General features: G+C 62.4%; 56 protein-coding genes (1 of these 56 only partly in view). 21 read left to right on the forward strand and 35 right to left on the reverse strand.

Annotated elements, in window-relative coordinates; translation table 11 throughout:
- Positions 1-117 precede the first annotated feature (117 nt).
- The gene (locus BN1119_RS10085; RefSeq protein ID WP_041997450.1) at positions 118-657 is read left to right on the forward strand and encodes a gamma carbonic anhydrase family protein; all 540 of its coding nucleotides are present in this window, start codon (positions 118-120) and stop codon (positions 655-657) included.
- 83 nt (positions 658-740) lie between these two features.
- Here the strand turns inward: BN1119_RS10085 and polA are convergent, their stop codons facing one another.
- Positions 741-3482, reverse strand: a complete 2742-nt coding sequence (gene polA, locus BN1119_RS10090) for a DNA polymerase I (protein WP_041997454.1) — start codon at positions 3480-3482, stop codon at positions 741-743.
- A gap of 403 nt (positions 3483-3885) precedes the next feature.
- On the opposite strand from polA, the gene elbB reads away from it, so the two are divergent.
- Positions 3886-4539, forward strand: a complete 654-nt coding sequence (gene elbB, locus BN1119_RS10095) for an isoprenoid biosynthesis glyoxalase ElbB (protein WP_041997457.1) — start codon at positions 3886-3888, stop codon at positions 4537-4539.
- Between the two features lie 86 nt (positions 4540-4625).
- On the opposite strand, the gene BN1119_RS10100 is transcribed toward elbB, so the two are convergent.
- The 4 genes from BN1119_RS10100 to fieF all read right to left on the reverse strand — a co-directional run bounded on the left by BN1119_RS10100 (position 4626) and on the right by fieF (position 8007).
- Positions 4626-4835, reverse strand: a complete 210-nt coding sequence (locus BN1119_RS10100) for a cell division protein ZapB (RefSeq protein ID WP_041997460.1) — start codon at positions 4833-4835, stop codon at positions 4626-4628.
- A 168-nt stretch (positions 4836-5003) separates the two neighbouring features.
- Positions 5004-6284, reverse strand: a complete 1281-nt coding sequence (locus BN1119_RS10105; protein ID WP_041997463.1) for a hypothetical protein — start codon at positions 6282-6284, stop codon at positions 5004-5006.
- A gap of 23 nt (positions 6285-6307) precedes the next feature.
- The gene (gene cysE, locus BN1119_RS10110) at positions 6308-7087 is read right to left on the reverse strand and encodes a serine O-acetyltransferase (RefSeq protein WP_041997466.1); all 780 of its coding nucleotides are present in this window, start codon (positions 7085-7087) and stop codon (positions 6308-6310) included.
- Between the two features lie 8 nt (positions 7088-7095).
- Complete coding sequence (gene fieF, locus BN1119_RS10115) at positions 7096-8007, reverse strand: cation efflux pump FieF (RefSeq protein WP_041997469.1); 912 nt, start codon at positions 8005-8007, stop codon at positions 7096-7098.
- A gap of 87 nt (positions 8008-8094) precedes the next feature.
- Here fieF and BN1119_RS10120 point away from each other — a divergent pair, with 87 nt between their 5' ends.
- The 3 genes from BN1119_RS10120 to trmL all read left to right on the forward strand — a co-directional run bounded on the left by BN1119_RS10120 (position 8095) and on the right by trmL (position 10668).
- The gene (locus BN1119_RS10120) at positions 8095-8787 is read left to right on the forward strand and encodes a response regulator (RefSeq protein WP_041997471.1); all 693 of its coding nucleotides are present in this window, start codon (positions 8095-8097) and stop codon (positions 8785-8787) included.
- On the forward strand, positions 8784-10136 hold the full coding sequence (locus BN1119_RS10125) for an ATP-binding protein (RefSeq protein ID WP_041997473.1): 1353 nt from the start codon (positions 8784-8786) through the stop codon (positions 10134-10136). Before BN1119_RS10120 ends, BN1119_RS10125 begins: the two co-directional genes overlap by 4 nt.
- Positions 10137-10203: 67 nt before the next feature.
- Positions 10204-10668, forward strand: a complete 465-nt coding sequence (gene trmL, locus BN1119_RS10130; RefSeq protein WP_041997475.1) for a tRNA (uridine(34)/cytosine(34)/5-carboxymethylaminomethyluridine(34)-2'-O)-methyltransferase TrmL — start codon at positions 10204-10206, stop codon at positions 10666-10668.
- A gap of 69 nt (positions 10669-10737) precedes the next feature.
- Here the strand turns inward: trmL and BN1119_RS10135 are convergent, their stop codons facing one another.
- The 6 genes from BN1119_RS10135 to BN1119_RS10160 form a co-directional block, all read right to left on the reverse strand.
- Entirely contained in the window at positions 10738-12027 is a 1290-nt protein-coding gene (locus BN1119_RS10135) for an MATE family efflux transporter (protein WP_084205413.1), read from the reverse strand.
- A 73-nt stretch (positions 12028-12100) separates the two neighbouring features.
- The gene (locus BN1119_RS10140) at positions 12101-12727 is read right to left on the reverse strand and encodes an SCO family protein (RefSeq protein ID WP_041997480.1); all 627 of its coding nucleotides are present in this window, start codon (positions 12725-12727) and stop codon (positions 12101-12103) included.
- Positions 12720-13616, reverse strand: coding sequence for a heme o synthase (gene cyoE / locus BN1119_RS10145; RefSeq protein WP_041997482.1), 897 nt, complete (start codon positions 13614-13616; stop codon positions 12720-12722). Before cyoE ends, BN1119_RS10140 begins: the two co-directional genes overlap by 8 nt.
- Position 13617: 1 nt before the next feature.
- On the reverse strand, positions 13618-14601 hold the full coding sequence (locus BN1119_RS10150; RefSeq protein WP_041997486.1) for a COX15/CtaA family protein: 984 nt from the start codon (positions 14599-14601) through the stop codon (positions 13618-13620).
- A gap of 41 nt (positions 14602-14642) precedes the next feature.
- Positions 14643-15113, reverse strand: coding sequence for a hypothetical protein (locus tag BN1119_RS10155; RefSeq protein ID WP_041997488.1), 471 nt, complete (start codon positions 15111-15113; stop codon positions 14643-14645).
- Positions 15110-15841: an SURF1 family protein gene (locus BN1119_RS10160; RefSeq protein WP_041997490.1), complete on the reverse strand. Its 732-nt coding sequence runs from the start codon at positions 15839-15841 to the stop codon at positions 15110-15112. Before BN1119_RS10160 ends, BN1119_RS10155 begins: the two co-directional genes overlap by 4 nt.
- A gap of 24 nt (positions 15842-15865) precedes the next feature.
- On the opposite strand from BN1119_RS10160, the gene BN1119_RS10165 reads away from it, so the two are divergent.
- On the forward strand, positions 15866-16072 hold the full coding sequence (locus tag BN1119_RS10165; protein ID WP_041997493.1) for a DUF2909 family protein: 207 nt from the start codon (positions 15866-15868) through the stop codon (positions 16070-16072).
- A gap of 7 nt (positions 16073-16079) precedes the next feature.
- Here the strand turns inward: BN1119_RS10165 and BN1119_RS10170 are convergent, their stop codons facing one another.
- From BN1119_RS10170 to lexA, 5 genes are all read right to left on the reverse strand, one after another.
- Positions 16080-16997: a cytochrome c oxidase subunit 3 gene (locus BN1119_RS10170; protein WP_244463719.1), complete on the reverse strand. Its 918-nt coding sequence runs from the start codon at positions 16995-16997 to the stop codon at positions 16080-16082.
- Positions 16990-17526: a cytochrome c oxidase assembly protein gene (locus tag BN1119_RS10175; protein ID WP_041997497.1), complete on the reverse strand. Its 537-nt coding sequence runs from the start codon at positions 17524-17526 to the stop codon at positions 16990-16992. The genes BN1119_RS10170 and BN1119_RS10175 overlap by 8 nt, the downstream gene beginning before the upstream one ends.
- A gap of 1 nt (position 17527) precedes the next feature.
- Positions 17528-19111 (reverse strand): cytochrome c oxidase subunit I, encoded by a 1584-nt coding sequence (gene ctaD, locus BN1119_RS10180; protein ID WP_041997499.1) that lies wholly within the window; start codon positions 19109-19111, stop codon positions 17528-17530.
- An 11-nt stretch (positions 19112-19122) separates the two neighbouring features.
- On the reverse strand, positions 19123-20262 hold the full coding sequence (gene coxB, locus BN1119_RS10185; protein WP_244463720.1) for a cytochrome c oxidase subunit II: 1140 nt from the start codon (positions 20260-20262) through the stop codon (positions 19123-19125).
- Positions 20263-20430: 168 nt separating this feature from the next.
- Positions 20431-21060: a transcriptional repressor LexA gene (gene lexA, locus BN1119_RS10190; protein WP_041997504.1), complete on the reverse strand. Its 630-nt coding sequence runs from the start codon at positions 21058-21060 to the stop codon at positions 20431-20433.
- 203 nt (positions 21061-21263) lie between these two features.
- On the opposite strand from lexA, the gene plsB reads away from it, so the two are divergent.
- Positions 21264-23693 (forward strand): glycerol-3-phosphate 1-O-acyltransferase PlsB, encoded by a 2430-nt coding sequence (plsB, locus tag BN1119_RS10195; RefSeq protein WP_041997509.1) that lies wholly within the window; start codon positions 21264-21266, stop codon positions 23691-23693.
- 185 nt (positions 23694-23878) lie between these two features.
- Here the strand turns inward: plsB and ubiA are convergent, their stop codons facing one another.
- The gene (gene ubiA / locus BN1119_RS10200) at positions 23879-24742 is read right to left on the reverse strand and encodes a 4-hydroxybenzoate octaprenyltransferase (protein WP_041997511.1); all 864 of its coding nucleotides are present in this window, start codon (positions 24740-24742) and stop codon (positions 23879-23881) included.
- 81 nt (positions 24743-24823) lie between these two features.
- The gene (locus BN1119_RS10205) at positions 24824-25366 is read right to left on the reverse strand and encodes a chorismate--pyruvate lyase family protein (protein ID WP_041997513.1); all 543 of its coding nucleotides are present in this window, start codon (positions 25364-25366) and stop codon (positions 24824-24826) included.
- Positions 25367-25511: 145 nt separating this feature from the next.
- Here BN1119_RS10205 and BN1119_RS10210 point away from each other — a divergent pair, with 145 nt between their 5' ends.
- Together BN1119_RS10210 and BN1119_RS20000 are read left to right on the forward strand one after the other, a co-directional pair.
- A complete protein-coding gene (locus tag BN1119_RS10210; RefSeq protein ID WP_084205402.1) occupies positions 25512-25943 on the forward strand; it encodes a flagellar basal body-associated FliL family protein in 432 nt (143 codons plus the stop codon).
- 72 nt (positions 25944-26015) lie between these two features.
- Positions 26016-26180, forward strand: coding sequence for a hypothetical protein (locus BN1119_RS20000; RefSeq protein WP_084205403.1), 165 nt, complete (start codon positions 26016-26018; stop codon positions 26178-26180).
- 57 nt (positions 26181-26237) lie between these two features.
- Here the strand turns inward: BN1119_RS20000 and BN1119_RS10215 are convergent, their stop codons facing one another.
- From BN1119_RS10215 to BN1119_RS10245, 8 genes are all read right to left on the reverse strand, one after another.
- Complete coding sequence (locus BN1119_RS10215) at positions 26238-26576, reverse strand: DUF2799 domain-containing protein (protein WP_041997518.1); 339 nt, start codon at positions 26574-26576, stop codon at positions 26238-26240.
- A gap of 127 nt (positions 26577-26703) precedes the next feature.
- On the reverse strand, positions 26704-26826 hold the full coding sequence (locus BN1119_RS21025; RefSeq protein ID WP_258955580.1) for a hypothetical protein: 123 nt from the start codon (positions 26824-26826) through the stop codon (positions 26704-26706).
- Positions 26827-26920: 94 nt separating this feature from the next.
- Positions 26921-28180: a lipid IV(A) 3-deoxy-D-manno-octulosonic acid transferase gene (gene waaA, locus BN1119_RS10220; RefSeq protein ID WP_041997520.1), complete on the reverse strand. Its 1260-nt coding sequence runs from the start codon at positions 28178-28180 to the stop codon at positions 26921-26923.
- The gene (gene waaF / locus BN1119_RS10225) at positions 28180-29214 is read right to left on the reverse strand and encodes a lipopolysaccharide heptosyltransferase II (RefSeq protein WP_041997521.1); all 1035 of its coding nucleotides are present in this window, start codon (positions 29212-29214) and stop codon (positions 28180-28182) included. The genes waaA and waaF overlap by 1 nt, the downstream gene beginning before the upstream one ends.
- On the reverse strand, positions 29211-30497 hold the full coding sequence (locus tag BN1119_RS10230) for a PIG-L deacetylase family protein (protein WP_052448049.1): 1287 nt from the start codon (positions 30495-30497) through the stop codon (positions 29211-29213). Before BN1119_RS10230 ends, waaF begins: the two co-directional genes overlap by 4 nt.
- 3 nt (positions 30498-30500) lie before the next feature.
- Complete coding sequence (locus tag BN1119_RS10235; RefSeq protein ID WP_041997524.1) at positions 30501-31646, reverse strand: glycosyltransferase; 1146 nt, start codon at positions 31644-31646, stop codon at positions 30501-30503.
- The gene (locus tag BN1119_RS10240; protein WP_052448050.1) at positions 31643-32956 is read right to left on the reverse strand and encodes an O-antigen ligase family protein; all 1314 of its coding nucleotides are present in this window, start codon (positions 32954-32956) and stop codon (positions 31643-31645) included. Before BN1119_RS10240 ends, BN1119_RS10235 begins: the two co-directional genes overlap by 4 nt.
- A gap of 27 nt (positions 32957-32983) precedes the next feature.
- A complete protein-coding gene (locus BN1119_RS10245) occupies positions 32984-34069 on the reverse strand; it encodes a glycosyltransferase (protein ID WP_041997526.1) in 1086 nt (361 codons plus the stop codon).
- A gap of 307 nt (positions 34070-34376) precedes the next feature.
- On the opposite strand from BN1119_RS10245, the gene BN1119_RS10250 reads away from it, so the two are divergent.
- Positions 34377-35174: a glycosyltransferase family 2 protein gene (locus BN1119_RS10250; protein WP_041997529.1), complete on the forward strand. Its 798-nt coding sequence runs from the start codon at positions 34377-34379 to the stop codon at positions 35172-35174.
- Positions 35175-35231: 57 nt separating this feature from the next.
- Here the strand turns inward: BN1119_RS10250 and BN1119_RS10255 are convergent, their stop codons facing one another.
- Positions 35232-36272: a glycosyltransferase family 9 protein gene (locus BN1119_RS10255; protein WP_041997532.1), complete on the reverse strand. Its 1041-nt coding sequence runs from the start codon at positions 36270-36272 to the stop codon at positions 35232-35234.
- Positions 36273-36406: 134 nt separating this feature from the next.
- Here BN1119_RS10255 and coaD point away from each other — a divergent pair, with 134 nt between their 5' ends.
- Positions 36407-36892: a pantetheine-phosphate adenylyltransferase gene (gene coaD, locus BN1119_RS10260; RefSeq protein WP_041997535.1), complete on the forward strand. Its 486-nt coding sequence runs from the start codon at positions 36407-36409 to the stop codon at positions 36890-36892.
- A 38-nt stretch (positions 36893-36930) separates the two neighbouring features.
- Here coaD and BN1119_RS10265 read toward each other — a convergent pair whose 3' ends face one another.
- The 6 genes from BN1119_RS10265 to radC form a co-directional block, all read right to left on the reverse strand.
- Entirely contained in the window at positions 36931-37806 is an 876-nt protein-coding gene (locus BN1119_RS10265; RefSeq protein ID WP_041997620.1) for a VirK/YbjX family protein, read from the reverse strand.
- A 172-nt stretch (positions 37807-37978) separates the two neighbouring features.
- Positions 37979-38791 (reverse strand): bifunctional DNA-formamidopyrimidine glycosylase/DNA-(apurinic or apyrimidinic site) lyase, encoded by an 813-nt coding sequence (gene mutM, locus BN1119_RS10270; protein ID WP_041997538.1) that lies wholly within the window; start codon positions 38789-38791, stop codon positions 37979-37981.
- A 16-nt stretch (positions 38792-38807) separates the two neighbouring features.
- Positions 38808-39263: a hypothetical protein gene (locus BN1119_RS10275; protein WP_041997541.1), complete on the reverse strand. Its 456-nt coding sequence runs from the start codon at positions 39261-39263 to the stop codon at positions 38808-38810.
- A gap of 90 nt (positions 39264-39353) precedes the next feature.
- Positions 39354-39521: a 50S ribosomal protein L33 gene (gene rpmG / locus BN1119_RS10280; protein WP_005323752.1), complete on the reverse strand. Its 168-nt coding sequence runs from the start codon at positions 39519-39521 to the stop codon at positions 39354-39356.
- A gap of 11 nt (positions 39522-39532) precedes the next feature.
- Entirely contained in the window at positions 39533-39769 is a 237-nt protein-coding gene (gene rpmB, locus BN1119_RS20010; RefSeq protein ID WP_005307492.1) for a 50S ribosomal protein L28, read from the reverse strand.
- 136 nt (positions 39770-39905) lie between these two features.
- Positions 39906-40580, reverse strand: coding sequence for a RadC family protein (radC, locus tag BN1119_RS10285; RefSeq protein ID WP_041997546.1), 675 nt, complete (start codon positions 40578-40580; stop codon positions 39906-39908).
- Positions 40581-40724: 144 nt separating this feature from the next.
- Between radC and coaBC the strand changes: the two genes are divergently transcribed.
- The 4 genes from coaBC to mscS all read left to right on the forward strand — a co-directional run bounded on the left by coaBC (position 40725) and on the right by mscS (position 44210).
- Entirely contained in the window at positions 40725-41927 is a 1203-nt protein-coding gene (gene coaBC, locus BN1119_RS10290; RefSeq protein WP_041997550.1) for a bifunctional phosphopantothenoylcysteine decarboxylase/phosphopantothenate--cysteine ligase CoaBC, read from the forward strand.
- A 178-nt stretch (positions 41928-42105) separates the two neighbouring features.
- Positions 42106-42564 carry a dUTP diphosphatase gene (dut, locus tag BN1119_RS10295; RefSeq protein ID WP_041997552.1) on the forward strand — a complete coding sequence of 153 codons (459 nt, stop codon included), beginning with the start codon at positions 42106-42108 and terminating at the stop codon, positions 42562-42564.
- Between the two features lie 71 nt (positions 42565-42635).
- Positions 42636-43232, forward strand: a complete 597-nt coding sequence (gene slmA, locus BN1119_RS10300; protein WP_041997555.1) for a nucleoid occlusion factor SlmA — start codon at positions 42636-42638, stop codon at positions 43230-43232.
- Positions 43233-43373: 141 nt separating this feature from the next.
- Positions 43374-44210, forward strand: coding sequence for a small-conductance mechanosensitive channel MscS (gene mscS, locus BN1119_RS10305; protein WP_041997558.1), 837 nt, complete (start codon positions 43374-43376; stop codon positions 44208-44210).
- Between the two features lie 56 nt (positions 44211-44266).
- Here the strand turns inward: mscS and pyrE are convergent, their stop codons facing one another.
- Positions 44267-44920 (reverse strand): orotate phosphoribosyltransferase, encoded by a 654-nt coding sequence (pyrE, locus tag BN1119_RS10310; protein ID WP_010676102.1) that lies wholly within the window; start codon positions 44918-44920, stop codon positions 44267-44269.
- Positions 44921-45003: 83 nt separating this feature from the next.
- The gene (gene rph, locus BN1119_RS10315) at positions 45004-45720 is read right to left on the reverse strand and encodes a ribonuclease PH (protein WP_041997563.1); all 717 of its coding nucleotides are present in this window, start codon (positions 45718-45720) and stop codon (positions 45004-45006) included.
- Positions 45721-45867: 147 nt separating this feature from the next.
- On the opposite strand from rph, the gene BN1119_RS10320 reads away from it, so the two are divergent.
- The 6 genes from BN1119_RS10320 to BN1119_RS10345 all read left to right on the forward strand — a co-directional run.
- The gene (locus BN1119_RS10320) at positions 45868-46731 is read left to right on the forward strand and encodes a YicC/YloC family endoribonuclease (protein WP_041997565.1); all 864 of its coding nucleotides are present in this window, start codon (positions 45868-45870) and stop codon (positions 46729-46731) included.
- 390 nt (positions 46732-47121) lie between these two features.
- Complete coding sequence (hcp1, locus tag BN1119_RS10325; RefSeq protein WP_025326621.1) at positions 47122-47640, forward strand: type VI secretion system effector Hcp1; 519 nt, start codon at positions 47122-47124, stop codon at positions 47638-47640.
- Positions 47641-47696: 56 nt separating this feature from the next.
- Positions 47697-47918, forward strand: a complete 222-nt coding sequence (locus BN1119_RS10330; RefSeq protein ID WP_041997569.1) for a hypothetical protein — start codon at positions 47697-47699, stop codon at positions 47916-47918.
- A 204-nt stretch (positions 47919-48122) separates the two neighbouring features.
- Positions 48123-50153: a type VI secretion system Vgr family protein gene (tssI, locus tag BN1119_RS10335; protein WP_041997572.1), complete on the forward strand. Its 2031-nt coding sequence runs from the start codon at positions 48123-48125 to the stop codon at positions 50151-50153.
- Positions 50143-50871 carry a DUF4123 domain-containing protein gene (locus tag BN1119_RS10340; protein ID WP_041997574.1) on the forward strand — a complete coding sequence of 243 codons (729 nt, stop codon included), beginning with the start codon at positions 50143-50145 and terminating at the stop codon, positions 50869-50871. The genes tssI and BN1119_RS10340 overlap by 11 nt, the downstream gene beginning before the upstream one ends.
- Positions 50868-55578: the 5' portion of an RHS repeat-associated core domain-containing protein gene (locus tag BN1119_RS10345; RefSeq protein WP_041997575.1), read on the forward strand. It continues 197 nt past the right edge of the window; the window shows 4711 of its 4908 coding nt (coding positions 1-4711); its start codon is at positions 50868-50870; its stop codon lies off the right edge, out of view. Before BN1119_RS10340 ends, BN1119_RS10345 begins: the two co-directional genes overlap by 4 nt.

Genomic DNA, 55578 nt, shown 5'->3' on the forward strand with positions numbered 1-55578 from the left:
AATCTTCAAAAATGGGCCTCTCTCTAGTTATTCATGTCCAAACACAGCTTTTGTACAAACTTATCCACAGAACAGGGGTAGGGATTGCTAGAATGGCCGTAAATCAAGGAGGCCAAGATGGACTTGCGACTGAGACCCTATAAAGGAAAACGCCCGCAACTGGGCAAACGGGTATATGTGGACCCCTGCGCCACCCTGGTGGGAGACATTGTGCTCGGCGACGATGCCAGCATCTGGCCCCTGGTGGCGGCACGGGGGGATGTGAACCATATCCGTATCGGCGCCCGCAGCAATGTGCAGGACGGCACCGTTCTGCACCTCAGCCGCAGGAGCGCCGCGAATCCCGATGGTTATCCCCTGCTGATCGGGGAAGACGTCACCGTGGGCCACAAGGCCATGCTGCACGGTTGCACCATAGGCAACCGGGTACTGGTCGGCATGGGGGCCATACTGCTGGATGGGGTGGTGGTCGAGGATGATGTGATGATAGGGGCCGGCAGCCTGGTGCCACCGGGCAAGCGGCTCGTATCCGGTTTTCTTTATATGGGGAACCCGGTCAAGCAGGCACGGCCGCTCAAGCCGGCAGAGATTGCCTTTCTCAAGACCTCGGCCGACAACTATGTCCTGCTCAAGGATGAGTATCTGCAAGAGGCTTGAAACAGACAGAGAACGAAAACAAGAAGCCCGGCATGCGCCGTGCTTCAATTCTTCTTATTATAGCTAGCCAATCACTGTGAGGATCAGTGGGCCTGATCCCAGTTGTCACCGGTCCCGGCTTCCACCACCAGCGGCACGTGCAGCTCGGCCGCCGCAGACATCTTCTCCTTGATGAGGGCGATGTACTCCTCCAGCTTCTCCTCGCGGATCTCGAACACCAGTTCATCGTGAACCTGCATCAGCATGTGGATGGAGCCATCGGTAATGCCCCGGATCCAGCCATCGACGGCGATCATGGCGCGCTTGATGATGTCGGCGGCCGTGCCCTGCATGGGGGCGTTGATCGCCGCCCGCTCCGCCGCCTTGCGCAGTCCGGCGTTGCGGGACTTGATGTCCGGCAGGTAGAGGCGACGACCGAACAGGGTCTCGACATAGCCCTGGGCTTCCGCCTGCTGGCGGGTGCGCTCCATGTATTCCAGCACGCCCGGGTAGCGCTCGAAGTAGAGATCCATGTACTTCTGCGCCTCGGCACGGCCGATCCCCAGCTGCTTGGCCAGACCGAAGGCACTCATGCCATAGATGAGGCCGAAGTTGATCGCCTTGGCGCTGCGGCGCATGTCGGTGGTCACCGCATCGAGCGCCACCCCGAACACCTCGGCGGCGGTCGCCTTGTGGATGTCCTTGCCCTCGGCAAAGGCGGTCAGCAAGCCCTGGTCACCGGAGAGGTGCGCCATGATGCGCAGCTCGATCTGGGAGTAATCCGCCGCCACCAGCTTGTAGCCGGCGCTCGGGATGAAGGCCTGACGAATGCGGCGCCCCTGCTCGTTGCGCACCGGAATGTTCTGCAGGTTGGGATCGGTGGAGGAGAGTCGGCCGGTCGCCGCCACCGCCTGATGGTAGGAGGTGTGTACCCGCCCGGTCTGGGGCTTGATCATCAGCGGCAGCTTGTCGGTGTAGGTGGACTTGAGCTTGGCCAGGCCACGGTGCTCCATCAGCAGGCGCGGCAGCTCATAGGTCTCCGCCAATTCCGCCAGCACCTCTTCGGCGGTGGACGGCGCGCCCTTGGGGGTCTTCTTGAGGATGGGCAGCCCCAGCTTGACGAACAGGATCTCGCCGAGCTGCTTGGGCGAGGAGAGGTTGAACTCCTGGCCGGCCAGCTCGTGGGCCTGACGCTCCAGCTCCGCCAGACGCACTTCGATCTCCTGGCTCTGCTGGTGCAGCAATTTGGGGTCTATGGTGGTGCCGAGCAGTTCCATCCGTGCCAGCACCGGCAGCAGGGGCAGTTCGATCTCGGTGAACACCTTGGCAAGCGTGGGCTGCTTGCTCAGTTCGCCCCACAGGGTCTGGTGCAGACGCAGGGTGATGTCGGCATCTTCCGCCGCATAGGGCGCGGCCTGCTCCAGCTCGATCTGGTTGAAGGTGAGCTGCTTGGCCCCCTTGCCGGCGATATCCTCGAAGGAGACGGTGTCGACGCCCAGATACTTCTTCGCCAGAGAGTCCATGTCGTGACGGCTGGCGGTGGAGTTGAGCACATAGGATTCGAGCATGGTGTCGAAGGCGATGCCCTGCAGGTCGATGCCGTGATTCTGCAGCACGTTGCGATCGTACTTGAGGTTCTGACCGACCTTGAGGCGGGCCGGATCTTCCAGCAGCGGCTTGAGCTTGCCGAGCACCAGCGCCTCACTCAGCTGGGCCGGTGCCCCCAGATAATCGTGGCCGAAGGGCACATAGGCCGCCTTGCCCGGCTCGACGGCGAACGACACGCCAACGACGCGCGCTTCCATGTAGTCGAGACTGGTGGTCTCGGTATCGAAGGCAAACAGCGGTGCCGCCTGCAACTGTGCCAGCCAGGCGTCGAACTCTGCCTCTTCCAGAATGCAGCTGTAGTCGGTTTCGATGGCGGCAGCCGGGGCAGCGCCTTCCTCGTCACTCCCGCTCTGATCGCCCCCTTCCAGCTCCTTGAGCAGATTGCGCAACTCATACTCGCGGTAAACCGCCAGCAGGGATTCCTTGTCGATCGGGCCCAGCAGCAGCTCTTCCAGACTCTGCTCCAGCTCGACGTCGGTCTTAATGGTCGCAAGTTGATAGGAGAGCCGCACCTGCTCCTCCTGCTCGCGGAACTTGTCGGCGAATGCCTTGGAGCCACGGAAGCCGAGGGCAGCCACCTTGTCCAGATTGGCGGCGATCTCGTCTATGCTGCCGATCCCCTGCAGCAGGGCCAGCGCCGTCTTCTCGCCCACCCCTGTCATGCCGGGGATGTTGTCCACCTTGTCCCCCATCAGGGCCAGGTAGTCGATGATGAGTTCGGGCGGCACACCGAACTTCTCGATCACCCCGTCCCGATCGGTCTTCACATCCTTCATGGTATCGATCAAGGTGACATGGTCGGAGACCAGCTGCGCCATGTCCTTGTCACCTGTGCTGATGAGCACCGGCAGTTGTTTTTCTGTCGCCTGGCGGGCGAGCGTGCCGATCACGTCGTCGGCCTCGACCCCTTCCACCATCAGGAAGGGGAAGCCCATCGCCTTGATCATCTGGTGAATGGGGGCAACCTGGCTGCGCAGATCGTCCGGCATGCTGGCGCGGGTCGCCTTGTACTCGGGGTAGATGTCGTCACGGAAGGTCTTGCCCTTGGCGTCGAACACCACGGCGACATGGCTGTCGGGGTATTGTTTGCGCAGGCTGCGCATCATATTGGCCATCACCCGGACGGCGCCGCTTGGCAATCCGGTGGAGGTTCGCAAGTCGGCCTGCTGGGAGGCGAAGAAGGCGCGATACAGATATGAAGAACCGTCAACCAGAATGAGGGGATTGCTAGGGGCCATGAAGTCGTCCTGCCAGAGAGATAAACAGCCGCTAGGATGCCACAGGGACCCCCTGGCACCAAGGGGGCCGGCCTAACCTGTTGCTGGATGAATACCAAACAAACTCTGTGGATAACTCTGTGACCAAAAATGGCCGTTGCTGACCAGTGCTGTGAAAAACAACGAAGAACAAATCAAAAAAACCATTACAATCAATAAATTGCACATCATCCATCGTATAAAGATGTATCGAGAATGACATGGCCAAATGTGGAAAAAATTTTAAGGGGATGAGTCAGGCAGGATCCAAAACGAAACAATCCTAGCACAGCATCCTGACTTGACCAGCCGGGGGCGAACGATAACCATACAAAAGTGCCAGTTTCCACCTTGGCTCACATTTTCGACAACAAGGAGTCTTCCCATGAAAAAAGTGGCCGTGATCTTGAGTGGTTGTGGCGTGTTTGATGGCGCCGAGATCCACGAGGCGGTGATCAGCCTGCTCGCCCTGGCGCGCCAGGGCGCCTCCACCCAGTGCTTCGCTCCCGATGTGCCCCAACGCCATGTCATCAATCACCTGACCGGTGACGTGAGCGAGGGGGAGAGCCGCAACGTGCTGGTCGAGGCCGCCCGCATCTGCCGCGGCCAGATCCGCGATGTGGCCGAGCTCGACGCCGCCGATTTCGATGCCTTGCTGCTGCCCGGCGGTTTCGGTGCCGCCAAGAACCTGTGTGACTTCGCGCTCAAGGGGGCCCAGTGCCAGATCCAGCCCGATGTGCTGAAGGCGTGCCAGAGCTTTGCCCGCGCCGGCAAGCCAGCCGCCTATATCTGCATCGCGCCGGCCATGATCCCGCTCATCTATGGCGCCGGCACCCTGGCCACCATAGGCAGGGATGAAGGGACGGCCAGTGCCATGGAAGCCATGGGCGCCAGCCACCTCGCCTGCCCGGTCAACGAGTTCGTGGTGGATGAGGAGCGCAGAGTCATCTCCACCCCCGCCTATATGCTGGCCAACAACATCATCGAGGCGGCAGACGGCATAGAGAAGACGGTCAAGCAACTGCTCGCCATGTGCTGAGGCAAGGAGCCAGGTCCCTGCCCGCCATCAACGAGAAGGCCGCTCATCGAGCGGCCTTCTCACATGCGACGAGGAACGGCAGGGGATCAGATGGCTTCGTCCATCTGATCGATCTTGCCGAGCAGGGCGCGCAGACGCTCTTGCCAGGCTTGATGCTCGTTGCGCAGCTGATGGTTCTCATCTTGCAGCTGGTTGTTCTGCTGCTTCAGTTCGTCCAGCTCCATCTTCAGCAGGGAGATGTTGTCGACGGCGGATTGGACTTTGGATTCGAGTTGTTCAAGGACTTCTAGTGACATGATGCGTACCTGTTTGTTCAATTGCGATGCCCCACAGAGGGCAATGCCAGCGCGTGGAGTCAGCATACCCTGAGCCGCTTCGCACAAACAAGCCGGAGCGGGGGAAAATGCGGTCTCACCGCCATCCCAGCTCAAATCTGCGTCGATTTCCTTCACATGGGCCGGGATTCATCCCTGCCAGGCGATATATCCGCCCAGCAGCAGACAGGCCATCAGATACATGAAGGCGCCATAGGCCAGGTTCCAGCGCAGCAGCAAGGAGGCACTCAGGTTGTAGCGGGCGGCCAATGCCAGGTTGGAGCCGGAGAGCGGGCTGGTACCGGTCGCCAGCCCCCAGCCAAGCAGGAAACACAGGCCGAGCAGGCTGGGATCCGGATTCAGGGGCCAGAGCAGCGGCGCCAGCCCCGAGATGCTGATCAGGGGATGCACCCCGAAGATGGCCACCACCAGGATCAGCAACAGGGTCAGCGACGCTTCGAACCAGCCAAAGTGCTGGAACAGCGGCAACCCGTGATCGCCGACGGCCAGGGTGGACAAGGCGCTATGGATGCCCGCCGCCAGCAGTCCAGCGCCGAGAAACAGCACCAGCTGGCCACCGATGGCGGGGAAGCGCTCCACCACCTGTCGCTTGAGCGCCAGGGCACGCCCCTGGCGTGGCATGAAGACCAGCGCCAACAGAGGAGCAACCAGGGCGATCACCGCCAGAATGCTGAGGGCGGGCCACCACTGCTTCATCAGCAGCACGGCCGCCACCAGGGCCAGCGGCAGTCCCAGGGTCTGCACCCGCAGCGGATACCCCTGAAAATCGGCGATCGCCCCCAGCCGCTCGACCTGCCAGGCGGTGACCCCCATCGCGATGAGGGCGCCGAGCATGCCGAACGGCAAGATGGGAGCCAGCCGCATGCCGGGGGCATAGGTGAGCGCCACCGCCATGGCCACGAAGAAGGGGGACCAGAATGCGGCGGCGCAGAAGATGCGGCTCAGCACCATGACCTGGCGTCGTTCCAGGCTGTTGTTGCGCTCCAGCCGATCGCCAATGATGAAGAGCACCGACAGGTTGATCACGGCCCCCAGCAGGTTGAGGCTCGCCATCGTGCTCCACAGCCCCTTGCGTCCTGACCAGGCAGGGGTGCCGGTCAGCAGCCCAGAGGTCGCGAGATTGAGGGTGCTCACGGCGGCGAACATGGTCAGCATGTCGATATTGGGTAGCAGCCACTCCCCCAGGGTGAGTTCGGCACCGCGCACGAAGGAAAACAACAGCAGTATCAAGGCGGCCCCGTATAGCGCCAACGCCTGGCGCCTGGCGGCTCCCGCCATCCTGGGCCAGGTCAGCAGGGACGCCATCCAGGCCGCCAGGGCGGCGGGCCAGGGCGAAATGCCCCCGTAAAGGTGCAGCAGATTGAGCAGCCACATTGCCAGGATGAGCCATCCCGACCACCACTTGGCCATGGTCCAGCCTTACATCAGGAGAGTCAGAGGCACTGGTCCATGTCCAGCGAGGGTTTGTCGCACTCGGGATGACCGACGATCTTGGCTGGCACACCGGCGACCGTGGTATGGGGCGGCACCGGGTTGATCACCACGCTCCCCGCCCCTATCTTGGCCCCCATGCCGACTTCTATGTTGCCGAGCACCTTGGCACCGGCACCGATCATCACCCCTTCACGGATCTTGGGATGGCGATCACCCCCCTCCTTGCCGGTGCCCCCCAGGGTGACGCTCTGCAAGATGGAGACATCGTCCTCGATCACCGCCGTCTCCCCGACCACTATGCCGGTAGCATGGTCGAACATGATCCCCTTGCCGATGCGGGCGGCGGGATGCACATCCACCCCGAACACCACCGAGATCTGGTTTTGCAGATAGAGCGCCAGCGGGCGGCGACCCTGCTGCCACAACCAGTGGGCCACCCGGTAGCCTTGCAGAGCATGGAATCCCTTGAGATAGAGCAGGGGAGTCGAGAAGAATTCGACTGCGGGGTCTCGCTCCTGTACGGCACAGATGTCGGCTGCCACCACGGCCAGCAGATCGGGATCGCTGCGCAGGGCCTGCTCTATTACCTCGCGCAGGGCGATGGCGGGCATGGTGGCGCTGTCGAGCTTGTTGGCAAGCTGGAAACTCAAGGCCGAGCGCAGCGTCTCATGATTGAGAATGGTGGAGTGGAAGAAGCTGGCCAACATGGGCTCCTGGGTCGCCATCATGCCCGCTTCCTGCTGAATTTTTTGCCACGTACGGGCAACCAGATCATCCATGTTACTGCCTACTGTTGTTCGATGGGGGAGCCTTGCCGTTCCTTGTGCACCACAGAGATGGGATCCATGTGAATGATGACGTCCGTCCGCTCAAAGGCCTGGCGCACCGCCAGTTCCGCCTCGTCGGCGATCTGGTGGGCCTTGACCAGGGGGAGCTGATCATCCAGCTCCAGATGTAACTGCACAAAACGGGTCGGCCCGGATTGGCGGGTACGCAGATCATGCACACCGTGCACACCGGCGACCCCACAGCAAAGGGCCATTATTCTCGCTTGTTCCTCCGCTGGCAACTGGCGATCCAGCAGGGCCTGTACCGACTCGTACCCTATGGTCAGCGCGCCCCACAGCAGGAAGAGGCCGATCAGGACGGCAAACAGGCCATCGGCCCAGAGCCAGCCCTGCCCCGCCAGCACCAGGGCGAGCAGGACACCGCCGTTGAGCAACAGATCGGAACGGTAGTGCAGCATGTCCGCCTTGATGGCCACACTGCCGGTGCGCCGCACCACGAATTGCTGGAAGCCCACCAGCAGCAGGGTCAGTGCCATGGAGCCCAGGCTCACCCAAATGCCCGCCTCCAGCCGCAAGATGGGATCCTCCTTGAGCAGGGAGGAGATGCCGTGCATCACCAGCAGCAGAGCCGACCCCGCGATGAAGGCGGACTGGATAAGGCCGGCCAGGGATTCCGCCTTGCCATGGCCGAATCTGTGCTCCTCATCGGCGGGGGTCATGGCATAGCGGATGGCGAGCAGGTTGATGATGGAGGCACTCACGTCCATGAAGGAGTCGGTCAGGGAGGCCAGCAGGCTGGAAGAGCCCGTCATCAGCCAGGCGATCAGCTTGCCGGTGATGAGCAAGGTGGCCGTACCGACGGCAGCCATGCTGGCCAGGGTCACCCAGCGGGAATATTGTTGATGGCTCACAACCGGCTTTCCTCTTGCGGTTAAAAATCTATTATACCCTGACCCTGCGCCCCCTTTGGCGCGAAAAATGATCGGAACTGGCGACTGATGAACAGAATTTTGCTGGTCGATGACGACCTGGACCTCACCCAGATGCTCCACGAAATCCTGACCCTGGAAGGTTTCCAGGTGACGGTGGCCGATGATGGCGAACAGGGGCTGCACCAGCTGGAACAGCAGGCCTTCGATCTGATCCTGCTGGACGTCATGATGCCCAGGCTCAACGGCTTCGCCATGCTGGCCAGGCTGAGGGAGCGACTCGATACCCCAGTACTGATGCTGACCGCCCGCGGCGACAGCCAGGACAGGGTCAATGGTCTGGAGGCGGGCGCCGATGACTACCTGGCCAAACCGTTCGACGACAGGGAGCTGCTCGCCAGGATCCGCGCCATACTGCGTCGCACCCAGGGCAGCAACCCATCGAGGATGGGCGCCGACGAGGTGCAGTTCATGGATATCCAGCTGCAACCCGGCCTGCAGCAGGCTTGCTGCGATGGCAGACAGCTGGAGCTGACCGCCACCGAATTTGGCCTGCTGGAATGTCTGCTGCGCAGTCCTGGGCAGATCATCAGCAAGAGGCAGCTCTCGGAACAGGTGCTCGGCAAGAAGCTCGAGCCCTTCGATCGCGCCATCGACATGCACCTGAGCAACCTGCGCAAGAAGCTGCCGGAGCGAGCCGATGGCCAGCCCCGTTTCAAGACGGTGCGGGGCCGCGGCTACCTCTGGCTGGACGCAACATGAGGCTCCCCCCCCTTCATGGTCTCTCCGGCCAGATATTTCTCTGGTTCTGGAGCATGTTGCTGCTGATCCTGGCGGTGGTGATCAGCCTCCCCTCCCTGGATCCACGCAACACCATACCCCTGCCCCCCAAGGAGCGGCTCTCCATGCAGCAGCACGTGCGCACCCTGCTGCAAGGTGCCAGGCCCGATCGGGCATTCGATCTGCAACAGGCGTTGCAAGCCGCCGGTCTGATGCAGGTGGGCAGCATCTATGTGCGGGACCAGGAGGGTCAGGTGCAGGCCTCCACGCCGCCGGACAAGTTCGTGATGCGGTTCATGCTGGAGGTGGATCAGCCGGACAACCCCATGATGGGGCGCGACCACAACGATGCGGTCACAGGCCCCTTTCTGCTCGAGCACAATGGTCACAGCTATCAGGTCTACTTCGGCCTCAATGTCGACAACCCCTACCTGTTTCTGGTGATCCAGATCCTGGATCACCCCGTGCTGATCCTGCTGGTCGCCATGTTGATCAGCACGCCACTGTGTCTGTTGCTTGCCATGCGCCTGACCCGCCCCATTCAACAGTTGCAGCAATCCGTCTCCCAGATCGCCGCCGGTGAGCTGGAAACCCGGATCCCCAATCTGGAGCGGCTCGACGAGATTGGCCAGCTGGCCGACAACGTCAGCCACATGGTGGAAACTCTCAAGCTGATGATACAAAAGCAAAAACAGCTGTTGTCTGACATCTCCCACGAGTTACGCAGTCCCTTGACTCGCATCCAGCTGGCCCAGGCGCTGATCCGCCGCAAGCAGGGCGACAGTCACGAACTGGCCCGAATCGAGTCCGAAATAGGGCGACTCGACAAGCTGATCGGCGACCTGCTCGACCTCTCCCGCGCACAGCAGCGAGTGGAGGCTCCCATCTACTACCCCCTCGCCGAGCTGCTCGAGCCCATACTGGATGACGCCCTGTTCGAGGCCCATCAGAGCGGCAAGCGCCTGATCGTTCCCCCCCTGCCCAACCTCTCACTGCGGATCTGGCCCGAGCTGCTGGCGCGCGCCCTGGAGAATCCGCTGCGCAACGCCCTCAAGTACGCCGAGAGCCTGATCGAGGTAGAGTGGCACAGCACGGCGCAGCATTGGACCATGAGCATCCGCGATGACGGGGCAGGGGTGCCCAGCGAACAGCTGGCGCTGCTGTTCCAGCCCTTCTACCGGGTCGACGATGCCCGCAACAGCCAGACCGGCGGGACCGGCCTCGGACTGGCCATCGCCGCCGAGGCGGTGCACCGCCATGGCGGCCATATCACGGCCACCCACAATGCCCCCCACGGCCTGCTCATCACCATCACGCTGCCCCTGACATGAGCCTCTTTTCATTGCCGCAGCGGCTGGGTATGCTGACGCCCCTCCCGGCCCCCATCAGGATCTTGTCATGCTCGATATCGTGCTCTATCAACCGGAAATTCCCCCCAACACGGGCAATATCATCCGACTCTGTGCCAACACCGGCTATCGGTTGCACCTGATAGAGCCACTAGGATTCGAGTGGGACGACAAGCGGGTCAAGCGCGCCGGGCTCGACTATCACGAATTCGCCGACGTGAAGCGCTGGCCAAGCTATGAGGCCTTCCTCGCGGCCGTGGCGCCCAGGCGGGTATTCGCCTGCACCACCAAGGGTGCCCGACCCCACTCGGCCGTCGACTTCACCCTGGGGGATGCCTTGCTGTTCGGCCCCGAGAGCCGTGGCCTGCCCATGGAGATCATCGAGAGTCTGCCGGGCGAGCAGCGCCTGCGCATCCCCATGCTGCCCCAGAGCCGCAGTATGAACCTGGCCAACGCCGTTTCGGTGTTCGTCTACGAGAGCTGGCGCCAGCTCGGCTATCGAGGCGCCCAGTAGACCCCTACGACACAGAGGGCCCGCTTGCTGACAAGCGGGCCCTCTCGATATCGGCGTGGTGAAGCAGGATCAGGCGCGGGATGCGAGCAGCCGACCATCCCGCTCCATGCGCCAGCAGAGCAGACCCAGGCTCAGGCCCCGGCCGACCATGAGCGCCGCCATCGCCGCCCAGAGCCCACCACTGCCCAGGGATTGCGCCAGCCACCAGACCGGGAAGAAGCCGCCAAATACCGCCACCAGCATGCTGTTGCGCATCTCACGGGCCCGGGTCGCCCCGATGAAGACCCCATCGAACAGGAAACACCAGACCGCCAGCAGCGGCATGGCCACCAGCCAGGGCAGGTTGTGTTGTGCCTCCCGGATCACCTCGGGCAGATCCGTCATGCTGGCGACAAGGCCTGGTCCCCCCAGGGCGAACGCCAGGGTAAAACCGGCGGCAATCAGCAGGGCCCAGCCCAGGTTGAGCACTATCACCTCCCGTAGCTCCTGACGGTCACGGCGCCCTATGGCGCGCCCGACCATGGCCTCGGCCCCATAGGCAAACCCATCCAGCCCGTACGAGATCAGCATCAGCAGATTGAGCAAGACCGCATTGGCGGCCACCGTCACATCGCCGAGCCTGGCCCCCTGCAACGTCATGAAGGCGAAGCAGAGCTGCAGGCAGAGGGATCGGATGAAGATGTCACGGTTAAGCCCCAGCAGACGCAGGAAGACAGGCCACTGCCGAAGGCGGTGCAAGGCGCCCTGCCAGACAGCCGGATCCATCGCTCGCAGACGACGGCTCACCAGCCAGATGCCGACCCCGAGCGCACAGTGATCGGCGATGAGGGAGGCCGCCGCCACCCCTTTGACCTCCCAACCCAGTCCCAGCACGAAGAGAGCATCGAGGGCCATGTTGACGAGATTGGTCAGGATCAGCAGCGCCATGGGCGTGCGGGCATCCTGCAAGCCCAGCAACCAGCCCATGATCACCAGATTGCACAGGGCCGCCGGGGCACTCCAGATCCGCACAGCCACATACTGACCCGCATAGTGCTGCACCTCGGCCGAGCCTCCGCTCAACCCAATGATCTGGGGCAGGAGGGGGAACACCAGCAGCATGATGCCCACCCCCAGCAACAGTGCCAGCGCCATGGCACGCATCAGGGTGTCGAGCATCTCCCGCCCGCAGGCCGCCCCATGGGCCTGGGCGGTCAGCCCTGTGGTCGACATGCGCAGGAAGCCAAGCAGCCAGAAGATGAGATTGATCAGGGTCGCCCCGACCGAGACCCCCCCGAGAAACCAGGCCTGGCTCAGGTGGCCGATGACCCAGGTATCGACCAGACCGAGCAGGGGGGTGGTGATGTTGGAAAACACCATGGGCAGCGCCAGGGCGAACACGGCGCCGTGGCGGGCAGGATCCCGCAGCCAGTCGGGGAAACGCGCCACGGGCTCAGCTGCCGGACAGGGTCAGGATACGGTCAAAATCCGATACCAGCGCCTTCATCGCCACATGAGGCACCTGACCCGGGACCGACTCGGGTCGGAAGATGGCTTGCAGCTGGCCTTCTGGGTTGACCAGCACGATGGAGGCCGAGTGATCGATGAGGTAATCCTTCTCACCCTGCTCGGCGATGGAGTAGATGAGCCCCAGATTGCGTACAAAGGGGAACAGGGCGCCATGGGGCGCGGTCGCCGCCTTGAAGTCGGGCTGGAAGAAGGCGACATAGCTCTTCAGGCGCTCCGGCGTGTCCCGCTGGGGATCCGCCGAGATGAAGACCACCTGGCTGCGCGCATCCAGCTTCCGCAACTCGGGATAGACGGACCTCAGATCGGCCAGGGTAGTGGGACAGACGTCGGGGCAGAAGGTGTAGCCGACGAACAGGAAACTCCAGTGCCCCTTCAGGTTCGCCGGCGTGAAGGGCTGGCCATCGGCGTCGACCAGAGAGAAGGGGCCCAGATCTCGCCCAACGGCATAATAGGTGGCCTGTTCAGGCTCTTCCGGTTTGTGGATAAACCAGGCGCTGGAAACACCCGCAATAAATACCAGCAATAACAGAGGGAAACGCCACTTAGCCATAGTCAATCCAGTGATCCGCCAACAGGACGATGAAGAGTACCATCAGATGGGTGATGGAAAATTTGAAGCATTGTATCGCAGTCTGCTCGTCCGGGGAGAACTTGAGACGCCAGGCCCACTGCACAAACCTCAGATTGAGACAGAGGCTGCCGATCAGATAACCCGGGCCTGCCATGCCAACCAGCCAGGGCAGCAGGCACACCAGGGTAAGCAGCAGGGTGTAGAGCAGCACACAGGTCTTGGTGAACTCGATGCCATGGGTCACCGGCAGCATGGGAATATTGACCCTGGCATAATCGTCGCGCCTGTGGATGGCCAGCGCCCAGAAGTGGGGCGGGGTCCAGGTGAAGATGATGGCCACCAGCAGCAGGGCGTGGGGATCCAGCGTCCCGGTGATCGAAGTCCAGCCAAGCAGAGGGGGCATGGCCCCCGCCAGCCCGCCGATCACTATGTTCTGCGGGGTCGCCCGCTTGAGCCAGACCGTGTAGACGACGGCGTAACCTATCAGGGACGCAGCAGTAAGCCAGGCGGTGAGACCATTGACGCCCAGCCAGAGGATGGCGATGCCGCCGGCACAGAGCGCCAGGGCAAACGTCATCGCCTGGCGGGTCTCGATGCGCCCCCTGGCGACCGGCCTGTGGTGGGTACGCGCCATGCGCAGGTCTATGTGCCTGTCCAGCACATGATTGATGGCGGCCGCCCCTCCCGCGGCCAGGCCGATACCCGTCAGGGACAGGAACACCAATCCCGGACCTGGCAGCTGGCCGGTGAGGTACATGCCGACCAGGGCGGTGAGCAACAGGAGTGCGACCACCTTGGGCTTGGTCAGCATCAGATAGTCTTGCCAACGCCATCTCGCCGTGGCGTGCAGTGCATGCGTTCGCGCCATCTCAACGCTCCCCTGTGTGGGCCGGCCGGCGGCCGAGTGCAAACCAGACGGTCACCATGGTGAGCAGCAGCAAGGCGGCCACCCCGTGGTGAGCCAAGGCCACGGGCAAGGGCAGCATCAGCCCTATGTTGCTCACCCCCAGTACCACTTGCAGCAACACCAGGGTGGCAAGCACGCCTCCCAGCACAGCCCACCCCTCTCGGCCCAGCTGCCAGGCCAACCACAGCAATGTCAGTACCGTCACCAGGGCCCAGCTTCTGTGGGTCAGTTGTATGGTCATTCGCGCCCCATAGGGCAGCACGCCGAACTGATAGCTGTCACTCGGGGGTGGCACGGGATCGAACGCGCGAATGAAATCGAGCCAATGCCACCAGGGCCCCTCGCACCAGGGCAGCTGATGGCAGGTGAGCGCCGCATAGTTGGCCGACGTCCAGCCGCCAAGGGCTATCTGGATCACCAGCACCACCAGGCCTACCCGCAGCAGCCGCAGCGTCCGCCCGGGGGCCTGCACTGATGGTGCGGCGTGTGTTGCTGACCAGTGTCTGAGCGCGGCGAGCCAGAGCAAGGCCAATATGGTCATACCGCCCAGCAGATGGCTCAGCACCACCAGTGGAAACAGGTTCATGGTCACCGTCAGCATGCCGAGCAACCCCTGACCCACCACCAGTGCCAGCGTCAGCCAGGCGAGCCGTCGGCCCTGCCGTCGGTAGAGAGAGAACAGGGCCTGAGCAAGGATGACAAGTCCGAGCAGGCCAGCACAATAGCGGTGGATCATCTCGTTCCAGGCGAGGTGGGGTTGCAGCGGGGTATCCGGGAAGCGGCGCTCTGCCAGCATCAATTCATGGCTCTGGCTCGGCACCAGGTGAAAGCCGTAACACCCGGGCCAGTCCGGACAGCCGAGTCCGGCTTCCGTCAACCGGGTATAGGCACCGAGCACCACTACCACCGCCGCGAGCAACAGGGCACACAGACTGATCCAGCGCATATTCCCCCCATGGGCCCAGTGGGCCAGATGGTCTCTTGTTATTATCCGATCCTTGATAACTTCAATAGCTTGCGAAGGTCTGCCAGCAATGCCTCCCCGGCCGACAGGCGGGCCACCGCCTCCAGCGCTATGGGGTAGCGCAGTATCAGCCGCCCCTGGGGATCGGCGATATAGATGAACCCCTGGGCCAGGCCGGTCTGGTTCTCAGCCGCCTGGATCAACGGATCGCTGCTTTCGCCCCCCAGGCGCATGGGGACCACCCGCTCTCGCTCCTGGCCAAGCGCCAACCAGCTCTGATGCAGCAGGAAGAGCCCGGCTTCACAGCGGTCGTCACACACGGCCTGCGTGGGCATGAGCATATGCCAGCGCCCCTGCTGGGGAACCTGTCCCTCAACCCACTCCCCTTTCGCCGTCACCCCCCCTTCGAACCAGTGCTGGCTCAGCACCAGCCAGGCGATCGCAGGAGAGGCCAGAAAGATCAGCACCAGGCCCAGCAACGGCATCATCTTCATTCAACCTCCTTGTCATCGTCGTGGGCGGCCCCCTTGCGCCACCACCAGAGCGTGAGACCCGCCAGTGTCAGGGTCATGGCAAACCACTGCACGGCATAGCCGATGTGGCGCTCGGGGGTCATGGGGTTATCCGGCTTGTGACGCACCAGCTCGGGCCAAGAACCGCCCTCCTCCAATATCAGGACAAAGGGGAGTACCGGCCGTTGCCACCGTGCGGCCAGCCGGGGAGTGTCTATCGCCTGGACTCGCGTCGGCCACTCTTCCTCTGGGCCGCCGAGACGCAGAGGGGGATGATAGGGGCGCGCCACCCGTCCTCGAATTCGGTACTCTCCTGCCGGTTGCGAAACAGCTGGTATAACCTGACGATCTTCTCCTTGGGGCACCCAACCCAGATCGACCAACAATAACCCCTGTGCCGTAACCAGAGGGCGTAAAACCTGGTAACCCGGCTGCCCTTGATAAACCTGGTTATCGAGGAAGAGGGTAAGCCCTGGGGCGAATCCCCCTTCCAGTGAGAGCTGATAGCCATACCTGTCCTCCTTGACCAACAGGTCCTGCAGACTCAGTTCAAGCTGACCACGCTGCTGATTCAGCTCAAGCAGCTGGCGCTTTTGCGCTGCACGAGTCAGCTGCCAGCAGCCCAGCCAGGCCATGAGCAACCCCATGGTCAAGGCCAGCACCAGCAGGCCAACCCTGCCTTTTTCCCCTGCAAAACCGCCTATAATCATGGCATTACCCTTAGAGTGATGCCCATGATCATCAAACTCCTTATCGTATTGCTGCTCGCCATGGTACTGATTTCCCTGTTCAGGGCCCTGTATCAACTCGTCAGGGGCCAGACTCACCTGCCGGCGAGCCACTACCTGGGGCGCAGAGTGATCTTCTCCGTGCTGCTGGTCATATTGCTCTTGCTGGCCATGATGAGCGGCCTGCTGACCCTCAATCCCTCACCTTTCTGATCACTCTCTAAAGGATATAGACGAAAACAAACAGGCAGAGCCAAACCACGTCAACAAAATGCCAGTACCAGGCGCTCGCCAGGAAGGCAAAGTGGTGATGTGCATTGAAGTGCCCCTTCATGACCCTGAGCCACATGATGGCCAGCATCAGGGAACCCAGGAAGACATGCATGCCGTGGAAGCCGGTCAACATGAAGAAGGTGTTGCCATAGATGCCGGATTTGAGGGTCAGCCCCATCTCGGTATAAGCGTGGTAATACTCAAGCACCTGCAATGACAGGAAGAGGAGACCGAGCAATACTGTGCAGCCAAGCAACAGCTTGACCCGATTGCGATGGCCCCGCTCCAGAGCCTGGTGAGCGAACTGCAGCGTCACCGAAGAGCTGAGCAGCAGCAGGGTATTGACAAGGGGTAACCCTTGCCAGGGCATTGCCTCAGTCTGGGTCCCCCCTGGCGTGGTCACCAGTGGCCAGATGGCCTGGAAGTCGGGCCAGAGCACTTGGTGAGTGCTCAGATGGTGCAGATGTTCCCCCCCCAGCCAGGGGACTGACAGTACACGTGCATAGAAGAGCGCTCCGAAGAAGGCGCCGAAGAACATGACCTCGGAGAAGATGAACCAGCTCATCCCCTGGCGAAAAGATCTGTCCATCTGTGGGCTGTACAGCCCGCTCATCGACTCGTTGATGACATGGCCGAACCAGCCAAACAACATGCCCGTGATGGTCAGGGCTCCCGCCAGCAGGAGCCAGCCCCCGGGGTTGCCATGGCTGATCAGCATGCCGGCTCCCGATGCCATCAGGAACAGGCCAACCGCCCCCATGATGGGCCAGGGACTCTGCGCTGGCACATAGTATCTCGAATCGTTCGCCATTCTCGCCTCCGATACCGGACTCTCGCTCCCCTTGCCCAGGGTAGGTTCAACCATTTTGGCCACCCTGGCCCACCGCCCTGGTCACGTCATACAAGGTGTAGGAGAGGGTCAGGGTATGCAGCTCTGCCGGCAGCGCCTGATCGACATAGAAGTACAAGGGCAGCTGCGCCTTCTCTCCGATCGCCAGATGTTGCTGCTGGAAGCAGAAACACTCCGTCTTGTGCAGATAGCGGGCGCCGAGCCCCGGCGTGACGGAGGGCACCGCCTGCAACACCCGCGCACTGTCGGCCGAGTTTTCGACATTGAAGTGCGTGCGGCTCAACTCGCCCGGGTGCACCTTGATGCGCTGTACCACGGGGGCAAACCTGCCCTCGAACCCGGGGAAGGGATAAGCCACCAGCTCCAGCGTCACCGTGCGGCTGCTGTCTATCTCGCCCGTAGCGGCCGTGGCGGCCACGGACGCCGTCTTGCCATTGATCCCCGTAATGCGGCACAGGACGTCATACAGGGGTACCAGGGCATAGCCAAAACCGAACATCAGCAGGGTGGCCAGTACCAGTTTGAGGGTGAGCCGGGTGTGCATGTCACTTCACCTCTGGCGGTGTGGTGAAGGTGTGATAGGGGGCTGGCGAGGGAACTTCCCATTCCAGGCCATGGGCCCCATCCCAGGGTTTGGCCGCAGCCGACTTGCCACCTCGAATGCACTTGATGACCAGGTAGAGAAAGATGAGCTGGGACAGACCAAACGCGAACCCGCCCAGGCTGACGATGCTGTTCACATCGGCGAACTGGATGGAATAGTCAGGGATCCGCCGCGGCATGCCCGCCAAGCCGAGAAAATGCATAGGGAAGAACAAGACGTTGACCGAGATGACGGAGCACCAGAAGTGCCACTGGCCCAATCGTTCGTCATACATATGACCTGTCCACTTCGGCAGCCAGTAGTAGGCCGCCGCCATGATGGAGAAGATGGCTCCCGTCACCAGAACATAATGAAAGTGGGCCACCACGAAGTAGGTGTCGTGATACTGAAAATCCGCCGGTGTGATGGCCAGCATGAGGCCGGAGAAGCCTCCCATGGTGAACAACACGATGAAGGCGATGGCAAACAGCATGGGCAGCTCGAAACTGAGGGCGCCTCGCCACATGGTGGCTACCCAGTTGAAAACCTTCACGCCGGTAGGCACCGAGATCAGCATGGTGCAATACATGACAAACAGCTCGGCAAACACCGGCATCCCAGTGGTGAACATGTGGTGGGCCCATACCAGGAAACTCAAGCCGGCGATCGAGGCGGTGGCGTAGACCATGGAGCTGTAACCGAACAGCGGCTTGCGAGAGAAGGTGGGGACTATGGCCGAGATGATGCCAAAGCTCGGCAGGATCATGATGTAGACCTCGGGGTGGCCAAAGAACCAGAAAATATGCTGGAACATGACGGGATCCCCACCCCCCGCGGCATCAAAGAAGCTGGTACCAAAATACTTGTCGGTCAGCACCATGGTCACCACCCCCGCCAGTACCGGCATGACGGCGATCAGCAGGAAGGCGGTCACCAGCCAGGTCCAGACAAACAGGGGCAATTTCATCCAGGTCATGCCTGGCGCCCTCAGGTTGCAGATGGTGACGATGACGTTGATGGCCCCCATGATGGAGCTGATCCCCATGATGTGGATGGAGAAGACAAACAGCGCCGTGCTGTCCGGGGAATAGTGGGTGGAGAGAGGGGCGTAGAAGGTCCAGCCGAAATTGGGGCCGCCCCCTTCGGTGAACAAAGTGCTAAGCAGGATCAGGAAGGCGAACGGCAAGATCCAGAAACTCCAGTTGTTCATGCGCGGCAATGCCATGTCTGGCGCCCCTATCATCATGGGGATCATCCAGTTCGCCAGTCCGGTAAAGGCGGGCATGACGGCGCCAAACACCATGATCAGGCCATGCACCGTGGTCATCTGGTTGAAGAAGCCGGGGTCGACCAACTGCAGGCCGGGCTGGAACAGCTCGGCACGGATCACCATGGCCATGGCGCCGCCGGTCAGAAACATGATGAAGCTGAACCAGAGATAGAGGGTGCCAATGTCCTTGTGATTGGTGGTCAGCAACCAGCGCAACAAGCCCCTGGGCTGATGGCCATGCTCTGCCTGATGATCGAGATCCGTGACGACACTCATCTTGCTCTCTCCTACATGGATTTGCCCTTGAGGAAGGCATCGACATCCTTGGCCTGCACCTCATCGCCCTTGTCATTGCCCCAGGCGTTGCGTTCATAGGTGATGACCGCCGCCAGCTCCTGCAGGCTGAGTTGCTTGGCGAAGGCCTGCATGGCCGTGCCCGCCTTGCCGTGCAACACCCGTTCAAGATGATCCGTCTTGGGGCCTATCGCAATGGGGCTGCCCTTGAGGGCCGGGAACGCGCCCGGCACCCCTTCCCCGCTGGCCATGTGACAGGCGGCGCAGTGGCCAAGATAGACCTTCTCGCCGAGCGCCATCAGCTCATCCCGGCTCATGGTCATCGAGAGCAGCTTCTGCTCTTGCTCCTTGGCCGCCAGCTGCTCGTCCCGCGTCTTGCTCAGCCACTGGTTGAACTCGGCCTCCGGCTTGGCAATCACCACTATGGGCATGAAGCCGTGTCCCTTGCCGCACAGCTCGGCACACTGACCCCGATAGAGACCTGGGTGATCGATACGAGTCCAGGCCTCGTTGATGAACCCAGGGTTGGCATCCTTCTTCACCGCAAAGGCCGGCACCCACCAGGAGTGGATCACATCCTGGGAGGTGATGAGAAAGCGCACCTTCTTGCCGGTGGGCAGCACCAGAGGGCGATCCACCTCGAGCAGATAGTTCTCCCCCTTGCGGCGCTTGTTGTCTATCTGTGCCTGAGGGGTGGCCATCAGGCTGTAATACTCGACACCGTCGTCGAAATAGCGGTAATGCCACTTCCATTGGGAGCCGGTGATCTGCACCGTCAGGTCGGCATCGCTGGTATCTTCCATGGCGATCAGGGTGCGGGTGGCGGGTACGGCCATGCCGATGAGGATGAGGAAAGGGATCAGGGTCCAGAGGATCTCGACCCGGGTGCTCTCGTGGAAGTGGGCAGCCTGCGCCCCCTTGTCCTGCCGATGATGCCAGATGGCCCAGAACATGACCCCAAACACCAGCAAGCCTATCAGGGCACAGATGATGAGTATGGTCATGTGCAGGTCGTACACGTTGCGGCTGACGGCGCTGACCCCTTCCGTCATGTTGAAGCGCATGCCGCTGCCGAGCGATGGGCCGCTCCAGGCACACAGAAAGATTGAGAGAGTAATCAGGACTCTTTTCACTCTGCCCCCCATTTTTAGCGCTGCCCTGCCGGGCGTCTCTTCCCCGAGATTGGTCTTGCGTGCCAATCAACAGGCTAAGTAAAGCAGCAAATGAGAATGTGTGAAAAAAGTGTTAAGAAATAAATTGAAAAAACAGCAGGGAATAAAAGGCCCCGCGAGGGGCCTCAATCACATCCAGTCGGCGTTGCGGATCACGCCGACGGCCAGCCCTTCTATGGTGAGATGCTGGCTCGCCAGGTCGACGGCGATAGGCTGCAGCTCTTCATTTTCCGGCAACAGCCAGACCTGGCTGCCCTTGCGCTGGAAACGCTTGACGGTGACATCCTCATCGAGCCGGGCCACCACCACCTGACCGTTGCGCACCTCCTGGGTCTTGTGCACCGCCAGCAGGTCCCCGTCCATGATGCCGATGTTCTTCATGCTCATGCCCTGCACCCGCAGCAGAAAATCAGCCCGCGGATGGAACAGGGCGGGATCCACCTGATAGTGGCTCTCGATGTGCTCCTGGGCCAGGATGGGCTCGCCGGCCGCCACCTTGCCGATGAGGGGCAATCCCTGTTCTTCGTTGGCCGCATCCTCTACCTCGTCGAGCAGCAGGCGGATGCCCCGCGAGGTGCCCGGCAGGATCTCGATCGCCCCCTTCTTGGCCAGCGCCTTCAAGTGCTCTTCGGCCGCATTCGCGGATTTGAACCCAAGCTTCTGAGCGATCTCGGCACGGGTCGGCGGCATGCCGGTCTCGCTCATGTTGACCTTGATGAGATCAAGCACCTGAGCCTGGCGGGGAGTGAGGGGTTTCATAAGATTGGCACCTGTCTTTTTATACAGCACACTGGCAGTATATACAGTGTGCTGACCAAGGCAAGGCTCGACTGACAATTGTCGCAGCCGAAGCCAAAATAACCCTGTTCAGGCCCTCATCAACGGACTCATCGTACCTCTCGGCGACAAGCCCTGCGTGATTTGCTATGCTCACGCCGCATTTTTTTGGAGAGCAGACGCACATGTCCCTCGGGCAGAGTATTTCCAGAGCCATACTGCAGTGGCCGGTCAGCGGCTTGGTCAATCACAAGAGCCTGCCGGAAAACCCCATCACGGAACTCAAGCTGGATCCGGCCAGACCCATCGTCTACGCCCTGAAGACCAGCTCGATTACCGACCTGATGACCCTGCAGCAATGCTGCGAGGATCTCGGCCTGCCGGGCCCCTTCACCCCGCTCGAGCTGGGGGGCAGAGTCGTGCCACGCTACGTCTGCCTCGATCGGCCGCCCCCCCTGTTCGGATCCCGCAGCAAGCCACTCCCCTTCCTGCAGGAGTTCCAGCAACTGCTGGACTTGCACAAGCTGGATGCCGAGCTGGATGTACAGATGGTACCCGTCACCCTGTTCTGGGGCCGCGCCCCGGGCCGGGAAGGGGAGGAAGCCTCCGGCTGGAACATCATCAGCAGCCTGGCACCGAACCGGCTCAAGAAGGCGCTGATCGTGATCCTGAAAGGACGCGAAAACCTGGTGCGCTTCTCCCCGCCGCTCTCTCTGCGTCACATGGCGGACAAGCACGGCACGGATCAGGCCATCGCCCACAAGCTGGCGCGGGTGGCCCGCATTCACTTCAGCCGCCAGCAACTGGCGGCCACCGGGCCCAAGCTGCCAAACCGTAACCTGCTGTTCAAGCAACTGCTGGATTCAAATGTGATCCAGCAGGCCATAGAGGAAGAGGCCGGGCGCGAGGGCATCAGCCTGGAGAAGGCCCAGAAGCGCGCCCATGACTACATGGACGAGATCGCCTCCGACTTCTCCTACAGGCTGATCCGCCTCGGTGAGAGCTTCCTCGGCTGGCTGTGGAACAAGCTCTATCGCGGCCTCTCGGTCAACGGTGCCGAGCAGGTGCGCCAGCTCGCCCAGGAAGGGCACGAGATAGTCTATGTCCCCTGCCATCGCAGCCACATGGACTATCTGCTGCTCTCCTACGTCATCTATCACCAGGGCATGGTGCCGCCCCATATCGCGGCGGGCATCAACCTCAACTTCTGGCCGGCCGGTCCCCTGTTCCGGCGCGGCGGTGCCTTCTTCATCCGCCGCACCTTCAAGGGCAATCCGCTCTACAGCACGGTATTTCGTGAATACCTCAACCTGCTGTTTGCCAAGGGCTACTCGGTAGAATTCTTCACCGAAGGAGGCCGCTCACGCACCGGCCGCCTGCTCCCCCCCAAGACCGGCATGCTGGCGATGACCCTGCAGGCCATGATGCGCGGGCTGGAGAGGCCGGTGACCCTGGTGCCCGTCTATCTGGGCTACGAGCACGTGATGGAGGTCAACACCTACCACAACGAACTCAAGGGCAGTCGCAAGGAGAAGGAGAGTTTCCTGCAGGTGCTCGGCATCCTGCGCAAGCTGCGCAACTATGGCCGTGGCTTCGTCAACTTCGGCGAGCCATTGACCCTCAACGGCTATCTCAATGAGCATGTACCACAGTGGAAGGCCCATATCGGTCAGGAGGAACGCCCCGAGTGGATGGCCCCTACCGTCAACAAGCTGGCCGAGCTGCTGATGACCCGGATCAACGATGCCGCCGCCGTCAACGGCCTGACCCTGAGTGCCCTGGCGCTGCTGGCCGCCGAGCGCCATGCCCTGACCCGGGACGAGCTGCAGGCGCAGATCAACACCTATCTGGATCTGCTCAAGCAGGTGCCCTACAGCGAGCAGAGCACACTGCCCCAGGACAATGCCAAGGATCTGCTGGATCAAGCGATGGAGCTCAACAAGTTCGAGGTGAGCGAGGACAAGCTGGGCCAGATCATCAGTCTCGACCGCTATCAGGCGATCCTGCTGACCTATTACCGCAACAACATACTGCACCTGTTCGCCCTGCCCTCCCTGGTGGCGGCCCTGATCGAGCGGTGCGAGGGGATCTCCCGCGGCGAGATTGTCGCTCGCTGTGTCGACATCTATCCTCTGCTCAAGACAGAGCTGTTCCTGCGTTACCAAGAGGATGAGCTGCCGGATCTGGTCGACGCCCTGCTGGCCGAGCTGCAACGCCAGCAACTGGTCGAGGCTCGCGATGGCGGCTACTGGGTCAATCCAGGCAACCAGATGCGCCTGCTGCTGCTGGCCGAGAGCATCCAGGAGACACTGCAACGCTACGCCATCGTACTGACCCGCATGCTGGCCCAGCCCCACATAGAGGCTGAGCAGCTGGAGGCAGACGGCCTGATGATGGCGGAGCGCCTCGGTACCCTGCACGGCATCAACGCTCCCGAGTTCTTCGATCCCAAGCTGTTCAGCACCCTGATCCATACCCTGCGCAGCGAAGGCTATCTGGATCCGGGCTGTAAGCCGGACCTCGGCCGCTTCCAGGCCCTGGCCGACAATATAGTGCCGCTGCTCAGCAACAAGATCCGCCGCACCATACAGGCGGGCAACCGGCAGGCAGGCTGATCACGCCACCCGATGAAACAGGGCCCCAGCACGGGGCCCTGTCGTTATTGTGGCTCCCATCCTCCGCCAGGAAGACTCCAGCCTGCATCTTGCGGTTCATCCGCGCACCCTCCTCGTCGGAATACGCCAGAAACGATCAGGGCCGCATCCTGCGGCCCTGGCATTGAGATGGCACAACCGGCTGGTTACCAGTAGTGCAAAACCAGCCCGGCGAACACCAGGGCGCCCACATAGTTGTTGTTCAGGAAGGCCTGGAAGCAAGCCTCCCGCTGCCGCTCCCGGATGAGCCGCTGCTGGTAAACGAACAGGACGGCGGCACCGAGCAGCCCCCAGTAATAACTGGCTCCCAGCGCCATCAGCTGACCTATCCCCAACAAGATCAGCAGGGTCGCCAGCTGCAGCAGGCCGATGATCAGCTTGTCGAAACGGCCAAACAGGATGGCACTCGACTTGATGCCGAGCGTGAGGTCATCATCCCTGTCCACCATGGCGTACTGGGTGTCATAGGCGATGGTCCACAGCACATTGGCCAGGAAGATGAGCCAGGCCGCCGGAGGCAAGGCATTGGCCGCCGCCGCATAGGCCATGGGGATCGACCAGGAGAAGGCCAGCCCCAGCACCAACTGGGGAATGGGGATGAAGCGCTTCATGAAGGGGTAGCAGACCGCCAGCACCAGGGCGGCAAACGACAGGGCTATGGTCAACGCATTCTGGGTCAGCACCAGGGCAAAGGAGAGCAGTGCCAGCACGGCAAACAGCACCAGCGCCTCTCTCGGACTCACCTTGCCCATGGGCAGGGGCCGCCCCGCGGTGCGCTTCACGTGACCATCGAAATGGCGATCCGCGTAGTCGTTGATGACACACCCTGCCGAGCGCATGGAGAAGACCCCGACCACGAACACCAGCAGGGTGCCGAGCGCCGGCACGCCCCCGGCCGCCAGCCAGAGCGCCCACAGGGTGGGCCAGAGCAGCAGCAGGGTGCCGATCGGCTTGTCTATCCGTGCCAGCTGGGCATAGGCCAGCCCACGCTCCTTGGTCAATACAGTCACAGCAACTCCTTGTTTTAAACTGGAATATCAAGAGAAACGGCGATAGGCACGCCAGGATCCCACGGGATGGTGGTTCCCGGCTCAATCCAGCCACGACGGTGAGGGGAGATCGGTCAGCACTAGGCCGGGCAAGAGCACCTCGTGCACCAGCAGAGGCCAGCCATTGAGATAGAGGCGCGAGCGCCGCCCCCAGAGCGGCAGGAGCTGCCCCTGTGCATCCGCCAGCGTGAAACGGGCCAGTTGCAGGCCATCCCGCTGGGCAGGGGTCGCACCGAAGATGCGTTCTCCCAGGGGTTGTTCCCCCAGCTGACCCAGATCGGCCCCCGTCAGCGCCGCCTCGGCAAACAGGGTCCATCCCAGTACCGCGGGCCCGTTATCGCCATGCAGCACCACTTCTCGCCGCAAGCCGGCATCGACCCCCAGCAGGCCCTGTTCGTCGGCAGCCAGCCCTTGCAGGTGGTGACCAAGCAGCTCGAGAGAAAAGTGACGGTTGTAGCGGCGCAGGCGCGCCGTCATGGATCCTGCGTCAAGCAGCCAGGGCGCGAGTCGCGCCGGCGGCTCGGCCAGCGCAGGCAGCAGCCAGTCACTGGTCCGCGTGAGGGGAACAGTCAGCTCGGATTTCACCGCATCACCATCCAGAGAGTTCCGTCATCAGGTTAAAATCGGGCTTATTATCGGTAAATCGATCGAAAAATGTAAGGAAATCCGTGCTTGACGCCCCAGCGGCCAACATCAAAAATGGGGCATCTCACCAGTCTGAGTCCCTACCATGCCCAATGTATCGCAACGCGTTCGCCAGCTTGTCCCCTTGCTGCTCGCCCTCCTGGCCAGCCCGGTCTGGGCGGCAGATCCCGCCGCCGACGCCACCGCTCAACAGGATGGGGTCGCCTACCACCCGATGGAGCCCGACATCATCACCAACTATCTGAGCGAGGGTAAGACCCTGGGCTATGTGAGGGTCACGGTCGAGCTGATGGCCGATAATCACGGAGACCTCAAGCTGCTGGAAGTGCACGACCCCCTGATCCGCGACGCCATCATCCGCCTGATGGGCAGCAAGACTGCCGAGCAGATCAAGTCCCTCGCCAGCCGTGAAGAGCTGCGCAAGGAGTGCGAGGCCAGGGTCAATGAGCTGCTGGTGCGCGAGACGGGCAAGAAGGCGGTCAAGGAACTGATCTTCACCAAGTATCTCTATCAGTGAGGCCGGTGCCTGTATTCGCAATGCAAATTGATTAGAATACGGCGAAGTCATAAGCCAAGGTGATCGACGCGGATGGGCAACAAGACCCTGTGTGAATGGCGCCGCCACGAGATACCGTTCGATCTCAAGGCACTGCGCAAGATAGTACGCAAGCCCAAGTTCGTCTGTGGCAAGTGCGCCCGCAGCGCCAACGACAAGGCTTACCTCTGCCAGCCCTTGCGGCTCAAGGAGAAGTAACCCGCCCCCCTCGCCTCCCGCGGAGGCGGATTGCCCTGACGAGCGGATCCGGCCGGGCTACTGATCCGTCCAACCCTGCCTGCCCTGGGCGAACAGCTTGCGCGCCTGGGCATCGTTGGGGCAGACGCCGCGATACTCCTCCCCGGTGCGGCCCGCCAGATAGAGGTGCTCTGGGCGACAGTACCAGGCGAGCCCCTTCTGGTGACCCTGTGACCACAAGGCATCATCGACCCTGTCGCCGCACCGGGTCTGGTGAAATTCCACCCGCTGGGCGGTGAACCCCAGCTTGCCATCGGCCTCTCCCACCCCATCCCAGGGTTGCTCGCACGGATCGTCCGAGTTGGAGACGCAGCCGCCGAGCAGAGCGGCGGCGCAGAGCATGAGTAATGGGCGCATCTTGATCCTTGAGCGTCATTCGGGCTTTCATTCTAGCGAGCCAGTCTCCGGCCACCAAGTCCGGTGTTCACCTATCACCAACAAATCAGGCGGGCCCTTGGCCCGCCTGATTTGTTTACCGCTGGCATCACTGGTCGTCGAAGTCGTCGTCAAACTGCCAACTGTCGTCGTCCAGATCTTCCAGCTGCTCCTCCCAGGATTCCGGCTCCCAGTCATCGTCGAGCTCGTAATCCGGCTTGTGTCCACCCATGCTCATTCTCCTTGGACAGTGCACCCGCTCTCAAAGTCTATCCAGAAAAATGGGGCTCGCCAGTGTGCGGTGGACGGCTCCCCGGCCGGGAAATTCAGTCGAGCCCGTCCAGGCAACGGGACAGGGTGCGAGCCAGCGCTCCCTGATTGCGCAGCACCACGGCGCGGGCCTGCTCCCCCCGCTCGCGGCGCTGGTGTTCATCGGCCAGCAGGGCGCTCACCTTCTCCCCCAGCTCGTCACGGCTTGCCACCACGCTGGCGCCGCCCCGCTCCACCAGCTGGCGAGTGATGTCGTTGAAGTTGAAATAGTGGGGCCCCGTCAGGCAAGGCTTGCCCAACGCTGCGGGCTCCAGCAGGTTGTGGCCGCCCACACCGACCAGACTGCCCCCCATGAAGGCCACGTCGGCTGCCGCCAGCATCGACGGCAGCTCTCCCATGGTATCCCCCAGATAGACGCCGTCCTCCTCGCGGATCGGGTCGCCGCTGCTGCGCCGCACACAGCCGTAAGGGGCGCACAGCTCGGCCACCCGATCGAAGCGCTCCGGATGGCGGGGCACCAGGATCAGCAAGGCCGAAGGGTGGGTGAGCCGTACCCGGTCGAAAGCGGCCAGCACCTGCTCATCCTCGCCCTGATGGGTGCTGGCGGCGATCCAGACCGGTCGATCCCGGCCCAGCGCCTGGCGCAGGGCTCGCCCCTTGCTCAGCACCTCGTCGCCGAACTGGATGTCGAACTTGATGGAACCGGTCACCGCCAGCCGTTCCCGGCCGATGCCGAGTCGATGGAAGCGATCCGCGTCGTCCTGATGCTGGCAGAGCAGCAGACCAAGGGGGCGACTCAGGGCATCGAAGGCCCCCTGAAAGCGACGGTAACGCCCGCAGGAGCGCTCGGAGAGCCGGGCATTGATGATGGTCACCGGCAGGTGACGTGCCTCGCAGGCCGCCAGCCAGTTCGGCCACAGCTCGGTCTCCATCACCCAGAGCGCGCGAGGCTTGAAGGTGGCCAGAAACCGTGAAACGGCCCAGGGGTAGTCGAGGGGGGCATAGCGATGCATCACCAGATCCCCGAGCCTGGCCGCCTGCTCGGCGCCGGTGCGGGTGGTGGTGGTGAGCAGGATCGGCAGATCGGGGCGTTCGGCCTTGAGGGCCCGGATGAGCGGGCTGATGGCGAGGGTCTCTCCCACACTGACCGCATGGATCCAGAGCGGCGCCTCCTGCCCGGTCGGCGTCGCGCACCCCAGGTGCTCTCGCCAGCGCGCCCCGAACCCGGGCTTGCCACGCCTGGGTCGGTAGAGCGCCAGCAGTGCCAGGGGCAGGCCCAGATGGATCAAGAGGTTGTAGAGCAGTCGATAGCCCATCAATCGCCCTGCTCCAGCCGCTTGCCGGCCTCGATCACCTGCTCGGGCGGCAGATCGTTGAGGCATTTCAGATGGCCGAACTTGCAGGTGCGCTTGAAGCAGGGACGGCACTCTATATCGGTGTGCACTATCTCCACCCTGTCCGCCAGGGGCGGCGTATAGAGCGGCGAGGTGGAGCCATAGACGCCGATCAGCTGCCGGTTCAGGGCCGCGGCTATATGCATCAGGCCCGAGTCGTTGGAGATGACCTGGCGGGCCAGGGCCATCAGGTCGATCGCCTCATGCAGGCTGGTCTTGCCTGCCAGCACATGGCAGTGACCCTGGCTGCGGGGGTTGAGGCTGGCCCGGATCTGGTTGGCCACCTCCACATCCTTGCCCGAACCGAAGATCCACACCTGCCAGCCCTCGTCGAGCCGGATCTGGGCCACGGCCGCGTAGTGGCGCTCCGGCCAGCGCTTGGCGGGGCCGAATTCGGCCCCGGGACAGAGCACCAGCACGGGGCGGGCAGTGTCCAGCCCGAGTCGCTCCAGCGCCTTGCTCTGGTTGATGAGATCGACATTCAGGGCCGGGTGGGGAATGGCCGGGATGTCGGCCCGGCTCTTCATCTGCGCCTTGGGGTAAGCCAGGGCCAGATAGGCCTCCACCATCAGCGGGAAGGCGGATTTGTTGCTGCGCAGGTCGTTGAGCAGGCCGAAACGGTGCTCCCCCTTCCAGCCGGTCCGCAACGGTATCCTGGCAAACCAGGGGATGAGCGCCGACTTCAAGGAGTTGGGCTGGATGATGGCCTGATCGTAATGCTCTGCGGCCAGCTGCTTGCCCAGCCGGCGCCGCTCCCCCAGCTTGAAGTCACCGTGGCCGAGGGGCATGGGCACCGCCTTGTCCACCTCCGGCATGCGCGCGAGCAGGGCGCCACACCAGGCCGGCGCCATCACGTGCAGCTCGCAGCCAGGGTGGTTGGTCTTGATCGCCTTGTAGAGGCTCTGGGACATCACCATGTCCCCGACCCAGGAGGGGCCGATCACCAATATCTTCATGCTTGTTCTGTTCCTGCGTCTTGCAACACGCCCCTGACGAAGTCTTCGCCGGCCACCCAGCTGAACACCTCATGGGCCTTGATATGGGTCTGAAAATAGCTGTGCAGACCATAGTGATGATAACCGTCCCGTCTGACGGTGCGCCCCCACCAGCGCTTGAATCGTTTCTCCAACCTGTCCTTGGCGTGCAGGTCGTGCATCGTCTCCATAGCCACCACCTTCTCCTTCTGGCGGGCCAGCGACAACGGGTGGCTGTAGCAACGCCAGGGTCCCAGCGGCGAGGTCTCCTGCTGCCAGGGAGGCAGCGTGGTGCCCGCATGTTCGGGTCCATAGGGGAAATCATGGACCCGGCGCAGGTGATTGGCATAGAGCAACACCCGGGCCGGCACCTGGCCGCTGCGCCGGATCGCCAGGGCCAGGGCACGCGCCGTGGCCACATGATCCCCATGGGGATCCACTTCGGGATGGGTCACCAGCACTGTACTCGGCCTGATGTGAGTCAGCAGGGCGGCCAGATCGGCCAACAGCAGCGCCCCCTGGTTGCCAGGCTGCTCATCTCCCGGCAACGGCCGGGGATTCCAGCGCCGAAATGGCGCCGGGGTCAGCGCGGGCAGCTGGCCATGGGCCACCCTGGCCTCCGGGTCGGCCACCAGCCTTGCCAGGCTGTCGTTGAAATAGCCGAGGCAGTACAGGCGGGCGGCGCTCACCCCGGCCAGCAGCGGGGTCGTCACGCTGTTCCAGGCCCGGATCACCCCCTTGCGCGCCGAGGCGCTCGGCAGATCCGCGTCCAGACCCGGGATGTATTGGCGATCCAGCCGACCGAGCTTCTCCCCCGCACTCAGGGTCACTATCCAGCTGCGCTCGGCATGGTCGCTGTAGAGCCCGAAGGCGGCCAGCTCCGCATCGTCCGGATGGGGAGAGAGAATGAGCACAGGGCCATCCGCCAGCGCCGGATTGGCGAAGGCCAGCAGGCGGGCCTGCTCCTGCCAGCGGCAGTCGATGGCCTGCAGTCGCACCCGATCCAGCTCGCCCAACCCCGTCAGGTTGAGAAAGCGCCTGCCCCGCTGGTTCGCTTCGAAATATTGCTCACTGCTGACCCCGTCGGCATCGATACGCAGGCACCCCTGGCGCCGCTTGTGGGTCGCCTCATAATCAAATTCCAGCAACAGGGTGTGATGGGTCAGCTCACCCGGGGTGGCCACATCCAGCCTGCCATCCGGTGACAGCTTGACGGGGGAAACCCAGCTCGGGGCCAGGGGATAGCGATGATCCTGTGTCGTCATGATTTAATCCTGAATGAGGGCGAGGAAACGCCTGGCTATCTCGCCATCATCGAAGCGTTCGACCCAGTGAGGCTGGATCCGGACCGGGTCGGCCAGCGCCTCGCTCATCTTGGCGGCCAGGGCTACCTCATCGGCTGGCGACAGCAAACGGGTCTGCTCCTCGATCAGCACCTCGCGGATGCCGCCGGGCACATCGGTAGCCACCACCTGGGTGCCGCAGGCAAGCGCTTCAATCAGCACCAGTCCCAGCCCCTCGGTGCGGGAGCTGAGCACGAAAGCCTCGGCACGGGCGACCCAGGGATAGGGGTTGTCCCTGTGACCCAGCAGGATCACCCTGCCATCCAGCCCCAGGGACGACACCTGCCGCTCCAGGGCGGCACGCTCGCTGCCCTCGCCGATGATCACCAGCTTGCAGTCCAGCTGCGCCCGCTTGAATGCCCGCAGCAGCAGGCCCTGGTCCTTGACCGGTACCAGCCGCGCCACATGCACCAGGAAGGGGCCCTCGATCATGGGGTCGGGAGCAGACTGCGCCAGCTGGCGCACCCGTGCCAGGGGGACACCGTTGTGGATCACCGTCTGACGGACCGGCCGCACCGAGAAGTGGGACAGGGTCTGCTGCAGCACCTTGGCGATGCCATGGGAGACACAGATCACCTGCTTGTCCTGAAACAGCTTGGCCGTGAGCCAGCCACCGAGGCGATAGCCCCTGAGCTTGGAGGAGGGTCCCTCCACCAGCTGCCAGCAGCGGGGATCGCGCAGATCCCATAACAGTTCGAACGCCCCCTGGCCCCGGATCAGGATCTGATCGAAGGAGCCGAATCGGGCCTCCATCTCGGCGATCCGCTCTCTGGCCAGGGCGCTGGTGCGCCAGCCGGTCCAGACGAACCCGGATCCCGGCAGCAGATGCCTGAGCAAGCCGCGCCCCAGCAGATCCCAACCCAGCCCGGCCAGGCCACGTCTGGCGTCGCGCTCTATGTCGCCCCCGGCGTGCAGTTGCACGGCAGGATCCGGACTCAGTCTGGCGTCCCCGCGCAGTACCCAGATATGCACCTCGTGGCCCTGTGCGGCCATGGCATTGGCCAGGGTAATGCTGGCCTGCTCTATGCCCCCTTGTTGCAGGCGACGCAATATGATGAGAATGCGCTTCATCTGGCAGCATCCGCCAGACCGCGGGGATAGCGGCGACGCCAGCAAAGGGTCACCAGGCCCCCGACTATGATGTTGAACACGAAGGTGCCCGTGCCAAACGACATGTAGGACTCGAAGTTGTTGACGATGACCCAGAACACGAAGAAGCAGAAGCCGAATACCAACACATCGGTCGGCATCAGACCCGCCCGCCAGGTCAGCCAGCAATCCCGACCAATGGCCCCGGCCAGGGCCACCAGCAGCAAGGTGCCAGCCAGGCCGTAGCTGAGCTGCACCTCGAGGAAATAGTTGTGCAGATGGCCAAACTGCTGCTTGACCCAGTCAGGCAGGGCATCGGAGTGGGCAATCACCCGACTGCGGGCCTGGGAACCCCAACCGAACCAGGGCCGTTCCATGATCTTCTCGGCGGCCACCTTCCAGGTGTTGGCCCGAACCCCGACACTGGTGTAGGGGATATCGTCCCAGTCGCCTCGCAGCAGTTGCTGGATGACAGGGGCCTCCTGCTCGTAGCGCTGCTCCACGTGAGCGATGCCGCGCTCCCCCAGGGTCACGCACAGCAGGGCCGTGGCCGCGAGCAGCAGGCCGAGCAGCCAGCAGCGGGGACGCTTGAGCCAGATCCAGAACATGAGGGCCAGCAGCAGCGCCAGAAAGATGGCAAGGAAGATGGCTCGGGTCTGGGTCACCATGATCCCCAGCGCCGCCACCGCCAGGGTGCCAAGCCAGAGCGGCAATCGCCACCAGAGCCGCGGGCCGGCCGCCAGCCAGCGCTGACTGAAGCAGAAACAGCCGAGCATCAGGGTGCCGAAGTACATGGCCACATGCTGGGCGTTGCGGATGCCAAAGTCGACCCGCAAGCCCGCCATGCCCTGCTGCCATACCATCCAATCAACCGATGAGCCCAGCACGGCAAACAGGAGTCCCAGCGCGGCTATGCCCCACAACCAGAAGACGTTGCGCAACCTGCCCGCCAGCAATATGGCGGTGGCGAAGAAGAAGAAAATCTTGGTCAGGCGATCGAGGTGGGGGTTCGGGCTGGAGATGACGGTCGGCGCCAGCATCCCCAGACACCAGGGGAGCAGCTGCACCAGCACCGCCAGCAGGACAAACTTGAAATAGGTATCGAGGGCCATGCGCCTGTGGGAGGTCAGCATCAGCAGCAGGGTCATGGCCAGAAACCCCACCTCCATTGCCTTGCCGACCCCGCCAAACCAGATCCGGCAAAGGGCATAGGTCAGCAGGCAGGCAACACCCAGCCCCCTCAGGTAGGGTGAGATTCCATCCCCCTCGACCCCGCTCCACCCTGCATCCATTTTTCTTATTATGTTGTTATTCAAGTTTTATACTCGCTCAACCAGTGACAAGGCCTCGAACTGAGGCAAGACGCTCTCGGCGAGGAAGGGCTGATAGTAATCCGCCGTGATGGTGACGGGGGCGGCATCCATGCGGGCGATGGCGTCGGCCAGGGCCGCCTCGTCTTGCAGCGGCACCAAGAAGGCCGCCAGCTCGCCACTCAGTATCTCTTTGGGACCGGACGGACAATCGACACTCACGATCGGGGTGCCGAGAAAGAGAGATTCAATCAGCACTCTCGGCAACCCCTCCCCATCCGAGGTGAGGATCAACGCCTTGGCGTGCTTGATGTAGGGATAGGGATTGGTCTGGTAGCCGGGCAGTATCACCCTGGATGTCAGGCCAAGTTCGCCGATGAGCTCCCGTACCCTGGCCTCCTCCTCCGGCTTGCCCTTGCCCAGCAGCAGCAGGGGCGTCTGCACCCCGCTGGCCCGATAGGCACGCAGCAGCCGGTCGTGGCGCTTGCGATGTTCGAAGGTGCCCACATTGATCAGATACTCCCCGGCGGGCAGGTCGGCCGGCTCGGCGGCCATGCGCACGAAACCTTCCCGCTCGTAGGGGTTATAAATGGCGAGGATCCGCTCCGGGGTGAGTTCGGCATCCTGCAACAAACCTTCCACCACCCCCTGGGAGCAACCGATCACCTTGCGGCCGTTATAGAAGCGCTGCAGCTTGGCTTTGGCTTTGGCCTTGGCCTTGGGGGTGTAGCGGGAGGCGAGCATGTTGCTCTTCACCCAGAACCAGAGGTTGGGGTGATCGAGGTGGCGGGTGATCTTGTCACAGGAGCAGGAGAGCACCACATCCGGCGCGAGGCGACGGATGGCCCTGGCGATACGCCAGGCTTGCCATTTTTCGACCAGCACATTGGAGATGGCCTTGGTGACGCCATTGACCAGAGCCAGGTTGATCACCTCCAGCTCAGGCGGCAGACGATGTTCGATCAGGTCGCGCAGTATGAAGACAGTCACCTTGTGACCGCGCTGACGCAGCCCTTCCGCCGTGTTGATGAGAGACTTTTGCGCGCCACCACCATACAAATCTTCAATCACAAAAACGAAACGCTTGGAGTTCATGCATCATCTCATCAAGGAATAACGTCGGTCACTCGGTGAGCTACCGATAGGCCCGCCCGGCGCGGCAAATACCCGCCCCTTGGCGGACAGAAGGGTCACGACGGGGGCGAGAAGCCCCCGTATCGGGATAAAAAGTCATCTTGGCTGCCAACAAATCGACCAGCACTGCCATAAAGCGGCGCAGCCCATGCCAAGCGAGCAAGGGATAATCGGCGATTTTCCGTGACCCCCAGCGGCAAGTCAAACTTTGCCCACCAAACTTGAATCAGGATAGAATGTGGCTCACCTTCCTTCGCCGGTTATTTCCATGGAACAACAACAACCTGTCACCCTGGCGGTGGCGCTGACCACCTTCAACAGCATGCGCTGCCTGCCCATGGTGCTCGATAGCGTGCAGGGGCTGGCGCAACGCATAGTGGTGGTCGACTCCGGCTCCACCGACGGAACCCGGGAATATGCGGCCGAGCGAGGCTGCATCGTCATCGAACGCCCCTGGCCAGGCCCGCTCAAGCAGAAAGTCTTCGCCATGGAACAGTGTGCCCCGGCCAAGTGGATCCTGCTTCTCGACTCCGACGAATCCCTCGAGCCCGAACTCAGGAGCGACATGGAGCGGGTGCTGCGCGAAGACGACCCCGCCATCAGCGCCTGGGAATTCCAGCGCAAGATCTGGTTCCTCGGCGGCTGGCTCCACCACATGTATCAGCCGGAGTGGCGCCTGCGTCTGGTGCGCAGCGATCAGTGGCGGATGGAGGGCAAGATGGACCTCTATCACGACAAGCTGGTCACGGACGGCAAGGTCGACAAACTCAAGGGCATCTGCCGCCACGACTCCTATGCCGACATCAAGGATGCGGTACTGCGGGCCCAGCGCTACGCCGAGCGTGCCGTGGGCCGCGAGATGAAGGGGGGTCGCTGGTACGACTTCATCTGGTGCATCATCGACGTGCTCTGGCGCCACGGCATTCGTCAGCGCGCCTTCCTCGATGGCAAGCGCGGCCTCATCATGCTGGGCATCACCATGGCCTCCAAGCTGATCCGTCAGGCCTATTTCTGCCAGCAGCGGTTGCAGCCGCCCAAGAAGGACTGGGAAAACCCCGTGGTCTGAACGACCTCAAAAGCAGCATCATTCAGGGCCCGTCAGGGCCCTTCTGCTGTGTCCCCGTCAGGTGGGTTGCCAGAGCGCCTTGCCCCAGTGCGCGATGGCGCCGGCCATGGTCTTGGGATCGAGCTGACTCATGTCCTCTGGATGATCGCTGTCCTCGGGCGGGCTGAATGCCAGGTGGCGTCCCTCCTGGTTGAGCGGGCGCCAGCGCAGCGGCCGGGCCGAGCGGTGCGCCGGGAAGAAGCCCACGGTCGGCACATCCAGGGCAGCCGCGATGTGCAGCGGCCCCGTGCTGCCCGCCATGAACAGGGCGGCATTGGCCAGCACCTGACAGAACTTGGGCAACCCCTCGTCGGAGCGATAAATCCAGCCGTTGCCACCATGGGCCAGCAGCTCGGCCGCCAGCTGCTCGGCCTTGGTCTCCTCCCCGGGCCCGGCGGTCAGCACGCACTGCAACTCGGGGCAGGCCTGATTGAGCTTGATGATGAGCCGGGCATATTGCGCAATGGAGAGGTTGTTGGCCGAGCCACCACTGCCCGCGTGCACCATCAGCCAGGGACGCGCCACATCCAGGCCCAGCTTGCCGGCGGTTTCGGCACGCACCCTGGCCAGCTGCTGGGGTTCGAACGCCAGATAGGGCGCCTGCGGCTCGACCACGCTCGCCTGCTGATCGGCCAGGAAATGACGGATCAGGTCGAGGTTGTACTCATATTCCGGCTTCTGGGAGCGGGAGCGGCGCTGCACCAGGCGCTGGTTGTAGAGCACCTGGGCCAGCTTGGTGGCCGGGGCGAGCCGGTAGGGAATGTGGGCCTTCCACACCAGCTTGGCGTTGCGGGTGTTGGAGAACAGGCAGATGGAGGCATCGAAGGCGGCCGCCTTGATGCGGGCCAGCAGAGCGCGCTGTTGCTCCTTGTCGGCGTGGGCACCCGGATCCAGGATCACCTCGTCAATCCAGGGGCAGAGCCGTGCCAGCGGCGCAGTATAGCCGGGCACCAGGGCAGTCACATGACAGTTCATGGAGCGCTTGAGCATGGCAAAACTCGGCCAGGCCAGCATGAAGTCACCAATCTTGTCATTGCGAACAACCAGAATGCGTTTCATAAAAGATCCCTTTGCTCCCCACACCCAAGGCGGGAAGGCTGAATGCGCGATGGGGTATTCTTGCCTGATGCACTGCTATTCTCAAGCGACGACCTTATAATGCCAGCAATTTTCCGGTTGCAGGACGTCATCATATGAGCACCAGGGTTATCTATCCGGGGACCTTCGACCCCATCACCAATGGCCACACCGATCTGGTGGCGCGGGCCGCCAGCCTGTTCGATGAAGTCGTGGTCGGGGTGGCCAACAGCCCGAGCAAGCGGCCGCTGTTCGATCTGGCCGAGCGGGTCGCCCTGGCCAGCGAGGTCACGGCCCATCTTGGCAACGTCAAGGTGGTAGGCTTTTCAGGTCTGCTGGTCAACTTCGCCCGGGAGCAAAACGCCAACGTGCTGATCCGGGGCCTGCGCGCCGTCTCCGACTTCGAATACGAATTTCAGCTCGCCAACATGAATCGCCGTCTGATGCCGGAGCTCGAGAGCGTCTTCCTCACCCCGGCCGAGGAGAACTCCTTCATCTCGTCGAGCCTGGTGAAGGAGGTGGCCCTGCATGGCGGCGACATCCACCAGTTCGTCGACCCCAGGGTCGCCCGGGCCATCGCCGCCAAGCTGACCAAGCCCTGATCCCCTAAAAAGCAGAGCGGGCCCGAGCCCGCTCTGCATCATGCCTCCCGCTGCCACCGTTCCCGACAGGCGAGCGTCAGGGCATCCAGCCACTCGTAGCGACGCCGGTACATGGCCCGCTTCTTGGAAGCGATCTCCGTCAGCGGCTTGCGCACCACCGGGGCCAGGGTCACGAAGTTGGCATCCAGCACCTGGGCGCCAAACTCCTGCCACAACTCATCATAATCGGCCTGCAAATGGGCCTTCTGCTTGCTGCTGTAACGCCTGGCCTGGAACACATGGGCCCGCTTGCGCACCGCATTGACCCTGACGACCCCCATGGCTTCCGCCATCACCATCACCAGCATCACCACCAGCGACTTGGGCCGCAGACCGTGGCCCTCCTTGGTCAGCTCGCGCACCCGCTCCTGGGCCTGCGGGACATCGGGCTCCGGCCCCTGTACCGAGCCGATCACCAGGCTGAGGGCATCGGCCTGGCCCGCGAGGGAGAAGGCGCAGCTGTAGAGACGTCGACCCTGCGGATCCACGATGGAGACGGCCAGCTCGGCCTCCCGCCTAAAGGTGCCGTCATGGCGCAGCACGATGCGACAGCCGCTTAGGGGATAATGTCCCAGGGTCACCCCCTCCCCCAGGTAGAGGGGGGCAATCAATGCCGGATAGCATTGTTGCAACAGCCGGTAGTGTTCAATCAGCATGCTCGCCCGCTGCCGCGCACTGGCGCTGGCAAACCGATAGGGGCGCAGGGGTTTGTCGAGCAGTTCGGGGTACTGGGCGGGCAGCGCCTTGAGCGGCTCGCTGCGAAACAGCTCGAACACCTGGATCATGGCGCGGCGATAGAGCAGGCTGCGCAGCACGAACTTGCCGCGCTTGAAGCCCAGGCGGCGGCCACCGTCCGGGTAAAGATAACGGGCCATGGCCAGGGCGCCATAGCGGGGTTGGCGGGAGAGTTGCTCCCAGCCGAAGAGGGCCTTGCTCGTCATAACCGGATCTCCTGCCACCTGAATGGGGGGCGATCCTAGGATTGACGGCCGCGCACTGCAATCGGCTGGCAACACTTGCTTACAACTTCTCCAAATAAGTCCCTTGTCAATGCTGACACTGGCTGCAGAACACTGTGGTGCGCTGGCCGATGCGGATCTCGGTCAAGGGCTGCTGACACTGGTGGCAGGGCTGGCCCCCACGGCCATAGACCTGCAATTGCTGCACGAAGTAACCGGGCTTGCCATCGGCGCTGGTGAAGTCCTTGAGGGTGGTGCCCCCCTGGACAATGGCCGCCGCCAGCACCCGCTTGATCTCGGCCACCAGGGTCGTCAATCGCTCGCCGCTCACCTCGCCCGCCGCCCGTTTGGGATGGATGCTGGCGGCATAGAGCGCCTCGTTGGCGTAGATGTTGCCCACCCCGACCACCACATGATTATCCATCAGGAAGGTCTTGATGGCGGTGCTGCGCCCCCTGGCCCGCTCCCGCAGATAGTCGGCGTTGAAGGCGTCGGTCAGCGGCTCGGGCCCCAGCTTGGCCAGCAGGGCGTGGGCCTCGGCCGGCTCACGGGTCCAGAGCAGGGCCCCGAAGCGGCGCGGGTCGTTGAGCCGCAGCAGCTTGCCGTTGGCGAGCTCTATGTCCACGTGATCGTGCTTCTCGGCCGGGGTGCCGATGTCCAGCACCCGCAGGCTGCCGGACATGCCAAGGTGCAGGATGGCGGTGCCGAAGTCGGTCTCCAGCAGCAGGTACTTGGCGCGGCGACTGACCCTGTGGATGGTGAGGTTCACCAACTCCTGGATTTCACCTGGCACCGGCCAGCGCAGGCGGCCGTCTCGCACCACCACACGGGTGACCTGGATGCCGGTGAGCCAGGGGGAAATGCCCTGGCGGCTGACTTCGACTTCGGGTAATTCGGGCATCTCGTCCTCTTTGGGGTCAGGGTGCGGGTTTGAGCAGGTCACGATACTGATCGGCGGAGAGGGCCAGCCAGCGATCTTGCGCCAGACGAACGGCATAGCGGCCATTGTCCTGATAGAGCGCCAGAGTCATCGGCTCTCCCTGGCCCGCCAGCCAGACGGCCACCTCGACCGGCGCGCCGCGCAGCGGGTCACTCGACGGCAGCTGCCAGCCTTGCCATTGCGCGATCCGACCGGCCAGGGCACTGCTGTCCAGCCCCAGATCCGGCACGCTGCGCCAGCCCTGCCCAATCCGCTCAACGCGCCAGCTCGGGCCCTGCCAACTGAGTACCACGGCACTGTCAGGCAACAGGCCATGGTGCCGCTGGGCACTGTTTTCCTGCTGGGCCTGCTCGAGGCGATGCAGCAGCACTATCACCGCCAATACCGCCACTATGATGACGTTGTTCCAGCCTTTACGGCTCAGTTTTACCATGACAAGCCTCCGTTCGAGTCGGCAGTGTACTGAATTTGGGCCATAAAAAAACCCGGCACTAGGCCGGGCTTTTGCAACAAAACCAAGTGATTACTTGATTTTGCCTTCTTTGTAGATCACATGCTGACGAATCACGGGATCAAATTTCTTGATCTCCATTTTTTCGGGCATGGTGCGCTTGTTCTTGGTAGTGGTATAGAAGTGACCAGTACCGGCGCTGGAGTTCAGGCGAATCTTATCGCGAATACCTTTAGCCATGATCTAATTCCTTATACCTTAACGCCGCTGGCACGCAGTTCAGCCAGAACCACTTCAACGCCGCGCTTGTCGATGATACGCATGCCTTTTGCGGATACGCGCAGGCTTACGAAGCGTTTTTCACTCTCAACCCAGAAACGGTGAGTGTGCAGGTTCGGCAGGAAACGACGCTTGGTAGCGTTGTTAGCGTGCGAACGGTTGTTACCAACTGCCGGGCGCTTGCCGGTTACTTGGCATACTCTAGACATGTCAGTCTCTCCAAATCTTACTTCATTGCTCGAGCAAATATCTGCCCCGCTGGCCTTCGATTGCGGGGCAAACAGAAGGCGGCATTTTATACAGCATCCGTGATCAAAGATCAACTAATACAGAGCCAGAGCCCGGTTATAACCAACCACGCTCTGCAAAAGAAACCGTGATGCCGTCACCGATCACCAAGTGATCCAGCACTCTGATATCGATCAGGGCCAGGGCGGCCAAGATACGATCTGTGATCTGACGGTCGGCCCGACTGGGCTCGGCCACGCCAGACGGGTGATTATGCGCCAGAATGACGGCCGCTGCATTATGTTTGAGTGCTATCTGCACGATTTCTCTGGGCCAGACACTCGCCGAATCCAGGGTGCCGTAAAAAAGTTCGACAAACTTGATCACCCTGTGCTGGTTGTCGAGCAGCAGCAGGGCAAACACCTCCCGCGGCCGGTCCCGCAGCTGGGCCTGCAAATAGTCCCGGGTCAGCTGGGGCGAGGTGAGCGCATCCCCCCGCTGCAGCTGCTCGGCAAGATGACGCCGGCCCATCTCGAGCACCGCCTGCAACTGGGCATATTTGGCTGGCCCCAGGCCATGGGCGGCGCAGAACAGCTGCTGATCGGCCCCCAGCAATGCCCGCAGCGAACCAAACTCCCCCAACAACTGGCGCGCAAGATCCACGGCACTCAGGCCACTGACCCCGGTGCGCAGGAAGATCGCCAGCAGCTCGGCGTCGGAGAGTCCCGCCGCCCCCTGCAGCAACAACTTCTCCCGCGGACGCTCCCCTTCTGGCCACTCTTTGATACTCATATGTCACCCTCCCTGTACCGCCGAGCGAAACCGGGCAACGTTTGGCGAGAGCCTGACCACAAGTCGTCCATGTCAGCCTCTGTCGTCACCCTCAGGCTGTGTTATCTTAGCCGACCAGTCAGAAACGAGCCGGAAGCAAAGCAGATGAGATTGGCCGATAAACGCATCCTGTTGGGGATCAGCGGCGGCATTGCCGCCTACAAGAGTGCCGAACTGGTGCGCCGCCTGAAAGATCAGGGTGCCGAGGTGCGGGTGGTGATGACCCGCTCCGCCAAGGAGTTCATCACCCCGCTGACCCTGCAGGCGGTCTCTGGCCACCCCGTCGCCGATAGCCTGCTCGACCCCGCCGCCGAGGCGGGCATGGGCCACATCGAGCTGGCCAAGTGGGCCGATCTGATCCTGATCGCCCCGGCCAGTGCCAACCTGATGGCCCGCATGGCGGCCGGTATGGCAGACGAGCTGCTCACCACCCTCTGCCTGGCGACGCCGGCCCAAGTGGCACTGGCACCCGCCATGAACCAGCAGATGTATCTCAACGCCGCCACCCAGGCCAACCTCAAGACCCTGGCCAGCCGCGGCATCCTGCTGTGGGGGCCGGATTCCGGCAGCCAGGCCTGCGGCGACGTGGGCCCGGGTCGCATGCTGGATCCCCTGGCACTGGTGGAGCGCTGCTGCCAGCAGCTGGCCGTCGAACCGCTGTTGGCGGGGGTCACATTGCTACTCACCGCAGGGCCGACCCGGGAGGCCCTGGATCCGGTGCGTTACATCAGCAACCACAGCTCCGGCAAGATGGGCTATGCCATCGCTCGCGCCGCCCGTGAGGCAGGCGCCGACGTCACTCTGGTGAGCGGACCCGTCGCCCTGGCCACGCCACAGGGGGTCGAGCGGATCGACGTGGAGAGCGCTCAGCAGATGCACCAGGCAGTGATGAGCCGGGTCGGCGCGTGCGATCTCTTCATCGGCTGCGCCGCCGTGGCGGATTATCGTCCGGCGCAGGTGGCTCCTCAGAAGATCAAGAAGAGCGGCGACAACGATCAGATGACCCTGGCCCTGGTCAAGAATCCCGACATCATCGCCGCCGTGGGCGCCCTGGCCGAAAAGCCGTTTACCGTGGGATTTGCCGCCGAAACCGTGGATGTGGAACAATACGCCCTCGATAAATTGCGACGAAAGCGGCTGGACATGATCGCCGCCAACGATGTCTCCCAAGCCGGGCAGGGCTTCAATGCCGATGACAACGCCCTCGCCGTTTTCTGGCAAGGAGGGCAGGCCACCCTGCCCCTGGCCGACAAGCTGACACTGGCCCGTCATCTTGTCGCCCTGATTGCGCACCATTATCGATCATGAGCCCATTGAACATGCCGGGAGCCCCGCAGGCTCCCGCAGTACTACCCGATCGCCCCCGGGCGATCCCATTGAAAAACGGTTCATGACGACACCGATGGCGTCGAAGATCCCGGGCGCTCACGTAAGCGCCTACTGAACCACCCGATCGCCCCCGGGCGATCCCATTGAAAAATGATTCATGACGACACAAATTGAACTGAAGATCCTGGATGCCCGCATCGGCACCGAATTTCCCCTGCCCGCCTATGCCACACCGGGTTCAGCCGGCATGGATCTGCGTGCCCTGCTCGATCAGGCCATCACGCTGGCACCGGGTGAAACCACCCTTATCCCCACCGGCCTCGCCATCCATATTCAGGATCCGGGTCTGTGCGCTACCATCTTGCCCCGCTCCGGCCTCGGCCATAAGCACGGTATCGTGCTGGGCAACCTGGTCGGTCTCATCGATTCCGACTACCAGGGACAGCTGATGATCTCGGTGTGGAACCGGGGCAACGACAGCTTCACCGTTCAGCCCGGCGAGCGCATCGCCCAGCTGGTGATCCTGCCAGTGGTTCAGGCTCGCTTCCAATTGGTCGATGAGTTCAATCAGAGCGAGCGAGGTGAAGGCGGTTTTGGTTCTTCTGGTCGCCAATAACAAGACCCGGCGCAGCCCCTGGCTGCGGCGCTAAATAACAGAATCAAGCCATTGTTTTTTTAGGGGAATCCATGGCAAGCAGTAATCAGAAACAGAGTCGACGCGACCAGATCCTGCAGGCGCTCGCCCACATGCTGGAGACCAGCCCGGGTCAGCGCATCACCACGGCCCGGCTCGCGGCCGAGGTGGGTGTCTCGGAGGCGGCCCTCTATCGTCACTTTCCCAGCAAGGCACGGATGTTTGAGGGGCTGATCGACTTCATCGAGGATTCCCTGCTGTCACGGGTCAACATGATCCTGGCCGACGAGAAGGACACCATGGCCCGCTGCCACCACATACTGCAGCTGCTGCTGGTGTTTGCAGAGCGCAACCCGGGCATCACCCGCATCCTCAATGGCGATGCCCTGCTGGGGGAGCATGACAGGCTGCGGGACCGCATCAGCATCCTGTTCGACAAGCTGGAGACCCAGCTCAAGCAGGTGCTGCGGGAGAAGCGGTTGCGGGAGGGGCAGGGCTTTCAGCTGGACGAGACCATGCTGGCCAACCTGCTGCTGGCCTATACCGAGGGCCGGATCAGCCAGTTCGTGCGCTCCGAGTTCAAGCTCAAGCCAACGGCGGATTTCGAAGATCAGTGGCAGTTCATCCGCAGCCAGCTGCTGCAGAGCTGACTCTGCCTATATGAGAGGAGGCCCTTGGCCTTCTCCTTGTTTTATGGCAGAACTGAACGGGTCTCGACCACCTGCGACCCAGGTTGTCGCACCATGCTGCTATAGTCCGACGTTTTGATGAATTAACCCACAGGAAGTTCTATGGAACCCGAAATCATTGCCGAAGCGCAAACCTGGCTGGTCAACAATCAGGGTCTGCTCATCGAGTACGGCGTCAACATCGCCGCCGCCCTGGTCACCCTGCTCATCGGTTATCTCGCCGCCAACCTGATCAGCAACGGCGTCGAGCGCGTCATGAAGGCCCGCAACCTCGACACTACCGTGACCCACTTCGTCGGCAGCGTGCTCAAGTATGCCCTGCTGGTGTTCGTCGTCATCGCCGCCCTGGGCCGGGTCGGGGTGCAGACCGCCTCCTTCGTCGCCATTATCGGTGCCGCCGGCCTGGCCATCGGTCTGGCGCTGCAAGGCTCCCTTTCCAACTTTGCCGCCGGCTTCCTGCTGATCATCTTCCGCCCCATCAAGGCCGGTGAGTTCATCGAGGTGGCTGGCACCTCAGGATCGGTGCAGTCGGTACAGCTGTTCACCACGACCCTCACCTCGCCGGACAACAAGATGGTGGTGGTGCCCAACTCCGCCATCCTCAACGGCAACATAGTCAACTACTCGCGCATGGACACCCGTCGGGTCGACATGACCTTCGGCATCGGCTATGGCTCTGATCTGCGCAAGGCCAAGCAGCTGCTGGAGCGGCTGATCAGCGAGGAGCCCCGTATCCTGAAGGATCAGGCCGTCACCATCGCCGTCGGTGCCCTGGCCGACTCCTCGGTCAATATCGTGGTGCGCCCCTGGGTCAAGACCGCCGACTACTGGGGCGTCTGGTTCGATTTCCACGAGAAGGTGAAGCTGGCCTTCGATGCAGAAGGCATCGAGATCCCCTTCCCGCAGATGGCGCTGCACATGCAAAAGCAGGTCGCCTGACCATGAAAAAGCCGCTCGATGAGCGGCTTTTTTTATGCTGATGGCGCCAACCGCCGTCAGATGCCGTATTGGGCGCGATAGGCCTTCATGGCCGCCAGTTGCGCCGCCAGCTCCGGCTGCTCGGCCTGCTTCTCTTCCAGATACTGGATCAAATCGCTCATCTGGATGATGGCGATGATGTGGGCGCCGTAGTCACGCTCCACTTCCTGGATGGCGGAGAGCTCGCCCTTGCCCTTCTCCTGACGGTCCAGGGCGATCAGCACCCCGGCCAGGGAGGCGCCGTTGGCCTGGATCAGATCCATGGATTCGCGGATGGCGGTCCCGGCGGTGATGACATCGTCCACCAGCATGATGCGCCCCTTGAGCGGGCTGCCCACCAGATTGCCGCCCTCGCCGTGATCCTTGGCCTCCTTGCGGTTGAAGCACCAGGGCACGTCCACGTCGTGCTGCTCCACCAGTTGCACCGCGGTGGCGGAGGCGATGGGGATCCCCTTGTAGGCCGGGCCAAACAGCACGTCGAATTCGATGCCGGCATCCATCAGGGCGGCGGCATAGAAGCGGCCGAGGCGGGCCAGGTCGCGGCCGCTGTTGAACAGGCCGGCGTTGAAGAAGTAGGGGCTCTTGCGGCCGGATTTCAGGGTGAATTCACCGAATTTGAGAACCTGTTTCTCCAGGGCGAACTCGATAAATTGACGCTGGTAGGCTTTCATTCTGGCTCCTTGCTTGGCTTGTCGTTGACTGGTGTGGGGGTATAAAAAAACGCGGTCAATGCCGCGTTTTTCAAATCAGAAATTCAAGCGAGCGCCTGCTTCTGCAGCGCTATGATGTCGTCGATGCCGCCCTTGGCCAGCGCCAGCATCGCCAGCAGCTCCTCGTGGGTGAAGGGCTCGGCCTCGGCGGTGCCCTGCACCTCTATGATGCGGCCGTCTTCGGTCATCACTACGTTCATGTCGGTCTCGGCGGCGGAGTCTTCCACATACTCCAGATCGCAGATGGCTTCGCCCTGATACATGCCGACGGAGACGGCGGCGATCATCTGCTTGAGCGGGCTCTGCTTGAGCATGCCCTTCTCGACCATCCAGTTCAGCGCGTCCACCAAGGCCACGCAGGCGCCCGTGATGGCGGCGGTGCGGGTGCCGCCGTCGGCCTGCAGCACGTCACAGTCCACCGTGATGGAGTGCTCGCCCAGGGCGGTCAGGTCCACGGCGGCGCGCAGGGAGCGGGCGATCAGCCGGGAGATCTCCAGGGTGCGACCGCTCTGCTTGCCGGCAGCCGCCTCGCGGTTCATGCGCGAATGGGTGGAGCGCGGCAGCATGCCGTACTCGGCGGTGACCCAGCCCTGACCCTTGCCTTTCAGGAAGCGCGGCACGCTGGTGTCGACGCTGGCGGTGCACAGCACGCGGGTGTGGCCGAACTCCACCAGCACAGATCCTTCCGCATGCTTGGTGAAGTTGCGGGTGATGGTAACCGGGCGCACTTGCGCGGCGCTGCGATCGCTGGGACGGGACATGGGACTGACCTCTGGGCTGGCTCAAATTGGCGGGGGATTATAAGTGATCCCGCCCCAAATATCAGCCGCTAAAACCACGCCGTCGGCTGACGGGGCAAGCCCGGCTGAGTATACTGGCCACACACTTCATCAAGCCCGGAACAATCAATGATTCACAGCATGACCGCCTACGCCCGCAAGGAATTCAAGGGCGACTGGGGCACAGCCGTTTGGGAAATTCGTTCGGTCAACCAGCGCTATCTGGAAACCTACATCCGCCTGCCGGAGCAACTGCGCAGCCTGGAGCCGGTTCTGCGTGAGCGTTTCCGCGCCAAGCTGCAGCGCGGCAAGGTGGAGTGCAACCTGAGGTTCGAGGCCGCGCAGGCCGCCGCCAGCCAGCTCCACATCAATGAAGAGCTGGCCAGGCTCATCATCGACAGTGCCAACTGGGTAATGAAAGAGGCGGGCCAGGGCCAGCTCAACCCGGTGGACGTGCTGCGCTGGCCGGGTGTCATGGCCGCCGCCGAGCAGGACATGGACGCGGTCGCCACCGAGCTGCTCGGCGGTTTCGATCTGACCATGGAAGATTTCCTCGCCTCCCGCGCCAGCGAAGGGGCCAACCTCAAGGCACTGATCCAGCAGCGTCTGGACGGCATCCAGGTGGAAGTGAAGAAGGTGCGCGAGCACCTGCCCTTGATCATCGAGTGGCAGCGCCAGAAGCTCACCGACCGCCTGGCCGAGGCCAAGGTGGAGCTGGATCCGGCCCGCATCGAGCAGGAGATCGTGCTGCTGGCCCAGAAGATCGACGTGGCCGAAGAGCTGGATCGCCTGGAGATGCACATCGGCGAGACCATCAAGATCATGAAGAAGGGGGGCGCCTGCGGCCGTCGCCTCGACTTCATGATGCAGGAGTTCAACCGCGAGTCAAACACGCTGGGCTCCAAGTCCATCAACGCCGAGGTGACCCAGTCCGCCGTCGAGTTGAAGGTCCTCATCGAGCAGATGCGCGAGCAGATCCAGAACATTGAGTGATGCTTGCTTGAACATCACCTGATGCCAGAGAGACGAGCCCTTGCTCCACAAGGGCTCTTTACGCTTCGGCTCGATGGCAAAGCCGCCCCCTCGCCATATAAGCCGGGCCGGACACCCTATCTCACCGCCCCAAAACAGACAGATTGACTGATTGACGCAATTTGTTGCGCACCATCCAGCATGAACATCCAAGCTGCAACCGATGCCAGCGATTTCCTCTGACATGCGCAACTAATTGCGCGCCCAAGCCAAGCTCCATATCACCATGAAGAATAACTTATTATTAAACAATGGCTTATATTAAGCCTATTCATTGGCACGCTTCTTGGTTCAGTGCTGGTCGGGTTGCGCATGTGCGCCGCCATCCATCACTCAACCAGGAGCATTACCATGCCAACTCCGTGTTATATCAGCATCGAAGGTAAAACCCAGGGCAACATCACTGCCGGTGCCTTCACCTCTGACTCCGTCGGCAACATCTTCGTGCAGGGCCATGAAGACGAGATGCTGGTACAAGAGTTCCAGCACGTGGTCACTGTGCCGACCGATCCGCAATCCGGTCAGCCTGCCGGCCAGCGTGTCCACAAGCCGTTCAAGTTCACCGTGGCCCTGAACAAGGCCGTACCGCTGATGTACAACTCCCTCGCCTCCGGCGAGATGCTGCCGAAAGTGACCCTGAAGTGGTACCGCACCTCGGTCGAAGGCAAGCAGGAGCACTTCTTCTCCACCGTGCTGACCGACGCCACCATCGTCGACATCGACTGCCAGATGCCCCACTGCCAGGATCCGGCCAACGCCGACTTCACCCAGCTGATCCAGGTCTCCCTGGCCTATCGCAAGATCGACTGGGAGCACACAGTGGCCGGCACCTCGGGTGCTGACGACTGGCGCGCACCGATCGAAGCCTGATGCCGCACGAGGGAGCCTGATCGAGGCTCCCTCTCGTCTCCATAGATCGAGGACAAATGATGCCAAGAGAATCCTTCTATCCGGATACGGGTGAACCCCATATCCATCTGCACAGGGGCGGGGCCACCTTCACCGACATAGGCCACAGCCACAGAACCCTGGTCAATGGCTCTCTGGTCTACCGAGGAGTCATCCGGGAAGTCATTGCCGAGCTGGAAACCAGAGGCGATGCCCGCAGTCGGCAAATCGCCAGTTATATCCAGAGCAATCTCGCCTGATGCCAGGGCCGGCGCCACGGCCCTCTTCATCCGCAGACCCGCCTCTTTCTATTGCCCACTTGCCAGATGAGCGGGCAGCAGAAAGATAACGATGACCCCCTATCCCGCGCCGTCACAGGCGTGCGGTAGCCATGGCGCCGAAAAAGTTGCTCCCATGGCACATCTCTTACCCTCCCCAGACGGGGAGCTGACCCGCGAGGCCCCATGGCAGACAACACAGGATTGCAGTTCACCGCCCGGGTGGGCACCCTGCCCGAGACCACCTTCGCCGTGGCCGGGTTCAGCCTGGATGAGCGCCTGAGCGGCCCCTTCACGCTGACCATTGACCTCGCCAGCCACCAGGCCGACATCCCCTTCGCCGAGGTGCTCGACCAGCCCTGCGAGCTGCTGGTCTGGTACCACGGCGAGCTGCAGCGCCGGGTCTGCGGCGTGGTCAGCGACATGGTGCAAGGGGACAGCGGCTTTCGCCGCACCCGCTACCAGGTCGTCGTCAGGCCCGCCCTCTGGCGTCTCTCCCTGCGTCGCAACGCCCGCATCTTCCAGGCGCAAAAACCTGAAGAAATCATCAGCATACTGCTGCAAGAGTCCGGTATCACCGACTATGCCTTCGCCCTGAAACACGACCACCCCCAGCGGGAATACTGCGTCCAGTACCGCGAGAGCGACCTCGAGTTCGTCGAGCGCCTCGCCGCCGAAGAGGGGCTCTTCTATTTTCACGAGTTCGAGGCGGGCAAGCACCGCATCGTCTTTGCCGACGATGCCGCCGCCCTGACCCCGGGCCCCGCGCTCTTCTTCAATCTCGGCAACCGCTCCCTGGAGCAGGGGCCTTATGTACGCCAGTTCCACTACCGCGAATCGGTGCGCACCAGCGAGGTGGAGCTGAAAGACTACAGCTTCAAGACCCCGGCCTATGGCCTCTCCCATCATGTCGTCGGCAGCGCCCTCGACCATCAACGGGATGGCTATCAGCATTTTGACTACCCGGGCCGCTTCAAAGCCGACCCAAGCGGCAAGGCCTTCAGCCAGTACCGGCTCGACGCCCTGCGCCAGGACGCCATGACGAGCCAGGGCCAGTCCAACTGCGCCGCCCTGTTGCCGGGGCAGCGTTTCTCCCTGAGCGAGCACCCCAACGACAGCCTCAACACCGACTGGCAGATTGTCCATGTCCGCCACATCGGCAAGCAGCCCCAGGCCCTGGAAGAGGAAGGGGGCGATGGCGCCACTACCCTTGGCAACGACTTCCATGTGGTCAAGGCCCAGCAGAGCTGGCGCCCCGCCATTCCCCACAAACCCATGGTGGACGGCCCCCAGGTCGCCTTCGTGGTGGGACCCGAGGGGGAGGAGATCTATTGCGACGAGCACGGCCGGGTCAAGCTGCAATTCCCCTGGGACCGCTATGGCTCGAGCAGCGACCAAAGCTCCTGCTGGGTACGGGTGAGCCAGGGCTGGGCCGGCGGTCAGTACGGCATCATGGCCATTCCCCGCATCGGTCACGAGGTGATCGTTTCCTTCCTGGAAGGGGACCCGGATCAGCCCATCGTCACCGGGCGCACCTATCACGCCACCAACCGGCCGCCCTACGAGCTGCCTACCCACAAGACCCGCACCGTGCTGCGCACCGAGACCCACCAGGGGGAGGGCTTCAACGAGCTGCGCTTCGAGGATCAGGCGGGCCAGGAGGAGATCTATATCCACGGTCAGAAAGACCTGAACCTGCTCATCGAAAACGACGCGGCCTGGCACATCAAGCACGACGAGCATCGGGATATCGACAATGAGCGGGTGACCCGCATCAAGGCCAACGACCATCTCAGCGTCGATGGCGAGAAGCGCGACCAGATCAAGGGGGACTATTCCCTCACCGTGGATAGCTCACTGCATCAGAAGCTGGGACAGAGCTGGCTCGGCCAGGCGGGCCAGCAGATCCACATCAAGGCAGGGGCCAAGGTGGTGCTGGAGGCGGGCTCGGAAATCACCGTCAAGGTCGGTGGCAGCTTCCTCAAGGTCGATGGCGGTGGTGTCACCCTGGTCGGCCCCACCATCAAGATGAACTCCGGCGGCGGCCCGGGTGCGGGTGCTGGCTGGGCAGGCAAGGTGCCAGTCACCCCCCAAGGCGTCACTTCACCCCCCCCGCCCAAGGCCCCCCTCAGCGCGGCACAAGTCGCCACTATGAAGAGTGCCGCCCCCTTCTGCGAAGAGTGCGAGAAGTGCAAGGAGGGCGCTTGTGATCTCTGAGTCTCTTCCCCTCGGCGACTGGTTGCAGACGCTCAACGGCGCGCCTCTGTATGCTGTGCTGGCCGGGGCTAGCGATGCCTCACCCTTGCTGCATTATTATCGGCTCGATGGCCGAGACATGCCCCAGGGGCTCTACCTCAGCACACCTTACGCAGATTGGCATGCAGTCATGCCCTATCTGGTGCCCCTGCGCAGCGACAGCCCCTTCTTGCCGTGGATGGCGGAGTGTGAGGCCCAGGATTGGGGGTTTGTGCTCAGCCAGCCAGACAATACCGAACTCCATGGTCACCTGCAGGGGTTGACCCAGGTCTTCCATCAAGGCAGCGCCGTCTTCTTTCGGTATTGGGACAGCCCCTATCTGACACGGATCGTGGCCGCCCTGGCGGATGAGTTTCCCAAATTAATCCCCGGCATTGCGGCGCTCTGGGCCGGGGGACATGCCTTTCGCTGGGACACCAGCCCGCCGATGCCCCCTCGCCCCTATCCCTGGTGGACTGTACCTCCCGCCCTGGCCAACACCTTGGCCAGTCAGGAAAAGCACACCCTGATCAACAACTTGATGCAGCAGCTTGCCGAGCAGAACGGCCAACTCTACTGGTCTTTTCCCCAAGCCAATTTACGCCATAAGGTCGCCCGCTTTCTTGAGCTGCGCCAACCCCATTCAGCCGATGTATTGCCAGCGCTCGAGGCAGCGCTGCTCAAAGAGGTTCAAGCATGAGCAACGCCGGACAACAGCTCTTCAGCCAAGTCATCAAGGATTACCAGCAATCACTAGCCGCCTATCGCAAGGATGCCGAGAGTTACTGGCTGGGTGAAACCTTCGGCATGAACATGGAGCAGACCATCAAGGTGGGCGATCAAAAGATCACCGCCAGCACCAGCAGCAGCGAGGTCGAGTCCGTCGTCACCCAGTGCCCGCTCAGCGGGACCTTGCGCCTGGTCCATATGTTCGAATCGGTACGCTTCATCCCCATAGGCAACACCCCTTACAAGATAGAGCCGGTGAAGCGGGTCAAGGGCCGCTATGTCAATGACGGGCCGATCAAGAGCGGCACCCTGGATGCCAAGGGCATCGCCGAAGTGGTTCAGCTCGAGCCCGGTAAATCCTATCGGGTCAGCTTCTATCCCGACTTGCACAAGAGCGACCTGGAGACATTGTTTGCCTCCTACGCCCCCGTGCAGGCCGACCTGGTGGCCTGGTTAACCCAGGAGTGGAACGCGAGCCTGAGCCAGGACTGGGACAGGTACACGGCATCCGGCGCAGGCTTGGGCAGCCATGCTGGCGCAGCAGTGAGCGGCATAGGCAAGGCCCTGGTGAGTGTCTGGGATGATCTCAAGACCATCTACGACTTGCTGGCACACCCTCAGGAGAACCTCGAGAAACTGGCCGAATTCGGAATAGACGCAGCCGCCATGGCGGCAACCGGAGCATCCCAGATCGAGGCTGGCCTGCTGGTGTTGCAGGATGAGGCCCTTCTCTACCTCTATGCCAATGCCCTGATAAGTTGGCTCAGGCTGCTGCCTCCGGATCAGCAGACGGAGTTTGGTGCCCAGGTGGTCGCCACCGTGCTCTTCGATGTACTGGTCGGTGTGGTGCTGACCGGGGGAGCCGGACTCGCCGCCCGCTATGGCGTGAAGGCAATCGGTGCGGCCAAACAGAGCGAGCGCATCACCCGGCTGGTGGGCGCCCTGGTCGAACTCTCCAAGAAACATAATCTGGCGCAGCACGCCCAGGGGGTAAAGAAGGTGCTGCTGGCCGGGGAAAACAAGCTCAATCCAGGCAAGAAGGCCAATCTGGATCTGGTCGATGGCGGCACGACCACCAAGCTCGAGCAGGGTACGGCCGTGACCCGTGATCACCACGCCACCACCCGTATCGAGCAGGCTGACAACACCCCTGACAGTTCCAGCCCGGCCACCACGGGCTCTGGCCATGCAAGCCAGCGAGAAAACGAAACCTGCCTGAACAACTGCCCCGTCTCCATGGTCACGGGGGAAGAGCTGCTGGCCCTGGACGATGGCCAGTTGCCCGGCATGCTGCCGTTCACCTTTACCCGTCTCTATCGCACCTCGGCCGTGGCCATGGACAGCGGCATGGGGGCAGGGTGGAGCCATAGCCTGAGCCATCGCCTGGCACGTCACGGTGACACCCTGACCTGGTGGGACAGCGAGGCCAAGGCCATCACCCTGCCCCATCCGACCCGACAGATGCCCATGGCCACCAACCGGCTCGCCAAAGCCGCCGTTTATCTGGGAGATGACGCAGATGAAGTCATCGTGGCCCAGGCCGACTCTCCCTTCCTCCATTTTCGCTGGCAGGGCAACACAGGTCGGTTGACCGCTCTCTCCGATACCTATGGCAATCGCCTGGAAGTCCGCCATGACGACCAGGGCCGCCCGAGCCGAGTCGAGAACCAGGCTGGTCTGGCATTGCGTCTGCGCCATGACAACCGGCGGATCACCGCCATCGAATTGCAGCGCTTCGACGGCATCCAGTGGCAGAGCCTGACGACCCTGCAGCGCTATCACTACAACTCGCAGGGCCAGCTCGGCGCCGCCGAGAATGGGGCCGGTGAGCGGGAATGCTACGAGTACCGGGCCGATGGCGTGATCCTGGCGCGGCGTCTGGCTGGCGGGGCCAGCTTCTTCTGGGAGTGGCAGGGAGAGGGACACCTTGCCCGTGCCATCCGCCACTGGAGCGACGTCGCCGGCTTCGATGTGCGCTACGACTGGGACGATGAAAAGGGCCAGGTCACGGTCAACAACGCCGATGGCAGTCAGGAAGTCTACCAGCATGATGACAATGCCCGGCTGATCCGCCAGCAAGATCCTGACGGAGCCGTCAGCGAGTTTGTCTACAACGACAAGGGCCAGAAGGTGCTGGCGCGCGATGGGCTGGGGGCCGAGACCCGCTACCAGTATGACGATCGGGGTCAGCTCAGCCTGGAAATCGCCCCCGATGGCAGCCAGACCGTCTACCACTACTGGGATGGCAAGCTGCGCAAGCTGGAGCAAGGCGATCGGGAGTGGCGCTTCGAGCACAACGAGCAGGGAGACCCTGTCCGCCGCCTGGATCCCCTGGGCCAGCAGACCCGTTACGGTTACACGGCCCAGGGCAAGCTGGCCTGGGTGGAGCAAGCCGATGGCAGCCGCATCCAGCTTGGCTGGAACCGGCTAGGCCAGCTGATCGAGGAGAAGGCGGCCGATGGCACTCTGACCCGCTGGCGCTATGACGAGCGTGGCCGCCAGATCCTGCGGCAGGACGCCAGAGGAGCCATCACCCGCTATGAGTGGGACGACGCAGATCGTCTGCGCCAGATCACCCTGCCCGGCGGCGGCACCCGTCGTTTTCAATACAACCCCTATGGCAAGGTCACCCATGAATGGGACGAGCAGGGCCGCGAGACCCGCTACGAATACCATGATCGGCTGCATCTGATCAGTCGGCGCATCAACCCAGATGGCAGCGAGCTCAAGTATCGCTACGACAATGCCAAGCGGTTTCTGAGCCAGATCGAGAACGAACATGGCGAGCAGCATCGCATTCACTATCATCCCAACGGCCTGGTGGCCGAAGAGACAGGATTCGATGGCCGCACCAGCCGCTATGCCTATGACCTGAACGGTCGCCTGACTGAAAAGACCGAGGTCGGCCGCTCGGGCACCGAGCTGGTTACCCTCTATCGACGCGATGTCATGGGCCGCCTGACCAGCAAGGTGCTGCCCGATGGTCAAGAGATCAGCTTCCACTATGATGCACACGGCCAGCTCACCTCGGTAGAGGACGGTCACTGGCCCCTGGCCTTCAGCTATGACAAGGCGGGCAGGCTGACCGCCGAGCATCAGGGCTGGGCCTCCAGCTACTTCAAGCACGACGCCCTGGGCCAGCTAAGCCAATGGCGGCTGCCCGATGGCAACCGCCTCGACTACCAGCATCACAATGGCACCCTGACCGGGATCGATCTCAATGGGAGCGAGCTGACACGCCACCAGATCGTCGCCGGGCTTGAGTTGCGCCGCAGCCAGGGCGCCCTCAGCCAGCAGTATGAATATGACGAGCAGGGTCGGCTCACGGCCCTGAGGCTGCAGGCAGGGCAGCAGATCACCCATCAGCGCCAATACGGCTATGACAGAAGCGGCAACCTGCTGCACATCCGGGACAGTCAGCAGGGAGAGAGCCGCTATGACTATGACCCTCTTGACCGGCTGCTGGAGGTGCGCGGCGATCTGAGCGAACGCTTCCTGCACGATCCCGCCGGCAACCTGCTCAGCCAGACCCAGGGCAGCGCCTTCACCAGCGCCCGCACCCAGGGCAACCGCCTGCTCTTTAGCGGTGATCGTCACTTCGACTATGACGAGTTTGGCCGCCTGACGACAGAGCGGTGCGGCAAGGGCCAAGCCCTGGTCACCCGCTATGAATACGACTGCCAGCATCGACTGATCCAGGCCGAGCTGCCTGATGGCAGTACGGCTCGCTACCACTACGACGCCTTTGGCCGCCGCATTCGCAAGACCCTCGCTCGGCAGGGACAGGATCCGCTCATCACCGAGTTCCTGTGGCAGGCCAACAACCTCATCGCGGAAAGCTGCAGCGACGACACCTATCGCAGCTTCATTTACGAGCCAGGCAGCTTCAGGCCCCTGGTGCAACTGGAGGGAGAAGGGGAAGCGGCAGAGCCATATCACTACCAGCTCGATCAGATAGGCACCCCACTGGCACTCACCAGCCATAGCGGTCAGACCGCCTGGCGAGTGCGCTATCGCGCCTATGGCAATGTCTGGAAGCAGGAAATCGCCGAGGTCGAGAGCCCGCTCCGTTTTCAGGGCCAGTACCATGACGCCGAAACCGGGCTGCACTACAACCGCCACCGCTACTACCAGCCCGACACGGGTAGATTTATCACCCCCGACCCTATTGGCTTACTCGGTGGATTAAATAACTATCGATATGGAACCAATCCTGCGAGATGGGTTGATCCGTTAGGCCTGAGCAATCAAGATGTACTGTGTCCTGGCGGCGCGGTAAAAGCTGCAAATACAGCTGGCGCAACCAAGCCCGCGGATATGCCGATAACACAGGATAAATATGACGAGATAATAAACCTCGAGCGAGGCAACCGTCCTGAAAACCCCAAGTCATATCTTCCTAGTGAGTATGTTGATGCCCATGAGAAGCTGTTCGAAGAGCAAGGCGGTGGTTTTTTTCAATTTGCTAACTGGCTCAACCCAAAGAGTCCTCACAAAACACTCCCCAAAGGGAAATTTGTCGGACTATCTGGAGATATGGATGTAGTATTTGACAATGCGAAGAAAATTCAAGATCCAATGAGCCGAGCAAGATACTTGGATAAAGAGCTTGCGCTAGGCTTAAATGAAGTCCAGCTACAAGAAATCAGCCAAAGTGAGATCTACTATATTAGAATCA

It is taken from the genome of Aeromonas bivalvium (genome assembly GCF_000819765.1).
GTDB classification, from domain to species: Bacteria; Pseudomonadota; Gammaproteobacteria; order Enterobacterales; family Aeromonadaceae; genus Aeromonas; species Aeromonas bivalvium.

Bases quoted from the DNA above. Each gene is read 5' to 3' on its own strand.
- BN1119_RS10085 (WP_041997450.1), top strand. From the start codon at position 118: ATGGACTTGCGACTGAGACCCTATAAAGGAAAACGCCCGCAACTGGGC.
- polA (WP_041997454.1), bottom strand. From the start codon at position 3,482: ATGGCCCCTAGCAATCCCCTCATTCTGGTTGACGGTTCTTCATATCTG.
- elbB (WP_041997457.1), top strand. From the start codon at position 3,886: ATGAAAAAAGTGGCCGTGATCTTGAGTGGTTGTGGCGTGTTTGATGGC.
- BN1119_RS10100 (WP_041997460.1), bottom strand. From the start codon at position 4,835: ATGTCACTAGAAGTCCTTGAACAACTCGAATCCAAAGTCCAATCCGCC.
- BN1119_RS10105 (WP_041997463.1), bottom strand. From the start codon at position 6,284: ATGGCCAAGTGGTGGTCGGGATGGCTCATCCTGGCAATGTGGCTGCTC.
- cysE (WP_041997466.1), bottom strand. From the start codon at position 7,087: ATGGATGATCTGGTTGCCCGTACGTGGCAAAAAATTCAGCAGGAAGCG.
- BN1119_RS10120 (WP_041997471.1), top strand. From the start codon at position 8,095: ATGAACAGAATTTTGCTGGTCGATGACGACCTGGACCTCACCCAGATG.
- BN1119_RS10125 (WP_041997473.1), top strand. From the start codon at position 8,784: ATGAGGCTCCCCCCCCTTCATGGTCTCTCCGGCCAGATATTTCTCTGG.
- trmL (WP_041997475.1), top strand. From the start codon at position 10,204: ATGCTCGATATCGTGCTCTATCAACCGGAAATTCCCCCCAACACGGGC.
- BN1119_RS10135 (WP_084205413.1), bottom strand. From the start codon at position 12,027: ATGGTGTTTTCCAACATCACCACCCCCCTGCTCGGTCTGGTCGATACC.
- BN1119_RS10140 (WP_041997480.1), bottom strand. From the start codon at position 12,727: ATGGCTAAGTGGCGTTTCCCTCTGTTATTGCTGGTATTTATTGCGGGT.
- cyoE (WP_041997482.1), bottom strand. From the start codon at position 13,616: ATGGCGCGAACGCATGCACTGCACGCCACGGCGAGATGGCGTTGGCAA.
- BN1119_RS10150 (WP_041997486.1), bottom strand. From the start codon at position 14,601: ATGCGCTGGATCAGTCTGTGTGCCCTGTTGCTCGCGGCGGTGGTAGTG.
- BN1119_RS10155 (WP_041997488.1), bottom strand. From the start codon at position 15,113: ATGAAGATGATGCCGTTGCTGGGCCTGGTGCTGATCTTTCTGGCCTCT.
- BN1119_RS10160 (WP_041997490.1), bottom strand. From the start codon at position 15,841: ATGATTATAGGCGGTTTTGCAGGGGAAAAAGGCAGGGTTGGCCTGCTG.
- BN1119_RS10165 (WP_041997493.1), top strand. From the start codon at position 15,866: ATGATCATCAAACTCCTTATCGTATTGCTGCTCGCCATGGTACTGATT.
- BN1119_RS10170 (WP_244463719.1), bottom strand. From the start codon at position 16,997: ATGGTTGAACCTACCCTGGGCAAGGGGAGCGAGAGTCCGGTATCGGAG.
- BN1119_RS10175 (WP_041997497.1), bottom strand. From the start codon at position 17,526: ATGCACACCCGGCTCACCCTCAAACTGGTACTGGCCACCCTGCTGATG.
- ctaD (WP_041997499.1), bottom strand. From the start codon at position 19,111: ATGAGTGTCGTCACGGATCTCGATCATCAGGCAGAGCATGGCCATCAG.
- lexA (WP_041997504.1), bottom strand. From the start codon at position 21,060: ATGAAACCCCTCACTCCCCGCCAGGCTCAGGTGCTTGATCTCATCAAG.
- plsB (WP_041997509.1), top strand. From the start codon at position 21,264: ATGTCCCTCGGGCAGAGTATTTCCAGAGCCATACTGCAGTGGCCGGTC.
- BN1119_RS10210 (WP_084205402.1), top strand. From the start codon at position 25,512: ATGCCCAATGTATCGCAACGCGTTCGCCAGCTTGTCCCCTTGCTGCTC.
- BN1119_RS20000 (WP_084205403.1), top strand. From the start codon at position 26,016: ATGGGCAACAAGACCCTGTGTGAATGGCGCCGCCACGAGATACCGTTC.
- BN1119_RS10215 (WP_041997518.1), bottom strand. From the start codon at position 26,576: ATGCGCCCATTACTCATGCTCTGCGCCGCCGCTCTGCTCGGCGGCTGC.
- BN1119_RS21025 (WP_258955580.1), bottom strand. From the start codon at position 26,826: ATGGGTGGACACAAGCCGGATTACGAGCTCGACGATGACTGGGAGCCG.
- waaA (WP_041997520.1), bottom strand. From the start codon at position 28,180: ATGGGCTATCGACTGCTCTACAACCTCTTGATCCATCTGGGCCTGCCC.
- waaF (WP_041997521.1), bottom strand. From the start codon at position 29,214: ATGAAGATATTGGTGATCGGCCCCTCCTGGGTCGGGGACATGGTGATG.
- BN1119_RS10230 (WP_052448049.1), bottom strand. From the start codon at position 30,497: ATGACGACACAGGATCATCGCTATCCCCTGGCCCCGAGCTGGGTTTCC.
- BN1119_RS10235 (WP_041997524.1), bottom strand. From the start codon at position 31,646: ATGAAGCGCATTCTCATCATATTGCGTCGCCTGCAACAAGGGGGCATA.
- BN1119_RS10240 (WP_052448050.1), bottom strand. From the start codon at position 32,956: ATGGATGCAGGGTGGAGCGGGGTCGAGGGGGATGGAATCTCACCCTAC.
- BN1119_RS10245 (WP_041997526.1), bottom strand. From the start codon at position 34,069: ATGAACTCCAAGCGTTTCGTTTTTGTGATTGAAGATTTGTATGGTGGT.
- BN1119_RS10250 (WP_041997529.1), top strand. From the start codon at position 34,377: ATGGAACAACAACAACCTGTCACCCTGGCGGTGGCGCTGACCACCTTC.
- BN1119_RS10255 (WP_041997532.1), bottom strand. From the start codon at position 36,272: ATGAAACGCATTCTGGTTGTTCGCAATGACAAGATTGGTGACTTCATG.
- coaD (WP_041997535.1), top strand. From the start codon at position 36,407: ATGAGCACCAGGGTTATCTATCCGGGGACCTTCGACCCCATCACCAAT.
- BN1119_RS10265 (WP_041997620.1), bottom strand. From the start codon at position 37,806: ATGGCCCGTTATCTTTACCCGGACGGTGGCCGCCGCCTGGGCTTCAAG.
- mutM (WP_041997538.1), bottom strand. From the start codon at position 38,791: ATGCCCGAATTACCCGAAGTCGAAGTCAGCCGCCAGGGCATTTCCCCC.
- BN1119_RS10275 (WP_041997541.1), bottom strand. From the start codon at position 39,263: ATGGTAAAACTGAGCCGTAAAGGCTGGAACAACGTCATCATAGTGGCG.
- rpmG (WP_005323752.1), bottom strand. From the start codon at position 39,521: ATGGCTAAAGGTATTCGCGATAAGATTCGCCTGAACTCCAGCGCCGGT.
- rpmB (WP_005307492.1), bottom strand. From the start codon at position 39,769: ATGTCTAGAGTATGCCAAGTAACCGGCAAGCGCCCGGCAGTTGGTAAC.
- radC (WP_041997546.1), bottom strand. From the start codon at position 40,580: ATGAGTATCAAAGAGTGGCCAGAAGGGGAGCGTCCGCGGGAGAAGTTG.
- coaBC (WP_041997550.1), top strand. From the start codon at position 40,725: ATGAGATTGGCCGATAAACGCATCCTGTTGGGGATCAGCGGCGGCATT.
- dut (WP_041997552.1), top strand. From the start codon at position 42,106: ATGACGACACAAATTGAACTGAAGATCCTGGATGCCCGCATCGGCACC.
- slmA (WP_041997555.1), top strand. From the start codon at position 42,636: ATGGCAAGCAGTAATCAGAAACAGAGTCGACGCGACCAGATCCTGCAG.
- mscS (WP_041997558.1), top strand. From the start codon at position 43,374: ATGGAACCCGAAATCATTGCCGAAGCGCAAACCTGGCTGGTCAACAAT.
- pyrE (WP_010676102.1), bottom strand. From the start codon at position 44,920: ATGAAAGCCTACCAGCGTCAATTTATCGAGTTCGCCCTGGAGAAACAG.
- rph (WP_041997563.1), bottom strand. From the start codon at position 45,720: ATGTCCCGTCCCAGCGATCGCAGCGCCGCGCAAGTGCGCCCGGTTACC.
- BN1119_RS10320 (WP_041997565.1), top strand. From the start codon at position 45,868: ATGATTCACAGCATGACCGCCTACGCCCGCAAGGAATTCAAGGGCGAC.
- hcp1 (WP_025326621.1), top strand. From the start codon at position 47,122: ATGCCAACTCCGTGTTATATCAGCATCGAAGGTAAAACCCAGGGCAAC.
- BN1119_RS10330 (WP_041997569.1), top strand. From the start codon at position 47,697: ATGATGCCAAGAGAATCCTTCTATCCGGATACGGGTGAACCCCATATC.
- tssI (WP_041997572.1), top strand. From the start codon at position 48,123: ATGGCAGACAACACAGGATTGCAGTTCACCGCCCGGGTGGGCACCCTG.